This is a genomic window from Mycolicibacterium boenickei (genome assembly GCF_010731295.1).
Classification (GTDB): Bacteria; Actinomycetota; Actinomycetes; order Mycobacteriales; family Mycobacteriaceae; genus Mycobacterium; species Mycobacterium boenickei.
This window is the reverse complement of record NZ_AP022579.1, coordinates 3,119,256-3,176,926: the sequence shown is the minus strand read 5'-3', so window position 1 is coordinate 3,176,926 and position 57,671 is coordinate 3,119,256. Positions and strand designations below refer to the sequence as shown.

Annotated in this window: 51 protein-coding genes, 1 tRNA gene, 3 rRNA genes and 1 pseudogene (2 of these 56 cut by a window edge); 13 read left to right on the top strand and 43 right to left on the bottom strand. The window is 64.5% G+C overall.

The window, feature by feature from the left end:
• Positions 1-229 carry the 5' portion of an Rv1322 family protein gene (locus G6N57_RS15135; RefSeq protein ID WP_077741622.1) on the bottom strand. The gene continues 53 nt to the left of window position 1, outside the view, so the window shows 229 of its 282 coding nt (coding positions 1-229); its start codon is at positions 227-229; the stop codon falls past the left edge of the window.
• On the bottom strand, positions 229-900 hold the full coding sequence (nucS, locus tag G6N57_RS15130; RefSeq protein WP_036450802.1) for an endonuclease NucS: 672 nt from the start codon (positions 898-900) through the stop codon (positions 229-231). The genes G6N57_RS15135 and nucS overlap by 1 nt, the downstream gene beginning before the upstream one ends.
• Before the next feature lie 80 nt (positions 901-980).
• On the opposite strand from nucS, the gene G6N57_RS15125 reads away from it, so the two are divergent.
• The 3 genes from G6N57_RS15125 to G6N57_RS15115 all read left to right on the top strand — a co-directional run bounded on the left by G6N57_RS15125 (position 981) and on the right by G6N57_RS15115 (position 4,107).
• Entirely contained in the window at positions 981-2,000 is a 1,020-nt protein-coding gene (locus tag G6N57_RS15125; RefSeq protein ID WP_077741623.1) for a helix-turn-helix domain-containing protein, read from the top strand.
• Positions 1,895-2,428, top strand: coding sequence for an RNA-guided endonuclease InsQ/TnpB family protein (locus G6N57_RS32300; protein WP_407665984.1), 534 nt, complete (start codon positions 1,895-1,897; stop codon positions 2,426-2,428). Before G6N57_RS15125 ends, G6N57_RS32300 begins: the two co-directional genes overlap by 106 nt.
• Positions 2,429-2,502: 74 nt before the next feature.
• Positions 2,503-4,107, top strand: a complete 1,605-nt coding sequence (locus tag G6N57_RS15115) for an adenylate/guanylate cyclase domain-containing protein (RefSeq protein ID WP_077741625.1) — start codon at positions 2,503-2,505, stop codon at positions 4,105-4,107.
• Here the strand turns inward: G6N57_RS15115 and glsA are convergent.
• Positions 4,104-5,407, bottom strand: a pseudogene (glsA, locus tag G6N57_RS15110) (glutaminase A). The gene G6N57_RS15115 and the pseudogene glsA sit on opposite strands and share 4 nt — an antisense overlap.
• Before the next feature lie 88 nt (positions 5,408-5,495).
• On the opposite strand from glsA, the gene G6N57_RS15105 reads away from it, so the two are divergent.
• Together G6N57_RS15105 and G6N57_RS15100 are read left to right on the top strand one after the other, a co-directional pair.
• Complete coding sequence (locus G6N57_RS15105; protein ID WP_077741626.1) at positions 5,496-6,989, top strand: DNA-3-methyladenine glycosylase 2 family protein; 1,494 nt, start codon at positions 5,496-5,498, stop codon at positions 6,987-6,989.
• On the top strand, positions 6,986-7,483 hold the full coding sequence (locus G6N57_RS15100; protein WP_077741627.1) for a methylated-DNA--[protein]-cysteine S-methyltransferase: 498 nt from the start codon (positions 6,986-6,988) through the stop codon (positions 7,481-7,483). The genes G6N57_RS15105 and G6N57_RS15100 overlap by 4 nt, the downstream gene beginning before the upstream one ends.
• A 101-nt stretch (positions 7,484-7,584) precedes the next feature.
• On the opposite strand, the gene rrf is transcribed toward G6N57_RS15100, so the two are convergent.
• The 4 genes from rrf to murA form a co-directional block, all read right to left on the bottom strand.
• A 5S ribosomal RNA gene (rrf, locus tag G6N57_RS15095) occupies positions 7,585-7,698 on the bottom strand.
• Between the two features lie 154 nt (positions 7,699-7,852).
• Positions 7,853-10,971, bottom strand: a 23S ribosomal RNA gene (locus G6N57_RS15090).
• 387 nt (positions 10,972-11,358) lie between these two features.
• Positions 11,359-12,876 (bottom strand): 16S ribosomal RNA (locus G6N57_RS15085).
• Together the 16S, 23S and 5S rRNA genes form the textbook arrangement of a ribosomal RNA operon.
• A gap of 447 nt (positions 12,877-13,323) precedes the next feature.
• Entirely contained in the window at positions 13,324-14,580 is a 1,257-nt protein-coding gene (gene murA, locus G6N57_RS15080; RefSeq protein ID WP_070185714.1) for a UDP-N-acetylglucosamine 1-carboxyvinyltransferase, read from the bottom strand.
• Positions 14,581-14,677: 97 nt separating this feature from the next.
• Between murA and G6N57_RS15075 the strand changes: the two genes are divergently transcribed.
• Positions 14,678-15,250 (top strand): cob(I)yrinic acid a,c-diamide adenosyltransferase, encoded by a 573-nt coding sequence (locus G6N57_RS15075; protein ID WP_077743216.1) that lies wholly within the window; start codon positions 14,678-14,680, stop codon positions 15,248-15,250.
• On the opposite strand, the gene G6N57_RS15070 is transcribed toward G6N57_RS15075, so the two are convergent.
• The 18 genes from G6N57_RS15070 to fadD1 all read right to left on the bottom strand — a co-directional run bounded on the left by G6N57_RS15070 (position 15,244) and on the right by fadD1 (position 31,472).
• The gene (locus G6N57_RS15070) at positions 15,244-15,690 is read right to left on the bottom strand and encodes a DUF2550 domain-containing protein (protein ID WP_077743215.1); all 447 of its coding nucleotides are present in this window, start codon (positions 15,688-15,690) and stop codon (positions 15,244-15,246) included. The two genes, G6N57_RS15075 and G6N57_RS15070, sit on opposite strands and share 7 nt — an antisense overlap.
• 15 nt (positions 15,691-15,705) lie before the next feature.
• Positions 15,706-16,071: a F0F1 ATP synthase subunit epsilon gene (locus tag G6N57_RS15065; protein WP_077743214.1), complete on the bottom strand. Its 366-nt coding sequence runs from the start codon at positions 16,069-16,071 to the stop codon at positions 15,706-15,708.
• Between the two features lie 39 nt (positions 16,072-16,110).
• On the bottom strand, positions 16,111-17,538 hold the full coding sequence (gene atpD, locus G6N57_RS15060) for a F0F1 ATP synthase subunit beta (protein WP_036448421.1): 1,428 nt from the start codon (positions 17,536-17,538) through the stop codon (positions 16,111-16,113).
• Positions 17,539-17,579: 41 nt separating this feature from the next.
• Positions 17,580-18,503 (bottom strand): F0F1 ATP synthase subunit gamma, encoded by a 924-nt coding sequence (locus G6N57_RS15055; protein WP_077743213.1) that lies wholly within the window; start codon positions 18,501-18,503, stop codon positions 17,580-17,582.
• Between the two features lie 7 nt (positions 18,504-18,510).
• Positions 18,511-20,160, bottom strand: a complete 1,650-nt coding sequence (gene atpA / locus G6N57_RS15050; RefSeq protein ID WP_036448419.1) for a F0F1 ATP synthase subunit alpha — start codon at positions 20,158-20,160, stop codon at positions 18,511-18,513.
• A gap of 46 nt (positions 20,161-20,206) precedes the next feature.
• Positions 20,207-21,544, bottom strand: a complete 1,338-nt coding sequence (locus G6N57_RS15045) for a F0F1 ATP synthase subunit B/delta (RefSeq protein ID WP_077743212.1) — start codon at positions 21,542-21,544, stop codon at positions 20,207-20,209.
• The gene (locus G6N57_RS15040; protein WP_077743211.1) at positions 21,545-22,060 is read right to left on the bottom strand and encodes a F0F1 ATP synthase subunit B; all 516 of its coding nucleotides are present in this window, start codon (positions 22,058-22,060) and stop codon (positions 21,545-21,547) included. It abuts the gene before it with no gap.
• Positions 22,061-22,069: 9 nt separating this feature from the next.
• Positions 22,070-22,330 (bottom strand): F0F1 ATP synthase subunit C, encoded by a 261-nt coding sequence (locus tag G6N57_RS15035; RefSeq protein ID WP_003888102.1) that lies wholly within the window; start codon positions 22,328-22,330, stop codon positions 22,070-22,072.
• Positions 22,331-22,420: 90 nt separating this feature from the next.
• A complete protein-coding gene (atpB, locus tag G6N57_RS15030) occupies positions 22,421-23,197 on the bottom strand; it encodes a F0F1 ATP synthase subunit A (RefSeq protein WP_036448416.1) in 777 nt (258 codons plus the stop codon).
• Positions 23,198-23,207: 10 nt separating this feature from the next.
• Positions 23,208-23,654 carry an ATP synthase subunit I gene (locus G6N57_RS15025; RefSeq protein WP_077743210.1) on the bottom strand — a complete coding sequence of 149 codons (447 nt, stop codon included), beginning with the start codon at positions 23,652-23,654 and terminating at the stop codon, positions 23,208-23,210.
• A gap of 266 nt (positions 23,655-23,920) precedes the next feature.
• Positions 23,921-25,168 carry a glycosyltransferase family 4 protein gene (locus tag G6N57_RS15020; RefSeq protein WP_077743209.1) on the bottom strand — a complete coding sequence of 416 codons (1,248 nt, stop codon included), beginning with the start codon at positions 25,166-25,168 and terminating at the stop codon, positions 23,921-23,923.
• 7 nt (positions 25,169-25,175) lie between these two features.
• Complete coding sequence (locus tag G6N57_RS15015; RefSeq protein WP_077743208.1) at positions 25,176-25,838, bottom strand: L-threonylcarbamoyladenylate synthase; 663 nt, start codon at positions 25,836-25,838, stop codon at positions 25,176-25,178.
• Between the two features lie 30 nt (positions 25,839-25,868).
• A complete protein-coding gene (gene prmC, locus G6N57_RS15010) occupies positions 25,869-26,714 on the bottom strand; it encodes a peptide chain release factor N(5)-glutamine methyltransferase (protein ID WP_077743207.1) in 846 nt (281 codons plus the stop codon).
• A complete protein-coding gene (prfA, locus tag G6N57_RS15005; RefSeq protein ID WP_077743206.1) occupies positions 26,711-27,811 on the bottom strand; it encodes a peptide chain release factor 1 in 1,101 nt (366 codons plus the stop codon). Before prfA ends, prmC begins: the two co-directional genes overlap by 4 nt.
• A gap of 99 nt (positions 27,812-27,910) precedes the next feature.
• On the bottom strand, positions 27,911-28,150 hold the full coding sequence (gene rpmE, locus G6N57_RS15000) for a 50S ribosomal protein L31 (RefSeq protein ID WP_036448410.1): 240 nt from the start codon (positions 28,148-28,150) through the stop codon (positions 27,911-27,913).
• A 124-nt stretch (positions 28,151-28,274) separates the two neighbouring features.
• Positions 28,275-29,480, bottom strand: coding sequence for an RNA polymerase sigma factor (locus tag G6N57_RS14995; protein WP_077743205.1), 1,206 nt, complete (start codon positions 29,478-29,480; stop codon positions 28,275-28,277).
• On the bottom strand, positions 29,477-29,836 hold the full coding sequence (locus G6N57_RS14990) for a YciI family protein (RefSeq protein ID WP_077743204.1): 360 nt from the start codon (positions 29,834-29,836) through the stop codon (positions 29,477-29,479). The genes G6N57_RS14995 and G6N57_RS14990 overlap by 4 nt, the downstream gene beginning before the upstream one ends.
• A gap of 82 nt (positions 29,837-29,918) precedes the next feature.
• Complete coding sequence (gene fadD1 / locus G6N57_RS14985) at positions 29,919-31,472, bottom strand: fatty-acid--CoA ligase FadD1 (protein ID WP_077743203.1); 1,554 nt, start codon at positions 31,470-31,472, stop codon at positions 29,919-29,921.
• 86 nt (positions 31,473-31,558) lie between these two features.
• Here fadD1 and G6N57_RS14980 point away from each other — a divergent pair, with 86 nt between their 5' ends.
• Positions 31,559-32,191 (top strand): TetR/AcrR family transcriptional regulator, encoded by a 633-nt coding sequence (locus tag G6N57_RS14980; protein WP_077743202.1) that lies wholly within the window; start codon positions 31,559-31,561, stop codon positions 32,189-32,191.
• A gap of 61 nt (positions 32,192-32,252) precedes the next feature.
• Here G6N57_RS14980 and rho read toward each other — a convergent pair whose 3' ends face one another.
• From rho to argS, 6 genes are all read right to left on the bottom strand, one after another.
• Positions 32,253-34,241 carry a transcription termination factor Rho gene (rho, locus tag G6N57_RS14975; RefSeq protein WP_097926089.1) on the bottom strand — a complete coding sequence of 663 codons (1,989 nt, stop codon included), beginning with the start codon at positions 34,239-34,241 and terminating at the stop codon, positions 32,253-32,255.
• A 311-nt stretch (positions 34,242-34,552) separates the two neighbouring features.
• Entirely contained in the window at positions 34,553-35,500 is a 948-nt protein-coding gene (gene thrB, locus G6N57_RS14970) for a homoserine kinase (protein WP_077743201.1), read from the bottom strand.
• Between the two features lie 5 nt (positions 35,501-35,505).
• Positions 35,506-36,606: a threonine synthase gene (gene thrC, locus G6N57_RS14965; RefSeq protein ID WP_077743200.1), complete on the bottom strand. Its 1,101-nt coding sequence runs from the start codon at positions 36,604-36,606 to the stop codon at positions 35,506-35,508.
• Positions 36,603-37,922, bottom strand: coding sequence for a homoserine dehydrogenase (locus G6N57_RS14960; protein ID WP_077743199.1), 1,320 nt, complete (start codon positions 37,920-37,922; stop codon positions 36,603-36,605). Before G6N57_RS14960 ends, thrC begins: the two co-directional genes overlap by 4 nt.
• Entirely contained in the window at positions 37,919-39,343 is a 1,425-nt protein-coding gene (gene lysA / locus G6N57_RS14955; protein WP_077743198.1) for a diaminopimelate decarboxylase, read from the bottom strand. The genes G6N57_RS14960 and lysA overlap by 4 nt, the downstream gene beginning before the upstream one ends.
• Positions 39,340-40,989, bottom strand: coding sequence for an arginine--tRNA ligase (gene argS, locus G6N57_RS14950; protein ID WP_077743290.1), 1,650 nt, complete (start codon positions 40,987-40,989; stop codon positions 39,340-39,342). The genes lysA and argS overlap by 4 nt, the downstream gene beginning before the upstream one ends.
• A gap of 105 nt (positions 40,990-41,094) precedes the next feature.
• Between argS and G6N57_RS14945 the strand changes: the two genes are divergently transcribed.
• The 3 genes from G6N57_RS14945 to G6N57_RS14935 all read left to right on the top strand — a co-directional run bounded on the left by G6N57_RS14945 (position 41,095) and on the right by G6N57_RS14935 (position 42,259).
• Positions 41,095-41,167: transfer RNA gene (locus tag G6N57_RS14945), tRNA-Arg, on the top strand.
• Positions 41,168-41,334: 167 nt separating this feature from the next.
• Complete coding sequence (locus G6N57_RS14940; RefSeq protein ID WP_077743197.1) at positions 41,335-41,688, top strand: hypothetical protein; 354 nt, start codon at positions 41,335-41,337, stop codon at positions 41,686-41,688.
• Positions 41,689-41,692: 4 nt separating this feature from the next.
• Complete coding sequence (locus tag G6N57_RS14935; protein WP_133118330.1) at positions 41,693-42,259, top strand: hypothetical protein; 567 nt, start codon at positions 41,693-41,695, stop codon at positions 42,257-42,259.
• Positions 42,260-42,945: 686 nt separating this feature from the next.
• Here the strand turns inward: G6N57_RS14935 and G6N57_RS14930 are convergent.
• The 8 genes from G6N57_RS14930 to G6N57_RS14895 form a co-directional block, all read right to left on the bottom strand.
• The gene (locus G6N57_RS14930; protein WP_077743195.1) at positions 42,946-44,055 is read right to left on the bottom strand and encodes a phage major capsid protein; all 1,110 of its coding nucleotides are present in this window, start codon (positions 44,053-44,055) and stop codon (positions 42,946-42,948) included.
• A 391-nt stretch (positions 44,056-44,446) separates the two neighbouring features.
• On the bottom strand, positions 44,447-44,923 hold the full coding sequence (locus G6N57_RS14925; RefSeq protein WP_077743194.1) for a hypothetical protein: 477 nt from the start codon (positions 44,921-44,923) through the stop codon (positions 44,447-44,449).
• A gap of 1,891 nt (positions 44,924-46,814) precedes the next feature.
• The gene (locus G6N57_RS14920; protein ID WP_234815706.1) at positions 46,815-47,627 is read right to left on the bottom strand and encodes an AAA family ATPase; all 813 of its coding nucleotides are present in this window, start codon (positions 47,625-47,627) and stop codon (positions 46,815-46,817) included.
• Entirely contained in the window at positions 47,596-48,543 is a 948-nt protein-coding gene (locus G6N57_RS14915) for a hypothetical protein (protein WP_133118329.1), read from the bottom strand. The genes G6N57_RS14920 and G6N57_RS14915 overlap by 32 nt, the downstream gene beginning before the upstream one ends.
• A 78-nt stretch (positions 48,544-48,621) precedes the next feature.
• A complete protein-coding gene (locus G6N57_RS14910; protein WP_077743190.1) occupies positions 48,622-49,392 on the bottom strand; it encodes a hypothetical protein in 771 nt (256 codons plus the stop codon).
• Positions 49,389-49,616: a helix-turn-helix domain-containing protein gene (locus G6N57_RS14905; protein ID WP_097926104.1), complete on the bottom strand. Its 228-nt coding sequence runs from the start codon at positions 49,614-49,616 to the stop codon at positions 49,389-49,391. Before G6N57_RS14905 ends, G6N57_RS14910 begins: the two co-directional genes overlap by 4 nt.
• A 444-nt stretch (positions 49,617-50,060) precedes the next feature.
• Positions 50,061-51,251 carry a tyrosine-type recombinase/integrase gene (locus G6N57_RS14900; protein ID WP_077743188.1) on the bottom strand — a complete coding sequence of 397 codons (1,191 nt, stop codon included), beginning with the start codon at positions 51,249-51,251 and terminating at the stop codon, positions 50,061-50,063.
• Positions 51,252-51,460: 209 nt separating this feature from the next.
• The gene (locus G6N57_RS14895) at positions 51,461-51,868 is read right to left on the bottom strand and encodes a YybH family protein (RefSeq protein WP_077743187.1); all 408 of its coding nucleotides are present in this window, start codon (positions 51,866-51,868) and stop codon (positions 51,461-51,463) included.
• Positions 51,869-51,956: 88 nt separating this feature from the next.
• On the opposite strand from G6N57_RS14895, the gene G6N57_RS14890 reads away from it, so the two are divergent.
• From G6N57_RS14890 to G6N57_RS14880, 3 genes are all read left to right on the top strand, one after another.
• The gene (locus G6N57_RS14890; RefSeq protein ID WP_174814484.1) at positions 51,957-53,114 is read left to right on the top strand and encodes an acyl-CoA dehydrogenase family protein; all 1,158 of its coding nucleotides are present in this window, start codon (positions 51,957-51,959) and stop codon (positions 53,112-53,114) included.
• 9 nt (positions 53,115-53,123) lie between these two features.
• Positions 53,124-53,786, top strand: a complete 663-nt coding sequence (locus G6N57_RS14885; RefSeq protein WP_077743186.1) for a GntR family transcriptional regulator — start codon at positions 53,124-53,126, stop codon at positions 53,784-53,786.
• A 152-nt stretch (positions 53,787-53,938) separates the two neighbouring features.
• Positions 53,939-54,277 (top strand): hypothetical protein, encoded by a 339-nt coding sequence (locus G6N57_RS14880; RefSeq protein WP_077743185.1) that lies wholly within the window; start codon positions 53,939-53,941, stop codon positions 54,275-54,277.
• Positions 54,278-54,338: 61 nt separating this feature from the next.
• Here the strand turns inward: G6N57_RS14880 and G6N57_RS14875 are convergent, their stop codons facing one another.
• The 4 genes in view from G6N57_RS14875 to G6N57_RS14860 are tightly spaced (at most 13 nt apart) and all read right to left on the bottom strand, a layout consistent with a single transcriptional unit that may run on beyond the window.
• Complete coding sequence (locus G6N57_RS14875; protein ID WP_077743184.1) at positions 54,339-55,076, bottom strand: ABC transporter ATP-binding protein; 738 nt, start codon at positions 55,074-55,076, stop codon at positions 54,339-54,341.
• Entirely contained in the window at positions 55,052-55,933 is an 882-nt protein-coding gene (locus tag G6N57_RS14870; RefSeq protein ID WP_077743183.1) for an ABC transporter permease, read from the bottom strand. The genes G6N57_RS14875 and G6N57_RS14870 overlap by 25 nt, the downstream gene beginning before the upstream one ends.
• Positions 55,930-56,988 carry an ABC transporter substrate-binding protein gene (locus G6N57_RS14865; protein WP_234815705.1) on the bottom strand — a complete coding sequence of 353 codons (1,059 nt, stop codon included), beginning with the start codon at positions 56,986-56,988 and terminating at the stop codon, positions 55,930-55,932. Before G6N57_RS14865 ends, G6N57_RS14870 begins: the two co-directional genes overlap by 4 nt.
• A gap of 13 nt (positions 56,989-57,001) precedes the next feature.
• Positions 57,002-57,671, bottom strand: partial view of an LLM class flavin-dependent oxidoreductase gene (locus G6N57_RS14860; RefSeq protein ID WP_077743182.1) — the 3' portion only. It continues 686 nt past the right edge of the window; the window shows 670 of its 1,356 coding nt (coding positions 687-1,356); its start codon lies off the right edge, out of view; it ends in the stop codon at positions 57,002-57,004.

Below are 57,671 nucleotides of genomic sequence, written 5' to 3'. Positions count from 1 at the left end.
TGTGCCAGTGCCTGCGGTCGTCGACATCTCCGATATCGACCGGCAGCACCACCACGTGTGCGGTAGCCACCCGAATCTCGTGATCGCAGCCTGGGCATCGGTACACCTTCACCGCCCGCGACGCCGCCACCGTCCGCACCTCGTAGTCGTAACCGTCGGGCCCCGTCTCGACCCGACGGGATGGCGGCAAGGGCGCCAGCCGACGGTGTTCGCGGGGCCGACGGCGCATCAGAACAGCCGGTATTCGTCGCTGTCCATGCCCCGCATCTGGTCGTAATCCAAAGTCACACAACGGATTCCACGGTCAGTGGCCAGAGTTCGGGCTTGCGGCTTGATCTGCTGCGCGGCGAAGACGCCGGCCACCGGGGCCAGCACGGTGTCGCGGTTGAGCAGCTCGAGGTACCGGGTCAGCTGTTCCACGCCGTCGATCTCACCGCGGCGCTTGATCTCAACGGCCACCGAACGGCCCAGCTCGTCACGGCACATCAGGTCGACCGGTCCGATCGCGGTCGGGTACTCGCGACGCACGAGCGTGTAGCCCGCGCCCAGCAGCTCGACGTGCTCGGCCAGCAGGACCTGCAGGTGCGCCTCCACCCCGTCCTTCACCAGACCCGGATCGACACCGAGTTCGTGGCTGGAGTCGTGCTCGACGTCCTCGACGGTGATGCGCAACTGCTCGCCGGCCTTGTTCTCGACCACCCAGACCGGAACACCGTCGTTGGCGTCCTCGGTGAGCCAGCACGGCGGGCTCATCCAGTTCAGCGGCTTATAGGCGCGATCGTCGGCATGGACACTGACCGAACCGTCGGACTTGAACAACAACAGCCGGCGGGCTGATGGGAGGTGGGCGGTCAGCCGCCCGACGTAGTCGACGGTGCACTGGGCAATCACGAGGCGCACCCGATCCACCTTAAGGGCATGGCGAACGAACGAACCGATGCGCCACTGCATGCCTGCCCAACTTGTCGGTCGTGAGTGCAATGCTCACCGCTGAGATGACCCGGCATACCACGTTCCGATTCTGTCTGGACCCCACGGTTGAGCAGCACAGCCTGATGTCCAGACATGCCGGTGCATCGCGATTCGCGTTCAACCAGTGCCTGCGCATCGTCAAGACCGCACTCACCCAACGCGACGCCGGCCGTGACACCGAGGTGCCGTGGACCGGTTTCGATCTGATCAACGCCTTCAATGCGTGGAAGCGGTCCGAGGAAGCCGGACGGATCTTCGCTGTTGGTAACGATGGCGTCGTCACCGCGCTGGTGACCGGACTGCCGTGGCGGACCGAGGTGCGTCAACAGGTCTTCGAAGAAGCAGCTGTCGACCTGGGTAAGGGACTGAAGGCTTGGTCGGATTCGCAATCTGGTCAGCGCAGGGGTAAGCGCATTGGCTTTCCACAGTTCAAAAAGAAGACCAATACGGTGCCGTCGTTTCGGCTACGAAACAACCGCCCCAACGGCCAGCTGCCGCCAATCCGAGTCGGAGAGTGCAATCGGCCACGCTCCATCACTCTGCCTGGTATCGGGCAGATCGGAGTGTTCGACGACACCCGCCGGTTGAGACGCATGCTCACCAACAACCGAGCCAAGATTCGGTTCGCGACCCTCACACGTCGGCGCGACCGCTGGTGGGTGTCTCTGAACCTGGAGGCAGTCGACCTGCACCCCGGTCGCCACCATCCGTCGCGAGATCCGGCCGACGACACACGCTGGGTCGGCCTCGACCGGGGATTGTCGGCGTTTGTGGTCGCCGCCACTGCAGACGGCAAAGAGGTGGCTCGCATTACCGCAGCCCCTAAAGCGCTGGCCAAAGGGATGGTCAAGCAACGGCGGCTCGCAAAGTCGTTGTCACGCAACAGAAAGGATCACGAAACCGCAAGGACGCCGCAACCAAACTGGGCCGACATCACCACCACGTCGCCAACGTCCGACGCCATTTCCTTCACGATGTCACCAACGCGCTGGTCAAGGCTCACGACCGGCTCGTCATCGAGGACTTGAACGTGACAGGCATGATGGCCAACCATCGACTTGCTGGCGCCATAGCCGATGCGAGCTGGACCGAGTTCGCCAGGCTGTTGAAGTACAAGCAAGCTTGGCGTAGCGGCGACATTGTGCAGGCCGATCGATGGTATCCATCGACTAAACGCTGCTCGGCTTGCACGGCTGTAAACGCGACGATGACATTAGCCGATCGAGTGTTCACCTGCGGTTGCGGATATGTCGCCGACCGCGACACCAATGCCGCCGTGAACCTCGCCCTGTGGGGACAAAACCATCACCCCTCACCAGATCCCCGGACCCCCAAGCGAAGGGGCCGGGCAACCAATGCCCGCCGACGGGACGGCGCTGACCAGTACCCATCGTGTATTGGTGAAACCAGCCCGGATGAAACGGGAACGGACGTTCACCCCGCGCGCGCGGGGTGAACCGACGGACGCCCGAGAAGGGCGGTGTCGAACATTCTCCAGAGTTGTTCGACACGCTTTAGGCTGACGCCACAATGAACTCCGACAAATCGCTGGCACGACGGCTGGGCCGCGTCCTTGAGGGTGTCACCCGCCAGAACAGCCGGATCCCGATCACCCCGGAATACGGATCGTGGATGCTGGGCCGCGTTTCGGAGAGCCAGCGCCGGCGCAGGGTGCGGATCCAGGTGATCCTCACAACGTTCGTGATCTTGGTGAACCTGCTCGGTATCGGCATCTCGATGATCATCGTCACGCTGCTGTTCCCGACACCGAGTGTGTTCGATCCGCAGGTCCGCTGGATCACCTTCATCGTGGGCCCGGTCTACATGGCCTCGGCGTTGATCGTCGGGGTGTTCTGGGCGACGACCCGGGTGATCGAGAACGTGCGGTGGGCCATCGAGGAACGCCCACCCACCATCGCGGATCAGCGGAACACCTTCTTCGCCCCGTTCCGGCTCACCCGCGTCCTGCTGGTCCTGTGGGGGCTCGGCGCCGCCCTGCTGACCACGCTGTTCGGGATGGTCGACACCAACTACATTCCGAAGTTCCTGCTGGGCATCACCTTTCCCGGCATCGTGGTGTCGGTCAGCTGTCACCTGTTCACCGAGTTCGCCCTGCGGCCGGTTGCCGCGCAGGCTCTGGAGGCGGGCCCGCCACCGGTCCGGCTGGCTCCGGGCATCATGGGCCGCACCATGGTGGTGTGGGCGCTGAGCTCGGGTGTCCCCATCCTCGGCATCATGCTGGCCGCGATGTTCTCCGTGACGCTCAACAACTTGACTCCCAACCAATTCGCTTACGCCGTCATCGGACTCGGCTCGTTCGCGTTGATCTTCGGCTTCCTGCTGATGTGGATCCTGTCCTACCTGACCGCAACGCCGATCCGCGTGGTGCGTGCGGCGCTCAACCGTGTCGAGCGAGGTGATCTGAATACCAATCTGGTGGTGTTCGACGGCACCGAACTGGGCCAGCTGCAGCGCGGTTTCAACTCGATGGTGCACGGCTTGCGCGAGCGCGAGCGGGTTCGTGACCTGTTCGGCCGCCACGTCGGCCGCGAGGTCGCCGCACTGGCCGAGCAGGAGAAGCCCGTCCTGGGCGGCGAGGAGCGCCACGCCGCAGTGATTTTCGTCGACGTGATCGGCTCGACTCAGTTGGTCACCACGCGGCCCGCGGTCGAGGTGGTCGACCTGCTCAACCGGTTCTTCGCGGTGATCGTCGACGAGGTCGACAATCACCGCGGCCTGGTCAACAAGTTCGAGGGCGACGCGATACTCGCGGTGTTCGGCGCACCGGTCTCGCTGCCCAACGCCGAAGACGAGGCCCTGGGAGCCGCCCGGGCGATCGCGCGCCGGTTGCGTACCGAGGTGCCCGAGCTCGAGGCGGGTATCGGGGTGGCGGCCGGCCAGGTGGTGGCCGGCAATGTCGGCGCCAAACAGCGTTTCGAGTACACCGTGATCGGGGAACCGGTCAATGAGGCCGCGCGGCTGTGCGATTTCTCCAAGCAGGTGCCCGGGCACCTGGTGGCGTCATCGGACACGATCGCCAACGCGTCCGAAACCGAGAGGGCCCGTTGGACACTGGGCGAATCGGTAACCCTGCGCGGTCTCGGCGAGCCGACCAGGGTGGCGGTGCCGGCCTAGCCGGCGGCCCGCTGCCGCGCCGCCTCGACTGCGTCGTCGACGGTGCGGAACACGACGGCGTCGTAGTCGTCACGCCGGTCGGCCGGCACCACGCGGCCATCGGGGTCGACGAGATAGGCCTCCTTGCCCGCGGCGGCCAGGCGGCCCGCATCCCGGTCAGCATCCCGCGCGCGGCGTCGTTGATGTCGTCGACCCGGGTGACGTCCAGCACGGCGACGTCGTACCCGCCACGCTGATGCTCGGCGCTCCGCAGCACCTGCTCGGCGCTCCGCAGCACCTGCTCGGCCCCGGCGAACAGCAGGTCACCCTGCACCTCGTAGACGCGGACACCCGGGTGGACATCGAACACGGCCCGCAGCGTCGACGACGACTCGCGGCCGACGGTGAGGAAGTGAAGCCCCAGCTGCGAGGACAGATTGCGGCACACCTGCACCCCACGCACGCTGTTGCCACGGGCATCGAGCCGCGGTGAGTACACACCGATCCCGAGTTGGCCGGGCAGCACCGCCACGATGCCGCCACCGACACCGCTCTTGGCGGGCATGCCGACGGCGCTGACCCAATCGCCTGTCGATTCGTACATTCCGCACGTCACCATCACGCTGAGTGTCCGCCGGACCACGTCGGCATCGATGACCCGGCGCCCCGTGAGCGGGTTGAGCCCGCCCCGAGCCAGGGTGGCGGCCATCCGCGCGAGGTCGGTGCTGGTCACCTTCACCGAACACTGCCGGAAGTACACGTCGAGGACCTCGTCCGGATCACCTTCCAGCACACCGAAACTGGTCAGCATGTAGGCGATCGCTCGATTGCGGTTGCCAGTGGCCTTCTCCGAGGCGTACACCGCCAGGTCGATCTCGAGCCTGCGGCCCGCACACGCCGAGTAGAACTCGTGGATGCGGTCGAACCGTTCATCGGCGCTCGCGCCGGGGATCAGCGAAACCGCCGCAATGGCACCGGCATTGATCATCGGGTTCTTCGGTGTCTTGGTGACATCGTCGACGCTGATCTCGTTGAACGCCTCACCGGAGGGTTCGACACCGATCCTGGCGTCGACGGCATCCTGACCGATCAGGCTCAGTGCCAGGGCGTAGGTGAACGGTTTGGAGATCGACTGAATGGTGAATTCCACTGCCGTGTCGCCGGATTCGTAGACATATCCGTCCGATGACGACAGGCTCAGGCCGAAGCCCTCAGGATCGACATTTGCCAGTTCAGGGATGTAGCTCGCCAGGGCGCCGTCACGCAGCTCGATCTGCTCGGCACGGATCCGGTCCAGGTAGTGCTGCACCAGCTCGGCCACGTGTCGGAGTCTAACCCGCGGACTCCATCTCACGACCATGTCGTTTTTCCGCTAGTACAGCACCGGCCGCCGTGCCATCGTGGAACGTATGCACGAGGATTTCGACCGCTGTTACCGGGCAGTCCAGTCCAAGGACGCCCGGTTCGACGGCTGGTTTGTCACCGCCGTGCTGACCACGGGCATCTACTGCCGGCCCAGCTGCCCGGTGCGGCCGCCGTTCGCGCGCAACATGCGGTTCTACCCGACCGCGGCCGCCGCCCAGGCAGCCGGTTTCCGGGCCTGCAAACGGTGCCGCCCCGACGCCTCGCCAGGCTCGCCCGAATGGAATGTGCGTGGCGACGTCGTGGCACGGTGCATGCGGCTCATCGCCGACGGCACCGTGGACCGTGAAGGCGTGACGGGCCTGGCCGCCCACGTCGGCTATACGAGCCGGCAGTTGCAGCGCATCATGCAGGCCGAGCTGGGGGCCAATCCCCTGGCGCTGGCCCGGGCACAACGGACCCAGACCGCCCGGGTGTTGATCGAAACCACCGAGCTGCCCTTTGCCGATGTGGCGTTTGCCGCGGGTTTCGCCAGCATCCGGCAGTTCAACGACACCGTGCGTGCGGTGTGCGATCTGACGCCGACGCAGCTGAGGCTGCGGGCGCGCAACCGATTCACCACCGATGCCTCCGCAGCACCCGGTGTGCTGTCCCTACGGCTGCCGGTACGGACCCCGTTCGCGTATGAAGGGATGTTGGGACATCTGGCGGCGAGCGCGGTGCCGGGCCTGGAAGAGGTGCGCGACGGGCAATTCCGGCGCACCCTGCGCCTGCCGCACGGCCACGGCGTCGTCGGTCTGACTCCGCAGCCCGATCATGTCCGGTGCCAGTTGGTGCTCAAGGATTTCCGCGATCTGTCGGCTGCCATCGCCCGATGCCGGCGCCTGCTGGACCTCGATGCCGATCCCGAGGCGGTCGTGGAATCGCTCCAGTCCGATCCGCAACTGGCGGCTGTCGTGGCCAAGGCACCCGGTCAACGCATTCCCAGGACCGTCGACGAATCCGAGCTCGCACTGCGCGTGGTGATCGGCCAGCAGGTATCGATCAAAGCGGCGTCCACACACGTCGGCCGTCTCGTCGCCGGCTACGGAACCGCGATCTCCGACGAGGCCGGAGGTCTGACCCATGTGTTTCCCAGCATCGCCGACCTCGCCGGACTGGATCCCCAGGATCTGGCGATGCCGGCATCCAGGAAGCGGACTGTCACAGCATTGGTAGCGGCGATCGCCGATGGTGATCTGACCCTCGATCCCGGATGTGACTGGGACCGGGCTCGCCAACAGCTGCTGGCGCTTCCCGGCGTGGGTCCATGGACGACGGAGGTGATCGCCATGCGAGGCCTCGGCGATCCAGATGCCTTCCCCGCCACCGATCTCGGCGTGCGCGCTGCCGCCGATCATCTGGGCCTGGCCCCGGATCGACTCGTCGACCACAGCACCCGATGGCGGCCGTGGCGCGCGTATGCGACGCAACACCTTTGGACCACACTGGACCACGCGGTGAACCAGTGGCCCCCGCACGATCGACAGGAGACGTCATGACGACACTGCAGTACCGCACCATGGACAGCCCCGTCGGCCTCCTGACGCTGGCCGGCCGGGACGGCAAGCTCATGCACTTACGGATGGTCGATCAGACCTATGAGCCGAGCCGCGACGGCTGGGAGCGCGACGACAGTGCCTTCGCCGAAGCCGTCGATCAACTGTCCGCGTATTTCGCCGGCGAACGTACGGAATTCCACCTCGAACTCGACATGGTGGGGACACAGTTTCAGCGACGTGTGTGGGACGCCTTGCAGACGATTCCGTATGGCGAGACCTGTACCTACGGTGAGATCGCCCGTCAGATCGGTTCCCCGAGCGCTTCACGGGCTGTCGGCTTGGCCAATGGGCACAATCCGATCGGCATCATCGTGCCCTGCCATCGGGTGATCGGCGCCAACGGCAGCCTCACCGGGTACGGCGGCGGCCTGGACCGCAAGCGGGCATTGTTGGAATTGGAGAAAAGTCGTACGACGCCGGCTCTGTTCAATTGAATAGGCGCGTTTTCAATTCTCGAACGGAATTGAAAACGCGTCCACATACAAAAATGCCCGGGCCCTCCGATCGAAATCGGAGGGCCCGGGACTTAATTTGTGTTCGGCGGTGTCCTACTTTTCCACCCGAGAGGGTAGTATCATCGGCGCTGGCAGGCTTAGCTTCCGGGTTCGGGATGGGACCGGGCGTTTCCCTGCCGCTATGGACCGCCGTAACTCTATTCACCCGTTTTTGGGTGTAAATCTGTGTGTTTTGGTGGTGGGGTGCGGTGCACTCCGGACACACGAGTGTGTGGGTGTTTATGGATGTGGTTGCGAGGTCAGGTTGTGCGTCTTACTCAAAACCCAAACATTGTGGTGTTTGTTGGTTGTTGTAAGTTTTCGGCCGGTTAGTGCCAGTTCCCTGCACCCATTGCTGGGCTTCCAGGTCTGGTCTATCAATCCCGTGGTCTGCGGGGGGCCTTATCCCTCTAAAAGGGTGAGAAGCCTGGTCTTGGAGGGGGTTTCCCGCTTAGATGCTTTCAGCGGTTATCCTGTCCGAACGTGGCTATCCAGCGGTGCTCCTGGTGGAACAACTGGTATACCAGAGGTTCGTCCGTCCCGGTCCTCTCGTACTAGGGACAGATTTCCTCAAGCTTCTGACGCGCGCGGCGGATAGAGACCGAACTGTCTCACGACGTTCTAAACCCAGCTCGCGTGCCGCTTTAATGGGCGAACAGCCCAACCCTTGGGACCTGCTCCAGCCCCAGGATGCGACGAGCCGACATCGAGGTGCCAAACCATCCCGTCGATATGGACTCTTGGGGAAGATCAGCCTGTTATCCCGGGGTACCTTTTATCCGTTGAGCGACACCCCTTCCACTCAGAGGTGCCGGATCACTAGTCCCGACTTTCGTCCCTGCTCGACATGTACGTCTCGCAGTCAAGCTCCCTTGTGCACTTACACTCAACACCTGATTGCCGTCCAGGTTGAGGGAACCTTTGGGCGCCTCCGTTACATTTTGGGAGGCAACCGCCCCAGTTAAACTACCCACCAGGCACTGTCCCTGAACCGGATATACGGTCCGAGGTTAGAGGCCCAATACGATCAGAGTGGTATTTCAACAACGACTCCACCCACACTGGCGTGTGAATTTCACAGTCTCCCACCTATCCTACACAAACCGTATCGAGCACCAATACCAAGTTGTAGTAAAGGTCCCGGGGTCTTTTCGTCCTGCCGCGCGTAACGAGCATCTTTACTCGTAGTGCAATTTCGCCGAGTCTATGGTTGAGACAGTTGAGAAGTCGTTACGCCATTCGTGCAGGTCGGAACTTACCCGACAAGGAATTTCGCTACCTTAGGATGGTTATAGTTACCACCGCCGTTTACTGGGGCTTAAATTCTCTGCTTCACCCCGAAGGGTTAACAGGTCCTCTTAACCTTCCAGCACCGGGCAGGCGTCAGTCCGTATACATCGTCTTGCGACTTCGCACGGACCTGTGTTTTTAGTAAACAGTCGCTTCTCACTGGTTTGTGCCACCCACTCACGCTTGGGCCGTAAAGGCTTACACGCCATGTGGGTCCCCCTTCTCCCGAAGTTACGGGGGCATTTTGCCGAGTTCCTTAACCATAGTTCACTCGTACGCCTTAGTATTCTCTACCTGACCACCTGTGTTGGTTTGGGGTACGGGCCGTGTATGTCCTCGCTAGAGGCTTTTCTTGGCAGCATAGGATCACCGAATTCGCCTCAAACGGCTATGCATCACCTCTCAGGATATGTGAAACGCGGATTTGCCTACGTTTCTCCCTACAGGCTTACCCCAGTACAACCACTGACTGGTACGGCTACCTTCCTGCGTCACCCCATCGCTTGACTACTACCCACCGGGGTCCCACGCAGCCCCGTCAACGCCTCACCCCGAAGGGATCGGTCACGACGGTTTTGGATGGTTAGCACAATGGATTCATCAGGGACGCACATACACGGGTACGGGAATATCAACCCGTTGTCCATCGACTACGCCTGTCGGCCTCGCCTTAGGTCCCGACTCACCCTGGGAGGACTGGCCTGGCCCAGGAACCCTTGGTCTTTCGGCGGGCAAGGTTCTCACTTGCCTATTCGCTACTCATGCCTGCATTCTCACTCCCACACCCTCCACAGCTAGATCACTCTGCTGCTTCACCGGATGCAGGACGCTCCCCTACCCAACGATAAATCGTTGCCGCGGCTTCGGCGGTGTGCTTGAGCCCCGCTACATTATCGGCGCACAATCACTTGACCAGTGAGCTATTACGCACTCTTTCAAGGGTGGCTGCTTCTAAGCCAACCTCCTGGTTGTCTTCGCGACTGCACATCCTTTTCCACTTAGCACACGCTTAGGGGCCTTAGCCGGCGATCTGGGCTGTTTCCTCTCGACGCACGGAGCTTATCCCCCGCCGTCTCACTGCCACATTCTTGGACTTGTCGGCATTCGGAGTTTGGCTGACGTCAGTAACCCTGTGGGGCCCATCGGCCATCCAGTAGCTCTACCTCCAACAAGAAACATGTGACGCTGCACCTAAATGCATTTCGGGGAGAACCAGCTATCACGGAGTTTGATTGGCCTTTCACCCCTACCCACAGCTCATCCCCTCAGTCTTCAACCTAAGTGGGTTCGGGCCTCCACGCGGTCTTACCCGCGCTTCACCCTGGCCATGGGTAGATCACTCCGCTTCGGGTCCAGAACACACCACTACACCAACCCCTACGGATTGGATACGCCCTATTCAGACTCGCTTTCGCTGCGGCTACCCCACACGGGTTAACCTCGCGACATGTCCCTGACTCGCAGGCTCATTCTTCAAAAGGCACGCCATCACCCCACCACGAAGGAGGGCTCTGACGGATTGTAAGCGCACGGTTTCAGGTACTATTTCACTCCCCTCCCGGGGTACTTTTCACCATTCCCTCACGGTACTAATCCGCTATCGGTCACTGGGAAGTATTCAGGCTTACCGGGTGGTCCCGGCAGATTCACAGCAGATTTCACGGGCCCGCTGCTACTCGGGAACACCATTAAGGTAGATGTCAGGTTTTCACGTACCGGGCTCTCACCGTCTACGGCAGGTCATCCCAAACCACTTCCGTTAACCACGACATTTTCTCACTACCCTCCAGCCAGGTAGAGCTGGAAAAACAGGTCCCACAACCCCGCACACACAACCCCTACCCGGTATCACATGCATACGGTTTAGCCATCCTCCGCTTTCGCTCGCCACTACTCACGGAATCACATTTTGTTTTCTCTTCCTACGGGTACTGAGATGTTTCACTTCCCCGCGTTCCCTCCCTACACCTATGTATTCAGTGCAGGGTGACACGACATCACTCGTGCCGGGTTTCCCCATTCGGACATCCTCGGATCAACGCTCGGTTGGCAGCTCCCCGAGGCATATCGCAGCCTCCAACGTCCTTCATCGGCTCCCAGTGCCAAGGCATCCACCATGCGCCCTTAAACACTTACAACACAAAAACCAAAAATGAGTTTCAAAAGAAATTGCACATCAACACACAAAACCAGCCCCACCCACAAGGAGTGAGACCACACGATTCTGCGTGCTAGATGCTCGCAACCACTATCCACAAATCAAACACCACACCCCACCACCAAAGTGAGGCAACAACACGCCGACACCCCCAACGGGATGCCACCCCCCGAAGAGGGCACGGGCCTGTTGTCTCAAAGCCCAATAGTGTGTTCGGCAGTTCCATCACCAACGCTTTCCCGCGCCGGCTCAACGTTTGTCATTTGCACCCACCAGACACCCACTACAGGGCCTGGCTGAAATATCCCAACCGCACTACTGCCCACGACTTCGCGGACGGCGGGGGAATCGAATCGGTGCTCCTTAGAAAGGAGGTGATCCAGCCGCACCTTCCGGTACGGCTACCTTGTTACGACTTCGTCCCAATCGCCGATCCCACCTTCGACGGCTCCCTCCACAAGGGTTAGGCCACCGGCTTCGGGTGTTACCGACTTTCATGACGTGACGGGCGGTGTGTACAAGGCCCGGGAACGTATTCACCGCAGCGTTGCTGATCTGCGATTACTAGCGACTCCGACTTCACGGGGTCGAGTTGCAGACCCCGATCCGAACTGAGACCGGCTTTGAAAGGATTCGCTCCACCTCACGGCATCGCAGCCCTTTGTACCGGCCATTGTAGCATGTGTGAAGCCCTGGACATAAGGGGCATGATGACTTGACGTCATCCCCACCTTCCTCCGAGTTGACCCCGGCAGTCTCTCACGAGTCCCCACCATTACGTGCTGGCAACATGAGACAAGGGTTGCGCTCGTTGCGGGACTTAACCCAACATCTCACGACACGAGCTGACGACAGCCATGCACCACCTGCACACAGGCCACAAGGGAACCAATATCTCTACTGGCGTCCTGTGCATGTCAAACCCAGGTAAGGTTCTTCGCGTTGCATCGAATTAATCCACATGCTCCGCCGCTTGTGCGGGCCCCCGTCAATTCCTTTGAGTTTTAGCCTTGCGGCCGTACTCCCCAGGCGGGGTACTTAATGCGTTAGCTACGGCACGGATCCCAAGGAAGGAAACCCACACCTAGTACCCACCGTTTACGGCGTGGACTACCAGGGTATCTAATCCTGTTCGCTCCCCACGCTTTCGCTCCTCAGCGTCAGTTACTGCCCAGAGACCCGCCTTCGCCACCGGTGTTCCTCCTGATATCTGCGCATTCCACCGCTACACCAGGAATTCCAGTCTCCCCTGCAGTACTCTAGTCTGCCCGTATCGCCCGCACGCCCACAGTTAAGCTGTGAGTTTTCACGAACAACGCGACAAACCACCTACGAGCTCTTTACGCCCAGTAATTCCGGACAACGCTCGGACCCTACGTATTACCGCGGCTGCTGGCACGTAGTTGGCCGGTCCTTCTTCTATAGGTACCGTCACTTGCGCTTCGTCCCTATTGAAAGAGGTTTACAACCCGAAGGCCGTCATCCCTCACGCGGCGTCGCTGCATCAGGCTTGCGCCCATTGTGCAATATTCCCCACTGCTGCCTCCCGTAGGAGTCTGGGCCGTATCTCAGTCCCAGTGTGGCCGGTCACCCTCTCAGGCCGGCTACCCGTCGTCGCCTTGGTAGGCCATTACCCCACCAACAAGCTGATAGGCCGCGGGCCCATCCCACACCGCAAAAGCTTTCCACCACACCCCATGAAGAGCGCGGTCCTATTCGGTATTAGACCCAGTTTCCCAGGCTTATCCCAAAGTGCAGGGCAGATCACCCACGTGTTACTCACCCGTTCGCCACTCGAGTGCCCCGAAGGGCCTTTCCGTTCGACTTGCATGTGTTAAGCACGCCGCCAGCGTTCGTCCTGAGCCAGGATCAAACTCTCCAAACAAAAACCCCGGGACAAACCCGGCAGAATTCGAATCAGAAAAATCCGATCACAAACAAAAGACACCAAAAACTGGCATCAAAAAACAACAACCACACCCTAAACGGGAAAAAGAGCGTGGCCAAAAAACAACAAACAAAAACCACCAAACACACTATTGAGTTCTCAAACAACAGGCTTTTCTGCTTTGTCACCCTGTTTTGGGGCAACCCCACCAGCTTAATTGGAACCTTGCCGGCAAGTCAAGTTGCTTCATCCTGGCTTATTTCATCCGGTCTGAGGCAACCTCGCCAGGTTAGTACGTTCTCGGCTGGCTTGTCAAGTCGCTCTGGCCCGGGGGATTTTCCCCGCTCCGCGGCGACTTCAAAAGATTAGCGCGCGCCAGCCTTCAAGGTCAAATCGGCTGGTCAGCGCGATTTCGAGGCTGAAAGCCAGGCTCGAACGCGCTCCCTACGACCCTACTCTTTCGATCTCGGCTCCGAGGCTCAACAGGTTTTCCACGAACAGCGGGTAACCGCGATCGATGTGGAACACGTCGTGAACCTCGGTTTCGCCGTCGGCGACCAGGCCTGCGAGCACCAGGCCGGCGCCGGCACGGATGTCCGACGACCACACCGGCGCGCTCGAGAGCTGCGGGATCCCCCGCACAACGGCATGGTGACCGTCCGTCCGCGCATCGGCACCCAACCGGATCATCTCCTCGACGAACCGGAAGCGAGCTTCGAAAACGTTCTCGGTGATCATCGAGGTGCCGTCCGCCACCGACGCCAGACCGATCGCCATCGGCTGCAGGTCGGTCGGGAACCCCGGGAACGGCAGCGTCGCCACGTTGACCGCCTTGGGGCGCTCGTACTGCACCACCCGGAAACCGTCATCGTTCTGGGTGACCGTGGCGCCGGCGTCGTGCAGCTTGTGCAGGACCAGCTGCAGGTGCTGCGGGTCCACGCCCGTCACCGAGATGTCGCCGCGCGTCATTGCCGCGGCTATCCCCCACGTCGCCGCCACGATGCGGTCGCCGATCACGCGGTGCTCCGTCGGATAGAGCCGATCCACCCCGGTGATCGTCAGCGTCGACGTCCCCGCACCGCTGACCTTGGCCCCCATCTGGTTGAGCATCGCGCAGATGTCGACGATGTCAGGCTCGCGCGCCGCGTTGTGGATGGTGGTGACCCCTTCGGCCAGCACCGCGGCCATCAGGATGTTCTCGGTCGCCCCCACTGACGGGAACTCGAGTTGGATCTCGGCGCCCCGTAGATGGTCGGCTTCGGCCACCACACAGCCGTGCTCGATATTGCAGGTCGCACCCAGTTGGCGCAGTCCGGCCTGATGCATGTCCAGGGGCCGCGACCCGATGGCATCTCCACCGGGAAGAGCCACCTTCGCCTTCTTGCACCGCCCTACCAGTGGTCCCAGCACACACACAGAGGCGCGGAACTGCCGGACCGCCGCGAAATCGGCGTCGTACTTGGGTTCGTCGGGCGACGTGATGCGCACGGTGTCACCGTCCAGCTCGACCGTGGCACCCAACCCTCGTAAGACCTCCGCCATCAACGGCACGTCGAGGATGTCGGGGCAGTTGGTGATGGTGCTGGTGCCCTCGGCCAGCAACGAGGCCGCCATCAGTTTCAGCACACTGTTCTTCGCGCCACCGACAGCAACTTCGCCTGATAACCGGTTCCCGCCGGTCACCAAGAAACGCTCGCTCACGCCGGTTAGTGTAGACAGCCCGCCGTCGAGTTTCCGCCTGCTCGGACAGATCCGGCGGGCCCGGCCAACGTGTCCGCGAGCCCGGTACGGTTCAGCTATGGCGGTTCATCTCACCCGTATCTATACCCGCACCGGCGACGACGGCACGACCGGGCTGAGTGACTTCAGCAGGGTTTCCAAGAATGATTCGAGGTTGGCGGCATATGCCGACTGTGACGAAGCCAACGCCGCCATCGGCGTCGCAGTCGCCCTCGGCGAACCCGATCAGCAAATCCTGGCTGTGCTCAGGCAGATTCAGAACGACCTGTTCGACGCCGGTGCAGATTTGTCGACGCCCGTCGTGGACAACCCCGAGCACCCACCGCTGCGCATCTCACAGGCCTACATCGACCGGCTCGAGAAGTGGTGCGACGAGTTCAACGAGGCACTACCTGCACTGAATTCGTTCATCCTGCCCGGAGGCACTCCCCTGTCGGCGCTGTTGCACGTCGCACGCACGGTGGCCCGCCGCGCCGAGCGGTCAGCTTGGATTGCCGTGCAGGAGCACGGTGATTCGGTGAGTGTCCTGCCGGCGAAGTACCTCAACCGACTGTCGGATCTGCTGTTCATCCTGTCGCGAGTGGCGAATCCGGACGGGGACGTGCTCTGGAAACCCGGAGCCGCTCAGTAGTTCCGCCGCCGGGCCCGCGGCGATGGCCGCGATTCGAGCCACGACGTGAACGCCGTCAGAGCACCCCGGTCCAAGGCGATCTCGTAGCCCTGCCTGCGCTCGGGACTGTTGTCGCGCAGTTCGAGAATGACCGTCGCGTCGGTCATGATGTCGAATTCGTCGCCACGCGGGGCACGGCGCGACACCACTTCCAGCCCCCTCCGGCTCAAACGCCGGTCAGGCCACCACCGCATGCTCGACAGCCGGTAGAAACCAGCTTCCCCACCGCGGTAGCGCATCACGCCGTGGCGCCAGCCACTGCCTCCGTCAGCGGGGAAGTCGCGCAGGATGGCCGCTGTTCCCCCGACCTGACGCAACTTCCACAAGCGGTAGCTCAGCGCGCCGGCCAAAACAGCCAGAACGCAGACGAGCGCGACCATGACAATCATGGGCGCGCTCATCTGTCGTCTCTGTCGTCAGTCGATCTGGCCGAGAGCGCGCAGGCGCGCCCGACCCCATGCCGCTGTCTGCTCGTCGTCGGACTCCGCGTCCTGCTTCGCGGACTCGGCGTCGATCTCGGATTCGAACTGAGCGTTCTCCACCAGGATTCGGACCGTCTCCTCCGTCACCGACAGGAAACCGCCGTCAACGGCGATCCGCAGATCGTCCTCGCCTTCACGCTCGACCCGCACCATGGCGTCGTCGACCAGCTGCGCGACCAACGGGATATGGCGCGGCAGGATGCCGATCTCACCGGCGGTGGTCCTTGTGAAGACGAACGTAGCGGCACCGGACCAGAGCTCACGCTCCACGGCCACGATCTCGACGTTCAGATCAGCCATGTCACACCACCTCTCGCACTCGGGTTTCTACAGAAGTCATCACAGCTTGGCGCCGAGGCTTTCAGCCTTCTTCGCCAGGTCGTCCAGACCACCGATGAGGAAGAACGCCTGCTCGGGCAGGTGATCGAACTCGCCCTTGGCCAGCTTGTCGAAGGCCTCGATGGTCTCCTTGAGCGGCACGGTCGAACCCGGCTGGCCGGTGAACTGCTCGGCCGCCATCATGTTCTGGCTCAGGAAGCGCTCGATCTTACGGGCGCGGTACACCAGAACCTTGTCCTCTTCCGACAGCTCGTCGATACCGAGGATGGCGATGATGTCCTGAAGGTCCTTGTAGCGCTGCAGGATCCGGATGACTTCCTGGGCGACGCGGTAGTGCTCGTCGCCGACGACGCTGGGGTGCAGGATCGTCGAGGACGAAGCCAGCGGGTCCACAGCGGGGAAGATGCCCTTGGAGAACACCGCACGAGAAAGCTCGGTGGTGGCGTCCAGGTGGGCGAACGTGGTGGCCGGTGCCGGGTCGGTGTAGTCGTCGGCGGGCACGTACACGGCCTGCATCGAGGTGATCGAACGACCACGGGTCGAGGTGATGCGCTCCTGCAGCTCACCCATCTCGTCGGCCAGCGTCGGCTGGTAACCCACGGCCGAAGGCATACGACCCAGCAGGGTCGAAACCTCGGAACCGGCCTGGGTGAACCGGAAGATGTTGTCGATGAAGAGCAGCACGTCCTGGTTCTGCTCGTCGCGGAAGTACTCGGCCATGGTCAGGGCCGACAGGGCGACGCGCATACGGGTGCCTGGCGGCTCGTCCATCTGGCCGAACACAAGCGCGGTGTCCTTGAGCACGTTGGCGTCCGCGAGCTCGACCCACAGGTCGTTGCCCTCACGGGTGCGCTCACCGACGCCGGCGAACACCGAGGTACCACCGAAGTTGCGGGCGATACGGTTGATCATCTCCTGGATCAGAACCGTCTTGCCCACGCCGGCACCACCGAACAGGGCGATCTTGCCACCGCGCACGTACGGGGTCAGCAGGTCGACGACCTTCAGACCGGTCTCCAGCATCTCGGTGCGGGGCTCCAGGTCGGCGAAGGCCGGCGGCTTGCGGTGGATCGACCAGTGCTGGAAGTCCTTGCCGTAGCCGGGCTCGTCGAGGCAGTCACCGAGGGCGTTGAACACGTGGCCCTTGACGCCGTCGCCGACCGGCACCGAGATCGAGGCGCCGGTGTCGCGGACGTCGGTGCCACGCACCAGGCCGTCAGTGGGCTGCATGGAGATGCAGCGCACCAGGTTGTCGCCGAGGTGCTGGGCAACCTCGAGCGTCAGGGTCTTGGCGAGCGCGCCATAGGTGATGTCGGCGTGCAGCGCGTTGAACAGCTCGGGCACGGCACCGCGCGGGAATTCAATATCCACCACCGGGCCGGTGATGCGGACTACGCGGCCCGCGGTCTTCTCTGCAGTAGCAGTCATTCTCTCTTCGCTTTCCTACGAGGCTTTCGTCTTTGGTCCGGCTAGCGCGCGTCGGCCAGCGCGTTCGCGCCGCCCACGATCTCGCTGATTTCCTGGGTGATCTGCGCCTGGCGTTCGCGGTTGGCCGCGAGCGTCAGTGCCTTGATCAGATCGTCGGCGTTGTCGGTGGCCGACTTCATGGCGCGCCGGCGCGAAGCCGACTCCGAGGCCGCCGCCTCCAGCAGCGCTGCGTACACGCGGGTGGCGATGTAGCGCGGCAACAGCGCGTCGAACAGATCCTCGGCGTTCGGTTCGAACGAGTACAGCGTGTGCGGGCCGGTCTCCGGCTCACCCACGTACTCGACGACCAGCGGCGCGATCCGATGCGCCACCGCGGTTTGCGAAAGCATCGACCGGAACTCGGTGGAGACGATGTGCAGTTCGTCGACCCCAAGGATGCCGTCGGCTCCGGCGTCGTCACCCTCGTCGTCAGCGCCGGACATGAACGCCGTCACGAGCGTGTCGGCGATCTCCTTGGCGTTCTCGTACTCGGGGCGCTCGGAGAAGCCCGTCCACGACTCGGTCACCGGCCGTTGGCGAAAGCTGTAGTAGCCCAAAGCCTTCCGGCCGACGACGTAGAGCACCGGGTTCTTGCCCTCTTCCCGCAGCAGCGAGAACAGTTCCTCGGCCCGGCGCAGCACGTTGGCGTTGTAACCGCCGCAGAGACCGCGGTCCGAGGACACCACCAGCACACCGGCCCGCTTGGGGTTCTCCCGCTGCACGAGCAGCGGGTGATCCAGCGCGCTGGCGCCGGCCAGCTCGGTGAGCATGTTGGTGATCTCGGTGGAGTAGGGCCGGGCCGCGTCCACCCGGGCCTGCGCCTTGGCGATCCGCGACGTGGCGATCAGCTCCTGGGCCTTCGTGATCTTCTTGATCGACGAAGCGGAGCGGATACGCCCGCGTAGCTCGCGAAGTGTGGCTGCCATTGGTTACCTAGGCCTTCTTCGGTGCCGGCTTGCGGACCTTGACCGATTCCTTCTCCAGGTCCTCGGGGTCGAGTGCGTCAGCATCGGCCTCCTTGACAACCACGGAGCTGCCGTCGGTGGCGGCGAAGCCCTTCTTGAACTCGTTGATGACCGAGACCAGCTTCTCCTCGGCCTCCTCGGACAGCTTCTTGGTCTCCTTGATCCCGGTGAGGATGTCGGAGTGGCTGGCCTTCACGTGCTCCAGCAGCTCGGAGGAGAAGCGCGAGACATCCTCGGCCGGAACCGAATCCAGATGGCCCTGGGTACCGAGGAAGATCTCGACGACCTGGTCCTCGACCGCCAGCGGGCTGTACTGGGGCTGCTTGAGCAGCTCGACCAGGCGGACACCGCGGTCCAGCTGAGCCTTGGAAGCCGCGTCCAGGTCCGAGGCGAAGGCCGCGAAGGCCTCCAGCTCGCGGTACTGCGACAGGTCCAGACGCAGCGAGCCCGCGACCTCTTTCATGGCCTTGATCTGCGCGGCGCCACCGACGCGGGACACCGACACACCGACGTTCACGGCCGGGCGCACACCCTGGTTGAACAGGTCGGACTCCAGGAAGCACTGGCCGTCGGTGATCGAGATGACGTTGGTCGGGATGTAGGCCGAGATGTCGTTGGCCTTGGTCTCGATGATCGGCAGACCCGTCATCGAACCACCGCCGAGCTCGTCGGACAGCTTTGCGCAACGCTCTAGCAGACGCGAGTGCAGGTAGAAGACGTCACCGGGGTATGCCTCGCGGCCCGGCGGGCGGCGCAGCAGCAGCGAGATGGCACGGTAGGCCTCGGCCTGCTTGGTCAGGTCGTCGAACACGATCAGCACGTGCTTGCCGTCGTACATCCAGTGCTGGCCGATGGCCGAACCGGTGTAGGGCGCCAGCCACTTGAAGCCGGCCGGATCGGAGGCGGGGGCCGCCACGATGGTGGTGTACTCCATCGCGCCGCCCTCTTCCAGCGCGCGCTTCACGCTGGCGATGGTGGTGCCCTTCTGGCCGACGGCGACGTACACGCAGCGCACCTGCTGCTTGGGATCGCCGGTCAGCCAGGCTTCGCGCTGGTTGAGGATGGTGTCGACGCAGAGCGCGGTCTTGCCGGTCTTGCGGTCACCGATGATCAGCTGGCGCTGGCCGCGGCCGATCGGGGTCATGGCGTCAACGGCCTTGATGCCGGTCTGCAGCGGCTCGCCGACGCCCTGACGCTGCACCACCGAAGGGGCCTGCAGCTCGAGGGCACGGCGGGTCTCGGCTTCGATGTCGCCCTGGCCGTCGATCGGCTGGCCGAGCGGGTTGACGACGCGACCGAGGAAGGCGTCGCCGACCGGCACGGAGAGCACCTCGCCGGTGCGCTTGACCTGCTGGCCTTCTTCGATCTTCTCGAACTCACCCAGGATGACGGCGCCGACGCTGTGCTCGTCGAGGTTGAGCGCCACACCCAACACACCGCCCGGGAACTCGAGGAGCTCCTGGGTCATGACCGAGGGCAGGCCCTCGACGTGAGCGATGCCGTCACCGGCGTCGACGACGGTGCCGATCTCTTCACGCTCGGTGTCGGCGGAAAACGAGGATACGTAATCCTCGATGGCACCTTCGATATCAGCAGCCGAGATTGTCAACTCTGCCATGGTTTTTCGTCTTCCTACCTTGTTCTTGGGTGGTTCTTGAGTTCGGTTAGTCCGGCAGCTGGGTCGCTGCGGCGGCCAGTCGGGACGAGATCGAGCCGTCGATCACTTCGTCACCGACGGTGATCGACAGACCACCGAGCAGTTCCGGGTCGACGTGCAACTGCACTGCCACCGGGTGTCCGTAGATGCGGGTGAGCACCTCCGACAACCGGGTCCGCTGAGCATCGGTCAGGTCAGCGGCGGCGGTCACGTGAGCGACCACTTCACCGCGGCGGGCGACTGCGAGCTCGGCGAGGTCGATGACGGCCTCGTCGGCGCGCTCACCGCGCAGCAGCCCCACAGTCTGGGTCAGCAGCGCAGCTGCCGTCCCGTTTCCACTCGCATTGCCGGCGAGCACCTTGTCCAGCAAGGCGATTCGACCGTCGACCGGGGTCGTGTAGTCACTGAGCAGGGCCGAGAGCTTGGGCTCGGCGTCGAGCAGGCGACCGAACCGGAACAGCTGGTCCTCCACCTCATCGACCTCACCGCCGATCTCGGCGCGCTTGAGCAGCGCCAGCCGGGCGGTGTGTTCAATCGCGTCGACCAGGTTCGATTCGGTCGACCAACGCTGCGAGACGGCGGTCCGCAGCACATCCAGAGTGGTGGTGCCGACCTGGCCCGACAGCAGACGGTCAACCAGCTCGACCTTGGCCGCGGAGTTGTCGGTCGGCTCGGCCAGATGCCTGGTGAGCACCGACTCCGACAGCAGCAGCTTGGCCACCGAGGTCAGTTCCTCGGCCAGTGTGGTCAGGCCGTCGGCGTCCAGACCGCCTGCGACCGAGTCGAACTTGTCGACCACGACGGTCAGCGACTCGCGGCTGGCCGCGCGCAGCTTGGCCGTGGCGGCGGTGTCGATCACCACGGTCGACGGGGCCATCTGGTCCAGCTCGGCCAAGAATCTATCGACGGTGGCCGCCTGCGCGGCCGGATCGGCGACGTGTGCCCGCACCAGAGCGTCGGCCTTGGCCACCGACTCCGATCCGAGACCGGTCCGCAGCTGACGGATGAGCTGCTGGCGCATCAGCTGAATCTGCTGGGCGCCCTGTGCCTTGATCCGCTCGGCCTCGGTTCCGGCCTGCTCGGCCAGCTGAGCGGTGATCCGCTCGGAGTCCTGCGCGGCCTCGTCGGTCACCTTGGTCGATTCGGCCTTGGCGTCGGCGAGTGCCTTGGCATGCATCTCATCGGCATCGGCGAGCTTCTTCGCCGCATCGGCGCTCTCGGCGAGAGCGACCCGCACGGCTTCCTGCTGCTTCTGCATCAGGCTCCGCACCGGAGGCACCACCCACTTGATGATGATGAATGCGATGACGGCAAAGCCGATCAGCTGCCCGATAAATATCGACATCTACTGCGTCCCACCTGATTTCACGTCGATGCCCAAAATTCGGCTGGCCAGGGTCTGCGAGAGCCCGTCCACCGAGGACTCGAGCCCCGACCGCACCTCGGCACTTTGGGCAGCAAGCTGCTCATCGGCCTGGCGCACTGTCGTGGCCACTTCGGTGCTGGCCTCGGCACGCTTGGCGTCGACCACCTCGCGGCCCGCGGCACGGGCCTCGTCACGGATTGCCGATGCCTGGGTGCGAGCCCCGGCCATCGCCTCGTTGTAGTCGGCCTGTGCCGCGGCCACCTGCTCGGCCGACTTCCGATTGTCAGCGGCGGTCTTCGCCAGCATCGCTTCACGCTCTGCCAGCACCTTGCCGACCGGTGGCACAACCCATTTCGCGATCACAGCGAGTGTGATCAGGAAAATGATCAGCACGGCGAAGAAGGTGCCGTTGGGGACCAGGAAGTTGCTCTGGCCCCCACCGCCTTCCGCCGCTGCCTGGCTTGAGGCCAGGATCGTTGCGCTCAGTTCACCCATGCTGATGGACTACTGCAGGCCCGGGGTGGCGAAGACGAACAGCGCCATGAAGGCCAGGTTGATGAAGTACGCGGCCTCCACCAGACCGACGGTGATGAAGAACGGGGTGAACAGCCGGCCCTGGGCCTCGGGCTGCCGGGCGATACCCGAGATCAGCGCGTTACCCGCGATACCGTCACCGATACCAGCGCCGATGGCGCCGCCGCCCATGATCAAACCGCCACCGATCAGAGCGCCGGCCGTGATGAGGGCGTTGGGGTCGAGTTCCATTCCTTTTATCCTCCTTGATAACTGGTGGCTGCGCCGCCAGAGGTTCGTGTGGTGCAGTTGTTAGGGGTCAGTGGATCTAGGTTGTCGTGCTCAGTGGTCTTCGTGGTCCAGTTCCATCGCCTGGCTGAAGTACAGGATCGTCAGCAGCGAGAAGATGAAGGCCTGGATCAAGCCGACGAACAGGTCGAAGGTCTTCCAGATCGCGTTCGGCGCCCACTGGATGTACCAGGGGAACATCGCGATCAGCGCGACCAGGATGCCGCCGGCGAAGATGTTGCCGAAAAGACGGAGGGCCAGCGAGATCGGCTTGGCGAGTTCCTCGACGATGTTGATCGGCAGCAGTGCGGGCACGTGACCCTTGAGCACCTTGACCGGGTGGCCGATGATGCCGCGGCGCCAGATGCCTGCCGCGTGGTAGCAGACGAACACGAACAGGGCCAGCGCCAGCACGAAGTTGATGTCGGAGGCCGGCGGCTTGTACCACTCGGCGGCGGCGCCGTCCGCTCCCCCGTACTGCAGCGGCAGGACCGACAGCCAGTTGGAGACCAGGATGAAGACGAAGATCGCCACCGACAGCGGCAGCACGAACGGCGCGACCTTCATGCCGATCGCGGCTTCGATCTGCCCGCGCATCTGGATGGTCAGGGCCTCCCAGAACAGCTGCACACCGCCGGGCACACCGGTCGAGGTGACCTTGGCCCGCAGGACGAATGCCAGGGCGATCACGATCACCGCGGTGATCGCGGTGGCCAGGATGGTGTCACCGTTGAACGTCATCCCGAACAGCTCGAACACCATCGTGTGGTGGCCGACGTGGATGGCGGCGCCACCCTCTTCGGCGGCGAGCACGGTCGTCGTCTGAGTCATTTAGGTCAGCTCAACCCTTCGATTCCGTATCCAAGACATCCAGGCCGTTCGAGCGGATTTTCCGCAGCACGGGGATGCTGGTGCTCATCACCAGCAGAGCCTGGAAAATCGCCAGCCCGAACAGCACCGCGATGCCGCCCGAGGTTTTGAAGACAAATGCGATGCCGAGTGCGATCGCGGTGATGATCAGCAGCCGAGTCGCGGAGTTCACGGCCATCTTCTTCTTGAGCGGGTGATCTTCGGCCGTGATCGACTCGACGGCCCGGCGCACCAGCAGGGCGTTGACCAGGCCGAGGCCCAGGCCGACACCGAAGAAGACGCCGAAGAAAATGTGTCCGGTGAATGCGGCGGCCACGATGGCCAGCGCGGTCAGTGCAACGCAAACAATCAGGAGACGCAGTGGCCGGAAAGCCACCGACGGGAACACCAACGGCGCGTTTTGCGCTGGTGTCGTCACTGATTCACCCCAATCCCGCTGTCACGAAACGCTGCACCCTCGGAGATGCCAACGGTTGCTGCCCCCTGGCAAAACCCTGTGCGCGCCCGACGAGAATATCGGAGGGCGGCGGGCGGGCTTGAATCACCCACGGGGCAGCTCCCTTTGTCGGTCGTTGATCGGCACCTGACGGTTCGTCGAACCGATGGGCCGGGCCGGCAACCCGCGAGGTTTTTCGGGTTCTGGCAGCACCCTAACACATGGTAGGCACCCCTAAACGTGGCCTACTACTTTTTGTCGTACTTCGCCTCGTGCTCGTCCTCGGAGCCTTCGCTCCCGCGTTGCAACAGGGGTATCAGTGTCACCACGATCGCCACCACGATGGCGGCCGCGACGACCGCTCCGGTGTAGCGCGGATCGAAGAAGATGGTCGCCGCGGCGCCGAAGGCGATGATGCCCACCCACAGGTAGATCAGCAGCACGGCGCGGCGATGCGAGTGACCGATCTGCAGAAGCCGGTGATGCAGGTGCATCTTGTCGGGGCTGAGCGGACTGCGGCCGGCTCGGGTGCGACGCACGATGGCCAGCAACGTGTCCAGCGCCGGCACCAGCATCACTGCGATCACCAGGAGGAACGGCGACATGAGCGCGAAAACGTCGCGGGCACCGTAGGCGTTCTGCGAGATCGGTCCGGCGGCCGTGGTCGACGCCGCACCCAGCATCAGGCCGATCAGCATCGATCCCGAGTCGCCCATGAAGATCTTGGCCCGGTGGAAATTGTGTGGCAGGAAGCCCAGGCAGGCCCCGGCGAGCACCACCGAGATCACCGCGGGTGGGTAGAACAGGACGTCGCCGCCGTGGTCTCGCAGCAGCCCGACCGAGAAGATGCAGATGGCCAGCGCCGTGATGAGTCCCAGGCCGGCGGCCAGCCCGTCGAGTCCGTCCACGAAGTTCATCGCGTTGACGATCGACACCGTGAGCGCGAGCGTCAGCAGGATCGACGACACCTGGTCGAGCACGATGGTGCCCACTCCCCCGAACGGGATGTAGAGCACGCTCCAGGCCACGCCCATGGTGACCAGCACGCTGGCCGCGGTGATCTGGCCGGCGAATTTGGTCAGCGCGTCCAGCCCCCAGCGGTCGTCGATCAGCCCGATGGCCATGATCAGCCCACCGGCGACCACCACTGCGGGCATGCCGGTGGAGTAGACGAATCCTCGGGTCAGCGCCGGAAGTTGAGAAGCCAGCAACACCGCGGCGGCCACGCCGATGTACATCGCCAACCCGCCCATCCGCGGGACCGGCTGGACGTGGACATCGCGTTCGCGCGGGTAGGCGACGGCGCCGATCCGGATGGCCAGCACGCGCACCCAGCCGGTGGCGAAGTACGTGATGATCGCAGCGGTCAGGCCGACCAGCGCCAGCTCTCGCAGCGGTACACCGGCGCCCCGGTCAGACAGCGCGAGAAGCCCGGAGTTGACCGCGGGAATCACTGCGTCACCGGCCGACATCACCGATGAACCGTACTGCAGCAAGCTGAGATCACTCCGTAGGTGTTGTTGTGAGCGTGGATGTTTCCACGCCAACGACCCTAGCGATGTCGGCCGCACTGATCGGGCCGGTCCGCAGGATGCGCGGCTGGGCGCCGGTGAGGTCGACGATGGTGGACGCGGCCTGCTGTTCGGCCGGCCCGCCGTCGAGATAGACCTCGACCTTGTCGCCGAGTTGCTCGTGCGCCTGCGCCGCGGTCACCGCGGCCGGCTGGCCCGAGACGTTGGCACTCGACTGCGCCATGGGGCCGACTTCACGAAGCAATTCGATGGCCACCGGGTGCAGCGGCATCCGGAGCATGACGCTGCCGTTGGCATCCCCGAGATCCCACTGCAGTGACGGCGCCTGCGTGACCACCAGACTCAGTGCCCCCGGCCAGAACGCCCTGATCAGTTCGCGAGCCGCGGCGGGGACCGAGTAGACCAGGCCGTCGATGGTGTTCCACGAACCGACGAACACGCCGACCGGCATGTTGCGGCCCCGGCCCTTGGCAGCCAGCAGCGCACCCACTGCTTCCGAATCGAACGCGTCGGCGCCGATGCCGTACACGGTGTCGGTCGGCATCACCACGAGCCGTCCGCCCTTGACCGCGCTGATCGCCGAGGCCATACCCGTCGCACGCTGATCGGCGTCGGTGCAATCGAAGATGGTCATGTCGGCTCCCCGGTCGGTGCGCGCATCAGCTCAGCTTCTCCCAACCCGGGTCGCCGTCACAAAGCGGGGTCGCCCGGCGAGGTCGCGGCGCGCGGTGACCTCGGTGAACTGCCCGTCGCCGACGAACGCGTCCACGCACAGTTCGGAGGTGGTGTCGTCATGCTCGACGGCGCAGGTGGCGCCGTCACGTAACCACCGGGCGGCCAGCGTGACAATCGGCCGGATCACAGACATACCGTCCGCGCCGCCGAACAACGCGGTCGCGGGATCGTGTTCGGCCACTTCGGGTTCGAGCACCGCAGCCTCGGGGATGTAGGGCGGGTTCGATACCAGCAGGTCCACCCGGCCGTCGAGTTCGGGCAGCAGGCCGGCCGTGGTGACGTCGGCATCGAGGATCTCCACGCGCGTTCCCGCCGCGTTGCGACGGGCGAATTCCAGAGCCGCGGGCGAGTTCTCGACCGCCAGCACCCGGGCGTTGGGCCACTGTGCGGCCAGCCCTAGTGCCAGCGCACCCGAACCCGTGCACAGGTCCACGATCACCGGATTATCCGGAAGTTGTTGCGCACAAGCCCATTCCAACAACGCTTCGGTTTCCGGCCGCGGGATGAACACTCCGGGGCCGACCTCGAGAGTCAGCGCGCCGAACGGCGCGGTGCCGAGAAGGTGTTGCAGGGGAATCCGGCGGGACCGGGCGGCGACGAGTTCGTCGTAGACCTGCACGAACTGTTCACCGGGCTCGTCGAGAAACATCAGCCGGCCGCGCTCGACACCCGCGGCGTGGGCGGCCAGTAATTCGGCATCGATGCGAGGGGATGCGACGCCGGCGACGGCCAGGCGTTTGGTTGCGGCCTCGATCGCCTGCCGCAGGGGGGTCATGACCTCGCCGGCGGGCCGGCTGATGTCTCCTGCTGCAGCCGGGCCTGCTTGTCGGCGGCGGCCAACGCGTCGAGCAGCGGGTCCATTTCTCCGTCGAGCACCTGGTCGAGGTTGTGCGCCTTGAAGTTGATGCGGTGATCGGCGATGCGGTTCTCGGGGAAGTTGTAGGTCCTGATCCGCTCGCTGCGGTCGACGGTCCGGATCTGGCTGGCGCGGTCGGCCGACGCGTCGGCCGAGGCCTGTTCCTCGGCCAGCGCCTGCAGTCGCGCCGCGAGCACCACCATGGCCCGGGCCTTGTTCTGCAGCTGCGACCGCTCGTTCTGGCAGGTCACGACGATGCCGGTGGGCAGATGGGTGATGCGGACCGCGGAGTCGGTGGTGTTCACGCCCTGGCCACCCTTGCCCGAGGACCGGTAGACATCGATGCGCAGATCGGATTCGTCGATCTGGACCTGCTCGACGTCTTCTGGCTCGGGATAGACCAGCACGCCCGCGGCCGAGGTGTGCACGCGGCCCTGCGATTCGGTGACGGGCACGCGCTGCACGCGGTGCACTCCGCCTTCGAATTTCATCCGCGACCACACGCCGTCAGCGGAATCGCCCTTGCCGGCGATGGTGATGGTGGCGTCCTTGTAGCCGCCGAGGTCCGACCAGGTCTCATCGAGCACGGTGACGGTCCAGCCGTGACGCTCGGCGTACCGGATGTACATGCGGGCCAGGTCGGCGGCGAACAGCGCCGACTCCTCCCCGCCTTCCCCGGACTTGACCTCAAGCACGATGTCGTCTGCATCGTGGGGGTCACGGGGTGCGAGCTGGTCGGTCAGCTGGGCGTCGAGTTCGGCGACCTTGGCGGTCAGCTCCTCCACCTCGTCGGCGAAGCTGGCGTCGTCGGCCGCGAGTTCACGGGCGGCTTCCAGATCGCCGCGGGCGGCTTCGAGCTTGCGGTAGGTCCCGACTACGGGCGAGATCTGGGCGAAGCGGCGGCCCACCTTGCGGGCGGCGGAGGCATCGGCGTGCAGGTTGGGGTCGGCGAGCTGACGCTCGAGGTCGGCGTGCTCGGCGAGCAGCGCCTCGATCGCGGGTGCGGTGTCTGTCACGTCAACGTCCTCCCTACTCATGCCGACTGTTTGTTCCCGGAAACGAGAACAGCGCCCAGATCTGACGCGAATGCGACAGATCGGGCGCCGTTGACGTAGCTACTTGTCGGCTGCAGCCGTCTCGCCGGCAGGCTTGCGCTTGCCGTACCGCTTCTCGAAGCGGGCCACGCGGCCGCCGCTGTCGAGGATCTTCTGCTTGCCGGTGTAGAACGGGTGGCACTGCGAGCAGACCTCGACCACGATCTGGCCGCTCTGCTTGGTGCTACGGGTCTGGAAGGTATTGCCGCAACCACAGTGCACCGTGGTCTCGACATACTCAGGGTGAATGCCTGTTTTCATGGGTTCCTCTTCAATCGTTGGCCCGGGTCGCCCGCAATTCAGATGGACGTGAACCGGGACCGAGGGTCGGCGGTCCATTATGCCAGGTCAACCGCCAACAGCCTAAACGCGCGATGACCGGCGACTATTCCTGCCCACGACCGGAGCCGAACTCGGACAACCGACGCTGGAGGAAGCGCCGTTCCGGCTCCGTCGCCGCCAGTAGCAACGCCTGCTCGAATGCCTGCCGGGCGTCGTCGTCACGGCCGAGGCGGCGCAGCAGTTCGGCCCGGGTCGAGGGCAGATAGCGATAACCGCCGAGGTCGAGCGAGTCCACGAGGGTCAAGGCACGGTCCGGATCGCCGGCCTCGGCGATGGCCACCGCACGGTTGAGCGCGACCACCGGCGATCCCGTCAGGCGCTCGAGGCGCTCGTACAACGCCACGACCTGGGGCCAGTCGACAACCGGCTCGCACTGCAACGAGGCAATCGCGGCTTGCAGCACGAACGGCCCGGCCTCGGCCCGCAGGGCCAGCGCGCGGTCCAGGGCGGCCTGGCCGGCATCGACCTTGGCCTTGTCATGCAGGGAGCGGTCCTGCTCCGCCAAGGGAACGACCACTCCCCCGACCATCCTGGCCGCGCGCCGTGAATCGTGCAGCAGCATCAGGGCGAGTAGCCCGTATGCCTCGGGTTCATCGACCATCAGCTCGGCCAGCACCTGGCCGAGCCGGATGGCTTCGGCGGCAAGGTCGTCACGATCGGTGAATCCCTGGTTGAAGATCAGGTAGATGACCGCCAGTACGGCCGCTACCCGGTCCGGGAGCACCCGGTCGGCAGGCAGCGCGAACGGGATGTTGGTCGCCTTGATCTTGGCCTTGGCCCGGGAGAGCCGACGCTTCATGGTCTCCTCGGAAACCAGGAATGCCCGGGCTATCTCTGCAGTGGTGAGGCCGCCGAGCGCCCGTAGGGTCAGCGCCACCTGGGCTTCGGGGGCCAGAGCCGGGTGGCAGCACATGAAGATCAGTTGTAGGCGCTCATCGCCGATGTTGCTGTCGTCGAGCTCGATATCGTCCATGGTCGTCGCCCGCTGATCCGCTTCCAGCAGCTGAGTTTTGGTTCGCAGTGTCTGTTCCCGGCGCACCCGGTCGATGGCCCGGTTGCGGCCGGTGCGCACCAACCACGCGACCGGTGACTCCGGTATGCCGTCGCGGGGCCACCGCTCGGCGGCGATGACGAACGCCTCCTGCGCGGCATCCTCGGCGAGATCGAAGTCGCCGAGGATGCCGACGAGTGCAGCCAGGACCCGGCCCCACTCACGCCGGAAGACGTCCTGGAAAGTGGCGGAGCTCAGTTCGCGCCTTCCCCGGGAATGTCGACGAGTGGACGGACCTCGACGGCACCGCCGAGCCGGACGGCCGGGATCCGCTGCGCGAACTTCAGTGCTTCATCGAGATCGGCGGCCTCGATGACGAAGTAGCCCGCGAACACCTCTTTGGTGTCGGCATATGGGCCGTCGGTGATCAGGCCCTCGCCCGGACCGTGCCGGACCGTGGTTGCGGTCTCGACCGGTTGGAGGTGGCCGCCTCCGACGCACTGCGGCTCATGCCGGAGGGCCATGTACTCCGCGGTCAACGCGACGCGTTCGTCGGGCGTGAGGTCCTCGTCATGGCTGCCCGGCTTGGTGAAGATCAGGGTTGCGTATTTCATCGTCGTCTCCTTCTGGGCGATCGTCTAACAGCATTGAGACGAACGGGAGACATTGAAAGGGACAGTGGCGTGGACAGTCGGGTCAAATTTGTGTGTAGACCGTGCCGTCGCGCTTCCACAGCACCCGACCGGCTGGATCTGCACCCAGCGCGACGAGTTCCCGCTTGAGGATCTTGTTGGTCGCGGTGGTGGGTAGATCCTCGGCGAGCCAGACGTAACGGGGCCAGGATTTCGGTGACAGATCCTGCTGCTGTGCCAGGAAGACGCCGAACTCTTCCGGCGTGAGGTCCTGGCCGTCGCGCAGCACGATGGCCGCCATCACCTGGTCGCCGACGAACTCGTCGGGCACCGGGTAGACCGCTACGCGGCTGATCACCGACTGCCGCAACAGGATTCGCTCGATGGGAGCCGCGGTGATGTTCTCGCCGTCCACCCGCATCCAGTCCGCGGTGCGCCCGGCCAGGTAGATCCAGCCGTCGGCGTCCCGATAGGCCAGGTCGCCCGACCAGTACATGCCGTGCCGCAGTCGTTCATCGGTCGCGCCCTGGTCGTTGTGGTAGCCGCGGAACATCCCGCTGCCGTTGGTGTTGACGAGTTCGCCGGTCGCGGCGTCGGCGTTGATCAGCGCGCCGGTGTCATCGAACTGGGCGACCTCGCACTCGGTGACGGTCTCCGGGTCGTAGATCGCCACCCCGGGAAAACCCTGGCCGACGCTGCCGGCCGGCGTGCCCTCGGAGCGCGTGATGATGATCGCGAGCTCGGTCGAACCGAAGCCGTCCCACACGCTGCAGCCGAACCGGCGACTGAACTCGTCGATGTCGCGGTCGGCGGCCTCGTTGCCGAACGCCACGCGCAGCGGGTTGTCGTGGTCGTCGGGCTGCTCGGCGGTGGCCAGGATGTAGGCCAGCGGCTTGCCGACGTAGTTCATGTAGGTCGCGCCGTAACGGCGGATGTCCGGCAGGAAACCGGACGCGGAGAACTGGGCAGGCGCCATGGCCGCACCCGAGCTGAGCGCGACGCCCCACCCCGCGTAGACCCCGTTCGAGTGGAACAGCGGCATGGCCAGGTAGCAGGTGTCCGCTTCGGTGAGGTCGTAACGCTGCACCAGTGCCGCGGCGGAGAACAGCACGATGGAGTGCGCCACCTGGACGGCCTTGGGTTCGCCGCTGGTACCCGAGGTGAAGATCATCATGAAGGTGTCGTCGGGCCCGACCTCGCGGTGTGGGGTCAACTCCTGCGGCGACCAAGTGGTGTCAGAGACGTTGATGACGGTGACACCGGGGAGGTCGACGCCGTCGAGCAGCCCACGATGCTGGTCGTCGACCAGGACGACCTGACACTCGACGCGGGCGATGTCGCGGGCCAGCGCGTCGCCGCGACGAGTGTTGTTGATGCCGCACAGCACGTAGCCGCCGAGCGCCGCGGCGGCCAGCGCGGTCAGCATGTCGGGGGTGTTGCCCAGCAGCGTGCCGACATGCAGGGAACGCTCCGGATCGGCCATCGCGATCAGCGTGGCCGCCTGAGCCTTCGCCTCCGCGATGTGCTCGCGCCAGGTCCAGGTACGTTCGCCGTACTTGATGGCGACCGTGTCGCCTCCCTCGCGCTCGCGGAGCAACTGCTGCAGCGTGTCGGCCATCCGATGATTCCCCAAATGTTAGTGAACAGAATTAGAAAACTGTCTACCATGGTTGTGGCGCGAGGAGATACACCCTTGGCAGAATCATGTACCTAAGCCCACCAGAAGACCAGGAGACGCCACAGTTGACCAGCACCACGGCACCCCGCAGCGTGCGAGATCGACTGATCGACGCTGCCGAGGAATGCCTGCGGACCAAGGGCATTCGCGCGACCACGGTCTCGGAGGTGGCCGAGGCCGCCGGGGTATCCCGCGGGTGGCTCTACCGCCACTTCCCCGACAAGGTGACACTGCTGGGCGCGGTGATCGTCCGCCTCAACGACACGTTCTGGTCGGAAGCCCAGGCCATGCTCGAGCAGATCGACGGTCTGGACCGCCAGATCGCCTGGGGCGTCGCCAACGGTCTGCGGGCCTACGACGATCCCGGCGCGGTTCTGATGAAACTCCGCACCGACGAACCCGAGGAATTCGCCGCCTGCGCGGGCGCCGGTGTGCAGGGCATGATCCCCGACCTGGCCGAATTCTGGTCGCCCTATCTGGCAGCCGCCCGCGACCGCGGTGAGGTCCGCGCCGACATCGACATCCCCGAGGCATCGGAATGGGTTGCACGAGTGCTGATCTCGCTGGCGACCGTACCGGGCAACACGTTGGATCCCAGCGACGGGGACGCGGTGCTCGCCCAGGTTCGGCGGTATCTGATGCCCGGGCTACGTCCGTAGACAACTTTCCGACCACACGCAAAAGGCCCCCGAAGATCGGGGGCCTTTCACGTTGTCGTAGCTAGTCGACGTCCATCGAGCCGGGAGCGGTCTTGGAGACCTGCACCAGGAACTCGTAGTTGTTCTTGGTCTTGCGCAGCTGGCTCATCAGCAGGTCGATGGCCTGGTGCGAGTCCAGCCCGGACAGCACACGACGCAGCTTGTGCACGATCGCGAACTCGTCGGGGCTGAGCAGCAGCTCGTCCTTGCGGGTGCCCGACGGGTTGACGTCGACCGCGGGGAATACCCGGCGCTCGGCGATCTTGCGGTCGAGCTTGAGCTCGGCGTTACCGGTGCCCTTGAACTCCTCGAAGATCACGGTGTCGCCGGTCGAACCGGTCTCGACCATCGCCGTGGCGATGATGGTCAGCGAGCCGCCGTGCTCGATGTTGCGGGCCGCGCCGAGGAACCGCTTCGGCGGGTACAGCGCGGTGGAGTCCACACCACCGGACAGGATGCGGCCCGAGGCCGGCGACGCGTTGTTGTACGCGCGGCCCAGACGGGTGATCGAGTCCAGCAGCACGACGACGTCCTTGCCCTGCTCGACCAGGCGCTTGGCCCGCTCGATCGCCAGCTCGGCCGCCTGGGTGTGGTCTGACGGCGGACGGTCGAAGGTCGAGGCGATGACCTCACCCTTCACCGAACGCTGCATGTCGGTGACCTCTTCCGGACGCTCGTCGACGAGCACCACCATCAGGTGGCATTCCGGGTTGTTCTTGGTGATCGCGTTGGCGATGTCCTGCATGATCGTGGTCTTACCGGCCTTGGGCGGCGACACGATCAGGGCGCGCTGGCCCTTACCGATCGGCATGATCAGATCGATGACACGGGTGGTCAGCCGCTCGGGCGTGGTCTCCAGGCGCAGCCGCTGGTTCGGGTACAGCGGGGTCAGCTTGGTGAAGTCCGGCCGGTTCTTGGCCGCCTCCACCGGACCGCCGTTGACGCTGTCCAGGCGCACCAGCGGGTTGAACTTCTGCCGCGGGTTGTTGCCGCCGCCCTCGCCTTCGCGGGGCACGCGCACCGCACCGGTGACCGCGTCGCCGCGGCGCAGACCGTTCTTGCGCACCATGTTCATGGAGACGTAGACGTCGTTCGGCCCCGCCAGGTAGCCCGACGTGCGGACGAACGCGTAATTGTCCAGGACGTCGAGGATGCCGGCGACCGGCTGGACGACGTCGTCCTCGCGCAGTTCGGTCTCGTTGCCGCCCTCGCCGCCACGCTCTCCGCGCCGGCGGCGGTCGCGGTCACGGAACCGGCGCCCGCGGCGACCCTGACGGCCTTCGCCGTCACCGTCGTCGTCGTTGTTGTTGCCCGAGGAGTTACCGCCCCGGTTCTGCTGGTTGTCCTGCTGATCGGACTGGTCGCGGCCCTGACCCTTGTCCTGCTTCTGGTCGCGGTCCTGCTTCTGGTCGCGCTTGTCGTCCTGCTTGTTGTCGGCCTTGTTCTCGCCCTCGGACTGCTCACGCTTCTCGCGGCGTTCCTGACGCTCGCGCTTGTCCTGCTTGGCAGGCTTTTCCTGCTGCTCAGCGGCGGGCTCGGCGTCCTTGGCGTCGGCCTCGTCCTTGGCCTCGGCTTTCGCCTCGACCTTGGCGCCCTCATTGCCCGCCTCGTCCTTCGCGTCGGCGACCGGGGCGCCGGCCTGACGCGAGGAACCCCGGCGCTCGCGGCGACGCGGTGCGGGCTGCTCAGCAGCCTCGGCACCGGCGTCCGGCTGGGCGTCGGCGGGGGCTTGCTGAGGGGCCTCGGCGGCACCGTTGGACTCGCCGCGATGGGCGCGAATAGCTGCGATCAATTCACTCTTGCGCAAACCGGACGCGCCTTCAACACCGATTTCCTTGGCCAGTGCGCGCAGCTCAGGCAGCACCATGGTCGACAGCGACGCGGGCCGGGCGCTCGAAGCGCGCCGCGCAGCCGCGGTGTCAGTGGTCTCGGTGCTTTCAGATGTCACGGCATTCGGTAGATCTCCAGCGCCATTTGCACTGTCAGCCGTGAAGAGGTCCGTATCTGTCACGGATTTCCTTTCTTTCCCTCGCTCATCAGGTCGCGCGAGGGTTCCCCAAAGGTCGATGCGCATTCAGCTGAAACGCTGAACACGTAGCTCACACCGTCGCCTGCGCAACGGCGATCGCCAGGATTCGCCGAGATGGCGAACCGTCAGTCCACGAGTAGAACACAAGAAGATTGGGTGGTCGTCCTGGTGTCGACGCAGGCAGAGACCCTGCGAGTGCTGGACGAGAGCGAGAATAACCCGCTTTGGTGAAGTAATCAAGCAACGTCAACGCTTGGCGTGTGGCGTCCACTTCTTATCGTGCCGCTCAATCGTCAGTTCTTGGCAGCCACACCCGACGTCCAGCGGACGCCTGCTCCGACCGACATTTCCCTGACGGTGAACCCATTGGCAGTGCCGTAATCCACGGCCTCATCAGGCAATCCCACCTGGGCACTCAGCCCGAGGACCGTAGGTCCGGCCCCGGACAGCACTGCTGCCACTCCACAACGCCGCAGCAGTTGCAGGTATTCCGCCGAGGCCGGCATCGCCGCGGCGCGCTGTGGCTGATGCAACACGTCCTGGGTGGCGGCCATCAGCAGATCCGGGCGCTCGCTGAGCGCCACCACCAGCAGGGCCGCGCGGCTGAGGTTGAATCGCGCGTCGACATGGCTGACCTGCTCGGGCAGCACCGCCCGGGTCTCCGCGGTGGACGACCGCTGCTGCGGAACCGCGGGGAACAGCCGGATGTCCGGATGCACCCGAACCGGCGCTGCGTGGTAGCGCGGGCGCCCCTCGTCGTCCATCTCGGTCCAGGACACCACCGCACCGCCCAGCACTGCCGCCGCGGCATTGTCCGGATGGCCCTCGAACTCGCTGGACAGCTGGATCAGCTGCTCCGCCGTCATCGGATCCGAACCAACTTGTGCCACAAGACCATTGACCACCGCCAGACCGCCGACGACTGCGGCGGCCGATGACCCGAGCCCACGCGAGTGCGGAATCTCGTTGCGGCACCGGACGATCAGCCCGGCAGCGCGGAAACCGGTGGCCTGCAGGCCTGCCTCGATGGCCCGCACCACCAGATGGGTCGCATCGAGCGGAACCTGGCCCGCGCCCTCACCCTCGACCTCCAACTGAAGGCCGGATTCGGTTGTCTCGACGATGATCTCGTCGTACAGGCTCAACGCCAACCCCAGGCTGTCGAAGCCTGGTCCGAGGTTGGCACTTGACGCTGCGACGACAGCGGTGGCGGTGAGCCCAGCGGGCAGGGTCTGATTCACCAGGCTCAGACCAGTCCGAGCTTGGCGACGACGGCAACCGGATCCACCGGCACCGCGGTGACGGTGGGCATGTCCTTGAGTGCGGTGTCGGGATCCTTGAGGCCGTTGCCGGTGACGGTGCAGACCACCGTCGAGCCACGCTTGACCCAGCCGTCCTCGATCGATTTGAGCAGGCCGGCCACGCTGGCCGCCGACGCGGGCTCGACGAACACGCCTTCACTGCGGGCGATCAGGTGATACGCCGCGAGGATCTCCTCGTCGGTGGCGGCCAGGAACCGGCCCTTGGACTGCTGCTGGGCCTCGACAGCACCGGACCACGACGCCGGCGATCCGATCCGGATGGCGGTGGCGATGGTCTCGGGCTCCTTGACCGGCTCCCCCAGCACCAGCGGGGCAGCTCCGGCGGCCTGGGTGCCGAGCATGCGGGGCAGCCGTTCGGACAGGCCGTCGCGGTGGTACTCGCTGTAGCCCTTCCAGTAGGCGGTGATGTTGCCCGCGTTGCCCACCGGCAGTGAATGCACGTCGGGGGCGATGCCCAGCGCGTCGACGATCTCGAACGCGGCGGTCTTCTGCCCCTCGATGCGATAGGGGTTGACCGAGTTCACCAGGGCGATGGTCGGGAAGTCCGCAGTGATCTTGCGGGCCAGCTCCAGGCAGTCGTCGAAGTTGCCGTCGACCTGAATGATCTTGGCGCCGTACATTACTGCCTGGGCCAGCTTGCCCATCGCGATCTTGCCCTGCGGGATCAGCACCGCACAGGTGATACCGGCCTGGGCGGCGTACGCCGCAGCCGAGGCCGAGGTGTTGCCGGTGGAGGCGCACAGCACGGCCTGCTGGCCGCGCGCGAGCGACTCGGTGACCGCCACCGTCATGCCGCGGTCCTTGAAGGACCCGGTCGGGTTGAGCCCCTCGACCTTGAGATGCACTGTGCAGCCGGTGAGTTCGCTCAGGCGCTTGGCATGGATGAGCGGCGTGCCGCCCTCGAGCAAGGTGATCGGCGTCCAGTTGTCGCCGACCGGCAACCGGTCGCGGTAGGCCTCGATCAGTCCCGGCCAGGGCCGGTGCACCGGCCCCGCACTGGTCTTTCCTTGCGTCCCGGGGTTCATGCGTTCGTTCCTTCCATGCGCAGCACACTGTTGATGGTCTGCACCACGTCGAGATCGGCCAGCGCCTCAACGGTCTCCGAGAGCGCGGCATCGGTGGCCTGGTGGGTGACCACGACGATGCGGGCACCGCACAGCTGCCCCTCCTCGTCGACCATGCCCTCTTGTCGCACCTCGGCGATGCTGACCTCGCGCTTGGCGAATTCGGCTGCCACGGCGGACAACACACCAGGCCGGTCGGAGACGTTCATGTTGACGTAGTAGCGGGTGGGGATGAACCCGATCGGGGCGATCGGCAGCTTGGCGTACTTGGATTCCCGCGGACCACGGCCACCCTGGACCCGGTTGCGCGCGGCCATCACGACGTCGCCCATCACCGCCGAAGCGGTCGGCGCTCCCCCGGCGCCCTGGCCGTAGAACATCAGCCGGCCGGCCGCCTCGGCCTCGACGACCACGGCGTTGAACGCACCGTTGACCGCGGCCAGCGGGTGCGTCAGGGGCACCAGCGCCGGGTAGACGCGCGCCGAAACACGTTGCTTGCCTTCATCAGTGGTCAAGCGCTCGCAGATGGCCAGCAGCTTGATGGTGCAACCCAGGGCCCGCGCCGATTCGAAGTCGGCCGCACTCACCTTGGTGATGCCTTCGCGGTAGACATCGTCGGCAGTGACCCGGGTGTGGAATGCGATCGAGGCCAGGATCGCCGCCTTGGCCGCGGCGTCATAACCCTCGACATCGGCGGTGGGATCAGCCTCGGCATAACCGAGCGCGCTGGCATCGGCCAGTGCCGAGCTGTAATCGGCTCCGGTGCTGTCCATCTCGGACAGGATGTAGTTGGTGGTGCCGTTGACGATGCCGGCGACGCGCAACACCGAATCGCCTGCCAGCGACTGGGTCAGGGGCCGGATCACGGGGATGGCACCGGCCACCGCGGCCTCGAAATACAGGTCGACGCGGGCCTTCTCGGCGGCCTGCGCCAGTTCACCGGTGGACTGCGCCATCAGCGCCTTGTTGGCGGTGACCACCGACTTGCCCTGTTCGAGCGCGGCCAGGATGGCCTTGCGGGCCGGCTTCACCGGGCCCATCAGCTCGACCACGATGTCGACGTCGTCGCGGGACACCAGCTCGACGATGTCATCGGTGAGCAGGTCTTTGGGCACTCCACGGTCGCCGGAGACCTTGCGCACGCCGATACCGCGCACCTCCAGCGGGGCACCGATACGGGCGGCGAGGTCGGCGGCGCTCTCGTTGATGATGCGCACCACTTCGCTGCCGACGTTGCCCAGCCCCAGCACCGCTACGCCGATGGGCTTTTCACTCATTGACCACTCACCTCCAAGCTCAAAAGATCGTCGACGGTCTCCCGACGGAGCACCAGCCGCGCCGTGCCGTCCTTCACGGCCACCACGGCGGGACGGCACAGCAGGTTGTACCGGCTCGACATCGAGTAGCAGTAGGCGCCGGTCGCGGCGACTGCCAGCAGGTCGCCCGGCGCGATGTCATCGGAGACCCAGGCGTCGCGAACGACGATGTCACCGGTCTCGCAGTGCTTCCCGACGATGCGTGCCAGGGCCGCGGGTGCGTCGCTGACCCGCGAGACCAACCGCGCGTCGTACTCCGCGCCGTAGAGGGCCGGGCGGATGTTGTCGCTCATCCCGCCGTCGACGCTCACGTAGCGGCGCTCGGCGGTGGCGCTGATCGCCACGTCTTTTACGGTGCCGATCTCGTAGAGCGTGATGGTGCCCGGACCGGCGATGGCGCGGCCCGGCTCGACCACGAGTTTGGGCGTCGGCAGCCCTACCGCCTCGGACTCGCTGCGCACGATGGCCAGCAGCTTGTCGGCCAGCTCCTGCATCGGCGGCGGATCATCGTCGGGAACGTAGGAGATCCCCAAACCGCCGCCGAGGTCGATAATCGACATCTGCGACGTCTTCTCGACACCGAATTCCGACACCACGTCACGCAGCAGGCCGATCACCCGGTGGGCGGCCACCTCGAAGCCTGCCACGTCGAAGATCTGGCTGCCGACATGGCAATGCAGTCCGACCAGGCGCAGGTTGTCGGTGGCGAACACCGTGCGCACGGCCTCCATCGCCGCGCCACTGGCCAGCGACAGCCCGAACTTCTGATCCTCGTGAGCGGTGGAGATGAACTCGTGGGTGTGCGCCTCCACTCCGGGCGTGACCCGCACCAGCACGTCCTGCACGATGCCCGCCGCGCCGGCGACTTCGTCCAGACGCTCGATCTCTATCAGGGAATCGACCACCACGTGCCCGACCCCGGCCTTGACGGCCGCACTCAGCTCAGCGACAGATTTGTTGTTGCCGTGCAACGTGATTCGTTCCGGCGGGAAGTCGGCGTGCAGCGCAACGGCCAGCTCTCCCCCGGTGGCCACGTCGAGCGACAGGCCTTCCTGGTTGACCCAGCGGGCGATCTCGCTGCACAGGAACGCCTTCGCCGCGTAGTGCACGTAGTCGCCCCCGCCGAAGGCCGAGGCGATGTCGCGGCAGCGGGACCGGAAGTCGTCCTCGTCGATCACGAAAAGCGGGGTGCCGTATTCGGCCGCCAGCGCGGTGACCGGGACTCCGGCAATCGACACCACACCGTCGTCGCCACGAACCAGGTTGCGGGGCCACACATTCGGGGCCAGCAGCATGATCTCGTCGGAAGACTGCGGCTTCGCCGGCGCGCCGGGGTGCTGCACCTCGTCGGCGTGCCGCGGCCCGGCGGGGTGCGCGTTCACATGCGCTCCGGAGCGGTGACGCCCAGGATGGCCAGACCGTTCGCGATCACCTGGCGGGTGGCCTCGCACAGCGCGAGGCGTGCCGAATTGAGCTGCCCTGGGCTTTCATCGCCCTGCGGCAGCACGCGGCAGGCGTCGTAGAACCGGTGGTAGTCGCCGGCCAGGTCTTCGAGGTACCGGCACACGCGGTGCGGCTCGCGCAGCGCGGCAGCGGCTTTGAGCACCCGGGGGAACTCACCGAGGTTGCGGATCAGGACGCCTTCCTTTTCATGGGTCAGCAGATCCAGGTGAGCCGTGTCGGCGGTGACGCCGAGGTCGGCGGCATTACGGGCCAGCGCAGACAACCGGGCGTGCGCGTATTGCACGTAGTAGACCGGGTTTTCGTTGGACGCGCTGGACCACAGCGCCAGATCGATGTCGATCGGGGTGTCCACGGAGGACCGGATGAGCGAGTACCGCGCGGCGTCGACACCGATGGCCTCGACCAGATCGTCGAGGGTGATGACGGTGCCGGCACGCTTGCTCATCCGCACGGGCTGGCCGTCGCGGACCAGGTTGACCATCTGGCCGATCAGCACCTCGACGGTGTCGGGGTTGTCCCCGAGCGCCGCGGCCGCCGCCTTCAACCGGGCGATGTAGCCGTGGTGGTCGGCGCCGAGCATGTAGATGCACAGGTCGAATCCGCGCTGCCGCTTATCGAGGTAGTACGCGAGATCGCCCGCGATGTACGCCGCGTTGCCGTCACTCTTGATGACGACGCGGTCCTTGTCATCTCCGAATTCGGTGGTGCGCAACCAGGTTGCGCCGTCCTTCTCGTAGATGTTGCCGGTCTCGCGCAGCTTGGCGATGGCCTGGTCGACGCGGCCCGAGGTGTGCATCGAGTCTTCGTGGGTGTACACGTCGAAGTCGGTGCCGAACTCGTGCAGCGATTCCTTGATGTGGGTGAACATCAGGTCCACACCGATCTCACGGAAGGTCTCCTGCTGCTCGTCGGCGGGCAGGCTCATCACATCGGGACGCTTGGCCAGCACCGAAGCGGCGATGTCGTTGATGTAGGTACCGGCGTAGCCGTCCTCCGGAGCCGGCTCCCCCTTGGCCGCGGCGACCAACGAACGGGCGAACCGGTCGATCTGGGCGCCGTGGTCGTTGAAGTAGTACTCGCGGGTGACGTCGGCGCCCTGGGTGGACAGCAGCCGGCCCAGCGCGTCGCCCACCGCGGCCCAGCGGGTCCCGCCGATGTGGATCGGCCCGGTCGGGTTGGCCGAGACGAACTCGAGGTTGACCTTCTCGGCCAGTTCGGTCGAGTTGCCGTAGCTCGCGCCCGCGGTCAGCACGTTGGTGACGATGACGCCCTGCGCCGACGCCTCGATGCGCAGGTTGACGAAGCCGGGCCCGGCGACCTCGGCGGCGGCGATGCCGTCGGCCGCGGCCAGTGCGGTGGCCAGCCAGCCGGCCAGCTCGCGCGGATTGACGCCGACCTTCTTACCGAGCTGCAGCGCGAGGTTGGTCGCGTAGTCGCCGTGCTCGAGGTTGCGCGGGCGCTCGACCGTGACGGTGTCGGGCAACGCGGCGGTGTCCAGGTCGTGTTCGGTCAGCACTGCGGCGGCAGTAGCCTTGAGCAGCTCTGCAAGGTCGGCGGGGGTCACGAGGGTCCATCCTATGGTCTGGGGTCCCCGCGCCCCGAATCCGTATTCGCTCATCCATGCGCTACGCTATGCAAGCCCAATCGGCGCAGCTGTTCTTCAGCCCGCGCCCCCGTAGCTCAGGGGATAGAGCGTCTGCCTCCGGAGCAGAAGGCCGCAGGTTCGAATCCTGCCGGGGGCACTCCTCTGACCTGCGGAAACATTAATTCGCAGGCACACCGTGCCCCATGCGTGCCCTAGCACGTCAGTACGCACCATTGCTGGAACCTGAGCCCGACAGGCTCAATCTTTGCCGACACACCGCGAGCATTCGCCTGACGCTGCCGTCAGCCTGGCAGGCTCATTGCCATGACCAATCCGGTAACCAAAAAGGTGCCGCCTCCCCCGCGACCGAGTGCGACAGACCCGCTACTCAAGCAAGTCCTTGCCGACACCGCTGCCGCCAACAAATCCATCGCTCTCACGCTCTACCTACCGTCAGGCACTCTCTACGGCGAGACGGTCAGTCACGAGCGTTTCTGTGACTGGGCGACGGAGCAGCTTGGAAAGCAGTCCGGCTATACCGGCACTGTTACCGCCACACCGGACCCCGAGTATGTGCACCTGATCGTTGATCAGTCGTTGGGGCTACCGGGCCAAGAGTCATCCCCTGAAGTGGTGCGAGTCAGGCTCTCAGAAGTGATTGCGTGGACCGTGGGCTGACAGCGTGAACACACCGCTATGGCTGACTTTGCTTGTGGCCGCGCTCAGCCCTGCCGGTGCGTTGTTCGGCGTGTGGCTCACGCAGCGCCGTGCCGACCGGCGAGACGATGCGACATTCGCCCGCGAGGTCAAGCGTGAGCGCGAACGCTGGCAGCGTGAGGATGAAGCGCGGACGTTTGAGAATCGCCGGGTGGCCTACGTCGAGTTCTACGAGGCAGTGCGCAGAATGCAGGTGCTCGTGGAGGAGCTGGCCATGGGCTACACCGAAACGTTGAGCGACGACTGGCAGACGGACGCCTGGGAGAAGCTACAGCATCTCGCCATCTACGGCACGCTCGACACCGGTTATATTGCTGCACGGACGTTTCGCATCACATTGGAATGGGGGCATCGAACGGGTTACCGCAGCTTTGGCCGCGATGAATACTCCGAGAGCGAAAAGCCGGTAGAAGATGCGAAAGGCCAACTATTGACAGCCATTCGGGCCGATCTTCGCGTGCCCAACACAGCTGAACTTGCGAAAGCCGACGCTGACCAGGGCGTAACCGACCAGCCCACACCATGGTTCTGAGCACAAGTGAAGCGGCGCAGGTGGGCCGAGTTAATCACCTGTGCCGCACCACTTTACATCGGTCAGGCAGCGTCGTCGGGCTCCTGTTCGTCGTCGGCCTGCCTGGTGTTGGTGACAATCTTGCACACCGGGTTGAACGGAGTGCCGCCTACCACCTGTGCGGCGGTCTGATTCTCACTCATCGTCATTGTCTCCCTCGGCTTTCGCGCGAGACACCCGTGGATCACGTCGAGCGGTGCCGGTTCTCACCCTCGCAGGATGAGTCGTCTTGGCTGGCTGACTCTCGCTGCCCGCCTTGGCTTCCGGCTCCACCTCGATCACGGGGCTTGCCAGTCCTCGGGGATCGCGCAACACCGATGGCCCGCTGTCCGAGGCCCACCCGTTGCGAATCCACCGACGCGCCACCGTCTGCGGCACTGTCACACTCTGGCCGTCCCGGTAGGTTTGGCCATCGTGGAACACCTGAATACCTTGGGTGACTGTCACTTTCACGCCATCGTCGGCGCTGGCACCGCGTGCGCTGTCGCGCGCGGTGCGTCTGACTCTGCTACTCATCGCCCTGCTTTCCTCCAAAGCTTGCTCGGGGCAATCTGTTCCGGCATACGCGCCAGCCCCGTGGTCCCCGAAGTACGGAGACCACGGGTCAGCGCTGGGTAGCGTGCTCATGCCTGGCTCACAGCCCCGGCTCACGCCGTCAGGTCTGCGACCACGACACCGAGCGGACGGAAAACGCTTGTCGCATAGCGTCCCTCACAGCGGGCCACAATCTCGTTGCGGGCGAACGTCTCAGCCCCGGCATTCTCCGACCACTGGATACCGACACCCTCGCCGGTATCGAGCATGACCGAATCCCGTGCCAGCACGTGGCCGGTGCCCTCGGCGGCTGCCACGGTCACCGCGACCGGCACCCCGAACAATCGCCGCGTGGCAGCATCGTACGGAATACCTTGCACGTCAGTCGCTCCCGTGGTGGTGAGCAACAGTTCGACCGCTTCCCAGTCGACCGGAGCGAGCACAATCGCACCCGCTTCGAGCCCGTTGTTTTCCAGCTTGGTCAGCGACTTACGCAGTGTGACAAGCGGACTGGTGGCATACGCCTGAGTCTGCAACCCCGAGGTGGCGTTGATGTCGTCCAGAACCATTGCCTCTACGGCGGTTTTCAATCCATAGACAAGCTCGTTGGTGATGAACCCTGCAAGCTCCTCGTTGTCCTTGAGCCAGAATCGCGGGATCGGCTCGGACAGGTGAGCGATCACGTCGAGCTGGTCCTCGATGCGCTCCACCGTGAACACACTGGTGGGCTTGAGCCCGTGGTCAGCCACTTTGGCGGCGTTGTTCGTCCGAATTGTCTGCCGTAGGTAGCTGAATTGCCCAGTGCTGTGGGGCTTTACCGGAACCACGTCGAGCAGGCCGGTGGCTGGCTGACCCAGAGAGACCGGGCTCGGCGCGAACTCTTGCGCCACCACGGTTGCACCGCTCGGGGCGAGGGCCTTGACCGTGATGCCGTCCGGCCCTGCCTGCTTGGCGAACGCCGCGCCCATGTTCTTGAAGCTGAGCCGTCTGCCGTCGTCGGTCGGCGTTGAGGATGGCTCACCCTCGGCGTGGCCACCGGCGAATCCTTGGGCGTAGCCGAGTGCCTTGCGAGCACTGCGTAGTTCGCGATCCTCGGTGGCGAGCTTCTCCGCTTCGAGGTCGAACGCTTTGCCCGTGATTTTTCCCGCGTCGTAGTCATCGAGGAGCTGGCCAGCGCGGTCGGCCAGCGCGTTCTGTCGCCGTTTCAATTCCAGAATGTTCATCGCACAGTCCTTTGCTGAAACTCGGTGCACGCCAGTGTGTTTAGCTCGCACCGAGCGAATGATGGAGTGCGGCGAGACAATTCCTGCGGCGATGGCGTCTGTCAGCGGCTCTTATGCCGGTGCTGCTCATCGGCGCGGGCAAGTTGCTCACCCGAGTCTTAGGGGCAGCGGTTCGGGGGTTGAAACTCAAGCGAAAGCAACCCGCGACCGCTGGCCCCGAGCGTCCGGCGCTGAGGGGTCGGCGAACGCTCGGCGTCCATCGTAGCGCTTGTGGGCTGGCCATTCAGTAGGCCGAATCTGACTGTCAGCCTTGGCTCTGAGATGGCCATTGCTGAGGCTGTGCGCCACGCTGAGCCACTTTCGGGACCCACGCGGGTAACGGCAAGGGTGCTTAGTCCACGGGCTCTGGTGCGCGGCCATCGTGGTACCACCGATAGCCGCCCTCTACCTCGACCAGCTCGGCCAGCGGGTCAGCGACCACCGGCACGGGCTCGGCAGAGCTGGCCAGCTCACCGAGGTCCAGGACTAGCGAATCAGCCCAAGCAGCCAGCCATTGCGGTACCTCGCGGCGATGGCTGGCCCACCCGGTTTGCAGCACTCGCCACGTTGCCGACGCGAGCGCATCGGCCACCAGCTCGGCGGGCGTGTCCGGCATCCGTCCGTCGAGGTCGAACCGGTCCATGGCTGCCGAGAGCAGAGCCTCACGCCAGTCCCATTGCCATTGGTCCATCACCGGCACCCGATTGTCTGGCCCAATTCGTATGTCGCCCTGTATCTCTCGGACGAGACCTAGCAGCGTCTCATCGCTGGCGGTGTCGAATGCCTCGCGCAGAGCCTTACGGCAGGACTCCCGTTCATCGTCACTCATGTTGTCTCCCTCGTTGTTTCGTGACCGAGCAATTCGCCGGCGGTCTGGATTATGGTGTGCCACTAGCTTATTCAATCGTCCGCTGCCGTTTCACTGATCGCAGCGTTGCCACCGAGGCACGGCGCTTGGTCTTGGGCTCTGGGTGGAGCGAGTTCAGCAGACTCCGCAGCTCCGAGGCCGCGCGGGCGTGCAAGCCGTTCAGCTCGGGAATATCCAGAATCCGCGCCATACACCGAGCCTGTTGGACCGTCGTCGGCCTGTCCTGCGCACGCGGTGCGGAAGCACACTCATCGATCACGGCGCGTTCAGCCTCACCGATGAACTTGCGGCGCAACGGTATCGGGCTCCGTTTGGCACCGCTGCCGGTGGTGCCCTGCTTACGCTTGCGCACACTCTCAGCCGAACAGCAGACGGCACACCGGCATCCGGCCCGATAGCCATTGAGCCCATGGGTGCGTATCACAGTTCGCGTTGCCATTTGACCATGCCTCAATTCCGTTGCCGCTCAGCATATTCCAACCGTCGCCAGCAAATACCCCGTGCTGGTCTTGCGCTTTGCTGTAGGCCGGAAGTCTTGACCCGCTGGCGAAAAACGGACTTGCCGAGCAGCAGCCGTGGAAAGCTATGTGTTACCGCGAACCCCCCTGGTCTGAATCCTCGCTGGTCAGGACACCATTTCCGACCTCGGTAGGTGTTACCAACGTCGAGCGAAAGAAAGTGTGAGCCGTCGCCCCCGCGCCACGGGGCGCGTATCTCGTTTGCTGGCAGGCTCAGCGAAGGCGTGCAGCAAATGCTTTTCACCATGCTGGTCGCACCCATTCCTGTTGTGTCCCAATGCTTTCCGGCGAGGTGTCCTGTCTGGCCCGATTACATCGTGAGTGCGAGGGAAGTAGGTTCTTGGGCTCGAATGCCAAGTGCGGGTGAGTCTTTCGTGGCAGCCAATGATCTGGCTCGAAAGCGTCCGGCCCTGTGGTCAGCCCGTAGTCGATGGGCTCACGGCACAGCCAGCACGGCGCATCAATGGACTCGCAGTAAGCCTTGAACCGTGCCGCCAGCTTTCGCCATGCCCTGGTGTTGATCCGGCCCGTGGTGCTGGTGGGCTTGGTCCGAGCACGGACAGTCTGCGCTGTGACCGTGGTCAACCGTCCACGTGACTGGCGAGCTGTCAGCCGTTGTTGTCGCATCGTGGCTTTCTCCCGTCGCTATGACCCGTGCCCGGTAACCCACACCCGAGCTGGCCGCGTTCGTGGCTGTGCGGGGCAATCAGGCGGCATTGCGGGCCTGTCTGGCTTTGACCCTGGCCCGTAGTCGAGCCCGTGCGGGCTGAGACCGAGCACCTCGGTTGGTCTGCCGGGGAGTGATGACCATCCCTGCCACCACGCAGCCGCTCGGACGGTCTGCCGGTGCCAAGCTGTAAAACCATGTCCGACAGGCGTTTCGGATAGGACACCGCAGGCACAGCCGAACGGCTTGCCGTTGAGCTGCTTTGGCAGCCGTCGAGCGAGGGATGGCCGGTGGGTCGAATAGCTCTGTGCGACCGGCACATTCACCCCGCGAGAAGTCAGGCGCATGGATTGCCGTTGTGAAGATGTCCGAGCCGATTGCCATGTGGTCTCCTGGCGCTGAGTCGTGGAGCTGGCCGCGATGATAGACCTTGGGCACGCCAGCCGGTGGAACTACGGGCTGCCGTGTCGGGGCCTGGCTGCGAGGCTCGGGGGCACGCCAGTCGGATAGCTGCGAACGTGATCCACCGTGAATCAGCTTCGGCTCTCGCTGAGCGATTTTCGAGTCTCAGTCTCAGTCTCAGTCTCACGGTCTCACCTCCCTAAAGGGAGGGAGGTGAGATGAGACTGTGCCGGTGGCCGTGAGACTGGGTGAGACTGTCATGAGACTAACCTTTGCTGTCTGACAGTTGATAGAACGGTCGTTTGTCGGTGCCAGTATTGATGATTCGGCCCGCTTTCAGCAGGTCAGACTTGGCACGGTAGAACGTGGCCCGCGCCATTCGTCCACTCTCTACAGCCATGTCGAAAAGCTGCGTATGTGTTGCTCCGGTGAGACTGAAGTGTTGAGACATGATGAGACTCAATGTTGCTACAGCCTCGTTTTCGACCTGGTAAGTCTCACCTAACCCGTGAGACTGTTTGAGGACACCGCTCCCAGTCGCCGGGATGGGGTCGAACTCGAATAGGTGGGTGTCCAATTCTGGTCCATCCCTTCGCTTTTCGCGTGCGAGGCTGACGAATCGTTCATCGCGAGCTGTGAAACACACCGTGTCTACGCCACCCTCGAACGCTGAGGACCCGCGTAGCGTCTTGGCGTCCTTGCCCGCGTGATGCAGACCCAGCACCACGCCTCGACCGTCCGGTGTGGCTCGCCTCAGCTTGGTCATTGCGTCGACCACCACGCCCGTGTCTTTCGCCGAATTCTCCTCGCCGCCGACCATGCAGCGCGCCAGCGTGTCAAGCACTACCAGGCCGTAACCCTCCCATTGGATCAGGTCCTCGAGGTTGCCCACGTCAAGCGGCCTGGTCAGATTGACGGGGACCGGCAGCACGTGGAACCATTCGTCGTAAATCGCTGTGCCCCAGCCGCTTTCCCATGCGTTGAGTCGGCCCTTGAATCCGAACGCACCTTCAGCCACAACGTAGAGCACTTTTCGCCGGACGGTTTCACGGCCCTGCCATCGGTTGCCGGTGGCCACACACGCCGCCCAATCGAGCGCGATGAAGGTTTTGAAGCGTGCCCCATTTCCCGTAGAGAAGCGCGATAGTTCCTTGGTCTAAAACGTTGTCTATCAACGGGATTGGGTCTGGCAAGCCTTGTAGGTCCGAACGCTTCAGGATCACGGCGGAATACACCGGGGTTATTGGCTCCTCGCGATTCTCGGATTTCGTTGCCTGGCCGTTGGTTTCAGCCTTGGCCCGCGATGTGCCGCCCAATGTCTCCGCTGCCACCTCGGCCACCTGTGGCTGGCGTGCCCCCTTGCCGTCGCCCAGCCTGTCCCAGTCGACGTGTTGCCCTTGTTGTCTCGCTTTGCTGATGGCGCGCCGAACGTCGGCGCTGATCTGAGCGCGTGTCTTGTTCCCGTGCCCTGGTCCGGTCCTCGGCTGGCCACGTTGTTTCAGGTGGCCGTTGCGTGTCGACGCTCGCAACACCGCGTCGGCAATCTCCTGCTCGCTGAGCAACCCGTCGTTGTGAAATACGGCCAGCTTGAACAGTTGTGTGTTTGTCTCGTCGTCGCGTAGATCGGTCAGTCGCCCGAGGTAGCCCTCCGTCCACTTCAGCATTCCGGTGGCCCTAGCACGCTTCTCGGCGTCCGATGGGTCATTGCTGAGTCTGGCGCGCTGCGCCCGCTTGGCGTCGAGTTGGCGTTGCGCTCTCTCGAAAACCGCGAGGTTGTGCGCTTTGTCGGCATCGGTGCACTCGCCCACCACGAACTCATCAACCGACACCTCACCGTAGAAGATCAGCCGTTGCAGCTCGGACTCACGGTCTGACGAGTCGATCATGTCTACGTCGCCATTGGGCTGATACAGGTTGGGCAACATTGGCCTTGGTGCTTGCCACCAATCTTTCTGGCGGCGTCTCACTTTCGGCTGAGCGGGGGTAATATCCATGGTGTTCCTTGGTTGAGCAGCCCCGGTCGAAACTGTCAGCGACCGGGGCTGTGTCGTTGTCGAGCTGGGCAAGTCGAATTACGCTGCGCTGCCACGCTTCTCACCGTCGAGCTGACCCAGCGTGTCCACGCCAGCCTGCCTGATCATCTTCACCGCAGCGACGTGCATAGCGGCTGTCTCAGTGGTACCGCTGATCATCTCGCCCAGCACAGTGATTCGTTCCTCGTGCTGGTCGACCGTCGCATCGCGCCACGACACCCGCGTGCCGTCGCCGGTTGCGAACACCGTGTCGAGAAGCTCGATGGTCAGCTCAAGTCGCAACGTCTCGGCGTAGTCGTCAACAATCCGTGAAATACGTTGTGCCAATGCTCTATCGGCATACCCCGGCACCCAGTCCTCTTTGAACCCCTCACTCTGAGGCATCGCGAGAGCGTCCGACAACCACTGGTCAAAACCAGCTCTGCCATCGCGGCCACACCATCGGCGAAACTGCGCCCGCCGCTTGGCGTTGAACCAGACACCGTTAGCCCACTTCGCCGGAGCTGCGTGTAGTGCGTCGAACTCCTCTGAGCCCTCTGAGCCGGTGGCCTGTTGTTCGGCTTCGCGTTGTCGCACTGCCGGTGGTTCCACGATGCGTGAACGCTGCTCGATACGATGTGCGCGCATACGCTTCACCGCTTCAATATCGTCGTAAAGCAGGTGCACCAACATGTTTCGGCGATGCTGCACCGCTATGGCGTCGGCCAGGCGCTCGGCGATTTGCGTTGAATCTGTATCAGGCTCCGCGTCAACAGCTTTGAGCACCTCGGTTGTGACATTCGCGGGTGTGATGCGGATTTGCGTTGTCATCGCTGGTCCGTCCACCCGACCGGCACGCGAGTGAGTAGGTCCTCAACGTCACTGCGCCGCAAGCGAACTGCCTTGGCCCCGAGATGGTAGGCCGGTAGGTCGCCATCGGCGATGTACTTGCGAATTGTCCTGTGGTGCACGCGCAGAAACGCAGCCGCCTCGTTGATGGTGATCAGGGCGTGTTCACTCTGACGCTCACGCTCGCGCTTGGGGACGATGGCCATGATGTGAATCCTTTTGCTCAACAGGTGGTCTCGGCCCGAACGTGTTGCTTGGACCTCGGTCTCGTCATCACCCGCACTGTGTGACGTTCCACCTGTTGAGCTACGGACTCTGAGACGGAAACCACTGTACCACCGGGGCACAAGGTAAGGCATTGCAGCACAACGCAATCTGTGCGCACACCCGGTATCGCAGCAGGTCGCTCACACCGCGTTGTGCGAGAGCTGGCCATTGGGTGCGATGGTTGCCACGTGATCCAACTGAATCACCTGAGCCAACACATCAGGCCACGCATGGCACTGTGCGCACAGTCGAGGCTATCCAGTGTTTGCGTCAGCGCGTGCCCCTGAGCCGTGCGCACACCCGCTGTTCGGGTCCACCGGCCCGAGCTGGCCGCGTTCGTGCGCGAGCGTGGCGCTCAGGCACCCGCAATCGCCGGTTTGGCGCTACCCAATGGCCAGCTCGTGACCCTGACCGTTGGCCTCGGCAGCCGCCTTGGCCTCGGTACCGAGGCCACCCGTGGCCAGAGCTGAGAGGGCGGCCGCAATCTCGGCATCTCGGCCCGACACCACTTGCTGATAAAGCAGGGACGCCTTCACGGTCGAATGGCCAAGCCGGTGCATTGTCTCCACCAGATTGCCGACGCGGGCCACCTGTGTTCCGGCGAAGTGGCGCATGTCGTGGACCCGCGCATCCTCGCGGCCCACAGCCGCCAGCGCCGGATCGAGGTACTTGCGAAACACCCGGTCATTCAGATGGCACCCCCCGCGCTCAGCGGGGAACAACAGCGCCTCTGGCCCACTTCCGGTGCGCGTGTCCAGATGATGCCGAATGTCGTCACGAATGTGTGGCGGGATCACGACGGCACGAGCCTTGCCCGACTTCGGTGTGTCCACGTTGCACTCGCCACTGCGGTGTGTCACTGCCCGACCGATAAACACCACTTCGCAATCGGCGTCGAAGTCTTTGCGGCGCAGCTCGGAGACCTCACCCCAGCGCAGGCCACACCATGCGCTGAGCAGTACCAGAGCTTTCAGCCGCGCCGGTCGAATCTTGTCCGCTACCGCTGCCAGCTCGGCAACGGTCAGAATCACTGGCTCGCGCTTGCGCGGAGGGTTCATAGCCCGCTCAATATGGCAGGGATTCGCTTGCAGCAGACCATCTTTGACCGCTGTTCCGCAGATTGCGTGCAACAGCGCGTAGGCATGGCTGTTGCTGCGAGCGCGTTTAGGGTCGAGTTTGGCGTACCAAGCCCGTACCGCCTGACCGGTGAGCGCACCGATGCCGACCGCGCCGAGTGTGTCCGAAATATGTAGGCGCATCATGTCTTTGTACATCTTTCGGGTGCGCGGTTTCAGCGGTCGCTGCTCGATCCACGTCTCGGCGTACTCGTCAAGCGTGATGATTCTGGCTCGGCTCTCGGCCTCGCGTTGCGCCGGTGGTGTCCACTCGCCGCGCTCGATGAGTCGGCGCTCATCACCGAGCCAATACTCGGCGTCCATCTTGGCCGTGAAGGTGGTCCGCGCAACGTGGCGCGCCAGGTCCTTGCCGACATACGAGGCTTGATAGCGGCCTGACGGCAGCACCCGAATCTTGCCCCAGCTTCGCCGTGATCTTTTTCGTTGTGTAGATGACATGCGCGTTTGCCTATCCGTGCCCTTATCGTGCCCTAACTGCCTATCGTAGCGCGTCAATCGGCGTCAAAGGATCACTTGGTCAAGCTAGCGAATTGTGCGCACACTCAAGGTAATTCGCAGTTCAACGGCCTAGGCGAGGCTGGCTGTACGGCTATTTCGAATCCTGCCGGGGGCACTCTTCAAAATCACCATCTACCTGCACAAACAGGTTATTCCGGGTTGTTGACGCCTTTCGACCACGTCCACGCCGTCAGCCGCCAGCCATCGTCACCGTTGCGGAGCGCGACCGTGAAGACTCCCCCGTTCTGCACGATCCGCTGCCCCTTGAGGTCGAACGTCATCGTCGTCGGGACCACGACGTAGCCGTACGCCCCGTTGATATCGACATGTCGCGGCTCACCGAGGGTGACGTGATAGCCGGAGGCACCGACGTGCTCACCGTCGGCGAGCACGTCGCGCCACCAGTCCCGGGTGGCGGTCGGCCCCTGCCACACATGGGGCGCCATTCCGTCCAGGATCTGCATCGGATCGGCGCAGGCGGCGGCCAGCGCATCGACGTCGCCCCGGTTGAACGCGTCGATGTACCGACGCACGGCCGCCATCGGATCTGTTGCCATGTGTGGACCCTAGAGCTCCGCACACCGCGGCGAGGGCATTCAAAACTCTATAGAATATTTTCTACAGAGTTCTAGGAAGGATGCCGCAGTGATCACGTTGTCTGCCGAAGAACAGGCCATCGTCAGCACCGTCCGCGACTTCGTGGACAAGCAGGTCCGGCCCGTGGTCCGCGAACTCGAGCACGCCAACACCTATCCCGGAGATCTCATCGAGGCGATGAAGGAGATGGGCATCTTCGGGCTGGCGATCCCGGAACCGTATGGCTTCGCCGCTGTTTCGATGCCGTGCTACGCCCAGGTCACCGAGGAACTCGCGCGCGGCTGGATGAGCCTGGCCGGCGCGATGGGCGGACACACCGTGGTCGCCAAGCTCCTGTTGCAGTTCGGCACCGAGGAGCAGAAGCAGAAATACCTCCCCCGGATGGCCACGGGCGAGCTCCGCGCCACGATGGCCCTGACCGAACCCGGCGGCGGCTCGGACCTGCAGGCCATGCGGACCGTCGCGGCGAAGGACGAGTCCGGTTATGTGATCAACGGCTCGAAGACCTGGATCAGCAACGCCCGCAAAGCCGGCCTCGTCGCACTGTTGTGCAAGACCGATCCGACCGCCAGCCCCGCGCACAAAGGTGTCTCGGTCCTGTTGGTGGAGAAGGTCCCCGGCTTCACGGTCTCCAAGGACCTACCGAAGCTCGGCTACAAGGGTGTCGAGAGCTGCGAGATCAATTTCGTTGACTGCCATGTGGATTCGGATGCTCTGCTGGGCGGCGCCGAAGGACAGGGCTTCGCGCAGATGATGAAGGGACTTGAGGTCGGCCGAATCCAGGTCGCCGCGCGGGCCACCGGCGTGGCCCGCGCGGCCTTCGACGACGCCCTGCAGTATGCGCAGGAGCGGGAGAGCTTCGGGGTGCCCATCTGGCAGCACCAGTCCATCGGCAACATGCTGGCCGACATGGGCACCAAGCTCTATGCCGCACGCAGCCTCCTGCTCGACGCGGCGGAGCGGATCGATGCCGGCGGGCGCTGCGACATGGAGGCCGGGATGGCCAAGCTGTTCGCGTCCGAGACCGCGATGGAGATCGCGCTGAACGCCGTCCGTATCCACGGCGGCTACGGCTATTCCACCGAGTACGACGTCGAACGCTACTTCCGGGATGCACCGCTGATGATCGTCGGCGAGGGCACCAACGAGATCCAGCGGGGCGTGATCGCCAAGCAGTTGGTCAAGCGCGGCGGACTCGATGTCTGAGGTGCCGGGATGAACAAGAGACCGACACCGATGCGGTTGTCCGATGTCGTCGCGGCGCACGTTCGCGAGCTCATCGTTTCGGGCCAGCTGCACTCCGGAGCGTTCATCCGCCCAGAGGCGGTTGCCGAGGAATTGGGCGTCAGCGCCACCCCGGCGCGCGAGGGCCTACTCCAACTCCAGACCGAGGGCTTCCTGTCCGTCGAGCCGCGGCGCGGCTTCATGGTGACCGCGCTGTCCAGCGACGACATCCGCGACATCTACGACGCGCAGGCGCTGTTGGGCGGCGAGCTCACCGCCCGCGCCGCTGCGACCATCACGCCGGCCGTGGTCGACGAACTCGAAGGCATTCAGGACGCGCTCGAACGGGCCGCTGCCGCCGGAGATTTCGATGAAGAGGAACGCCTCAACCATGAGTTCCACGCCCTGATCTACCGGATGAGCGGATCGCGCAAGATGCGCTGGCTGATCAAGACGACATTGGCGTACGCCCCGCGCAAGTTCTTCGCCGCGGTGGAAGGGTGGCCGGAGGCGTCGGCCCAGGATCACCGCGCCATCATCGAGCACTTGCGGACCAAAGACCCGGAGAAGGCCCGCGCTGCCATGGCGCGGCACATCCGCAATGCAGGCACGTTGCTTGCCGACCATTTGACGCAGGACGGCAAACCCACCTGACCGCAACGCGCACCGAAACCGCCGTTTTGGCAAACGCACCTGTGGCCTGGATCCGGCGGCAAAACAGCGAGAAAAAGGCCTTCAGCAAACTGCTTGCAAGGTATACAGTGGCTCCAACGCGTCGGTATTCCATATGGGGGGACAGACAAACCATGCACAAGCTCATTGCAGCTGCGGTAGCCGCAGGCGCCCTGAGCGCCGGACTCGCGCTCGCCGCTCCGGCCTCTGCGACTGACTGCAACGAAGTCGTCGAGAGCATCAACACCGACCCCGACTACACGGTGAGCTCCGGTGACAAGTGGAGCTGCGCGGGTGCGATCGAAGCCAACAAGTGGACGACGTTCCCGGGTGCCATCACCGACAAATGGGCCAGTGCTCCCGCCAACACCGCCGACAAGTGGGCCAATGCCCCGGGCGAGATCGCCAAGAAGTGGAGCGATTTCCCAAAGAACCTTCAGGACAAGTGGTCCGGTGGTGGTGACGAGGAGTAAACCTCCGCACACCGCCCTACATCAGTGGTGATCCGTTTACAGCGGATCACCACTGATCTGTTTACGGCTGCTCTCCCACTCCGAGCGCAGCGAGCAGCGCCTCACGATGGGCGATGAACTCCGGGTTGCGGTAGTTACGGGCGTCAGGAGTCTGGAAGTCCAGCTGCCGGTCCGCGACGAAGGTTCCGCCGTCGAGCACCAGCACCCGGTCAGCCAGCGTCACCGCCTCGTCGACGTCATGGGTCACCAGCAGCACCCCGGGCTCGTACTTCGCGCACAGCTCCTTGAGCAGATGATGCATCCGGACCCTGGTCAGAGCGTCGAGCGCCCCGAAAGGCTCATCGGCGAGCAGCAGCGCGGGGTTTCGCACCAGCGACCGGGCCAGAGCCACGCGCTGCTGCTCACCGCCGGACAGCTCGTAGGGCCAGGCCTGTTCGCGTCCGGCCAGGCCGACGTCGGCAAGCACCGCGCTGGCCCGCTGTCTGACCTCCCGGCCCGACAGACCGAGCGCGACGTTGTCGAGCACCCGCGACCACGGCAACAGACGGGAGTCCTGGAACACCACCGACACATCACGGGCGACGAACAGATCCCCGGCCCCGGCCACGCCGTGGTCCAGCCCGGCCAGCGCGCGCAGCAGCGTGCTCTTACCGGAACCGCTGCGACCCAGCAGGGCCACGAATTCACCCTTGCGGATGGTGAGGTCGACCGAATCGAGAATGGTTGTGCCACCGAATGATCGGCTCAATTCCCGGACGACGGCCACTTCCTCGGTCAGGTTCCCAGTGCGCGTCGCCACGACAGCGCTCTCCTCTCGACGGCGCGGACGACGTAATCCCCGGTGAGTCCGAACACCGCGTATACCAGCAGGCCCACCACCACGATGTCCAGCTGCCCGTACAGGCGGGCCTGGGTCATGAGATAGCCGATCCCACTGGTGGCGTTGACCTGTTCGACGACCACCAGGGCGGTCCAGGAGATGGTGACCGCGAGCCGCAGCCCGGTGAAGAATCCGGGCAGGGCGCCGGGAATGGCCACCTTGCGGATGAACTGGCTGCGGGAAAGCCCAACGGTTTCAGCAAGTTCGACGTGGCGCAGGTCGACACCCTTGAGCTGTGCGGTGGTGTTGATATAGACGGGAATCAGCACGCTGGTCGCGATGATGATGATCTTCATGGTGTCGCCGATGCCGAACCAGATGATCGCCAGCGGGATGATGGCCAGCGTCGGCACCGCGCGCTTGACCTGGATCGGCCCATCGACGATGGCCTCGCCGATCCGGCTCAACCCCGAGATCAACGCGAGCACCAGACCCAGTGCCACGCCGATGGCCAACGAGATCGATGCCAGCTTGAGCGAGGCGAGGATGTTCGTCGGCAACCGGCCGTCCGACCACATCTCGCCGATCGTGCGCACGATGTCCAGCGGGTGCGGCAGGGTCCGCGGATCGAGGATGCCCAGTTGCGAGGTGATGATCCAGATGGCGACCAGTAGGAGCGGTCCGATGGCCAACGACGCCGGGATGGCCCGTCCCGGCCCCAGCCGTCGGCGACGCTGCGTCCCCGACCGGTGTTCCAGGTGCGGATAGTCCTGGCGTTCAACCGGATTCGGGTCCGAATTCAGTGCCGACGCCGGGGCCGTCTGGACGGTGGTCACTGCTTACCCGTCGACGTCGCGTTGAGTTCGGCGAACCGGGAATCGAATTCGTCTTTGGCGCTCAACTGTTTCCCGGAGAACGCGCCGGCCTGTTGAAGCAGATCGATGGTCTCCTGCTGGGTGTTGATCAGCTCATCGGTGAATCCCGGAACCGAGGACTTTCCGTCGGCCGCCGCGATGGCCTTGGCGTCTTCCGGGCTGACCTTCTGGTCTTTGATCAGGTATTCGTCGATCCAGGTCTGCTTGTTGTCGTTGAGCCATTGTTCGGCGCGGTACCAGGCGATGACGAACTCGCGGATGGCCGCGGCGCGGGCCGGGTCGGACAGCGCCTCCCGGCTGGCGTAGACGTAGTACAGGCCGGGGTAAGCGCCCGGGGCATTGGGGATTTCGATGCTGCCCTCCCCCTTGGTCGAGGCGAGGTAGCGGACGCGGTCCGGCTGTTTGAGCACCGCGGCGTTGACCTGTTCGGCACGCAGACCGTCGGCGAACTCGGCCAACCCGAGGTTGATCGGCTGCACGTCCTTGATGCTCAGGCCGGCGGACTTGAGGTTGCGCAGCACCACTGCCTGCTGCGCCGTCCCTTCGTTGATCGCGATCTTCTTGCCGGCAAGGTCTTTCAATGACTTGATGCCCGAACCCGGTGAGGTTGCCAGCACCAGCCCGTTCCCGTCGTATTTGACCGCCCCGACGATGGGCACTCCGGCGTCCGAGTACTGCGCGAGGATGGGCGGGACATCGCCGACCCGGCCCAGTTGCGCGTTGCCCGAGCGGATCGCCTCCAGACGCAGGGGTCCACTGCTGAAGTTGGCGTAGGTGACGTCGGCGCTGAGCCGGTCCTGCTCCCCGGAGAGTTTGAACAGGGTCTTGAGCCGGTTGGCGTCGTCGGCAACCACCAGGCTGGTGCCTTCCGGCACCGCCACCGGAATCGGCGCATCGGCCGCCAGTCCGCCGGTGCCCGACGCACCGGATCCGGACGACTGGCAGGCACTCACCATGCCCACGACGAGACCGGCAGCCAGGATACCCCGGGCCAAGCGGGTCAACGGATTACGCATATGGGGTCCCCTGTCAGCTCGCCGCCGACACGGCGGTGCCCGTGGCGGTGGTGAATTGGTTGGCCGGCCGGTCCAGGCCGAGATGGTCACGAAGGGTGGTGCCGGTGTATTCCTCACGGAAGAGGCCGCGGCGCTGCAACTCTGGGACGACATGGTCGACGAAATCGGCCAGCGAGGACGGCAGAGCCGGCGGGATGAGGTTGAAGCCGTCGGCCGCGCCGGTGGTGAACCACTCCTCGATGGTGTCGGCGACCTGTTCGGGCGTGCCGGCAAACAGACGATGTCCCCGGCCGCTGCTCAGCCGCAGCAACAGTTCACGGACGGTGAGGTTGTCCGTCTCGACCAAACGCTTCACCAGGGTGAGCCGGCTCTTGATGAACGTGTCCCCCGGGTCCTCGGCGGGGAAGTTCAGTTTCCGGTCGAGATCGTCCTTGGTGACCGCGAATCCGACGATGGCACTGAGTTGTTCGAGCCCGTAATCGGGCACGGTGAGCTCCTCGAATTCGCGTTGGCGCTCGCGGGCCTCGGCTTCTGTGCCGGCGATGATCGTCGACAGGCCGGGCAAGATGTGCACCTGCTCCGGGTTGCGACCGTGGCGGCGGATGCGGGCCTTGACGTCGCGGTAGAAGTCGCGGGCCTCGTCCAGGGTGGGTTGTGCGGTGAAGATGGCCTCGGCGTACCTG

Excerpts from the sequence above, each read along its gene's own strand:
- fadD1 (WP_077743203.1), bottom strand. The coding sequence starts at position 31,472 with ATGGCCGACACGCTGCAGCAGTTGCTCCGCGAGCGCGAGGGAGGCGAC.
- G6N57_RS15035 (WP_003888102.1), bottom strand. The coding sequence starts at position 22,330 with ATGGAACTCGACCCCAACGCCCTCATCACGGCCGGCGCTCTGATCGGT.
- G6N57_RS15100 (WP_077741627.1), top strand. The coding sequence starts at position 6,986 with ATGACGACACTGCAGTACCGCACCATGGACAGCCCCGTCGGCCTCCTG.
- rpmE (WP_036448410.1), bottom strand. The coding sequence starts at position 28,150 with ATGAAAACAGGCATTCACCCTGAGTATGTCGAGACCACGGTGCACTGT.
- atpD (WP_036448421.1), bottom strand. The coding sequence starts at position 17,538 with ATGACTGCTACTGCAGAGAAGACCGCGGGCCGCGTAGTCCGCATCACC.
- G6N57_RS14990 (WP_077743204.1), bottom strand. The coding sequence starts at position 29,836 with ATGAAATACGCAACCCTGATCTTCACCAAGCCGGGCAGCCATGACGAG.
- thrC (WP_077743200.1), bottom strand. The coding sequence starts at position 36,606 with ATGAACCCCGGGACGCAAGGAAAGACCAGTGCGGGGCCGGTGCACCGG.
- G6N57_RS15065 (WP_077743214.1), bottom strand. The coding sequence starts at position 16,071 with ATGGCTGATCTGAACGTCGAGATCGTGGCCGTGGAGCGTGAGCTCTGG.
- G6N57_RS15070 (WP_077743215.1), bottom strand. The coding sequence starts at position 15,690 with ATGAGCGCGCCCATGATTGTCATGGTCGCGCTCGTCTGCGTTCTGGCT.
- G6N57_RS14925 (WP_077743194.1), bottom strand. The coding sequence starts at position 44,923 with ATGAGTGACGATGAACGGGAGTCCTGCCGTAAGGCTCTGCGCGAGGCA.
- G6N57_RS15015 (WP_077743208.1), bottom strand. The coding sequence starts at position 25,838 with ATGACCATCTTCGATTGCACCGACGCCGATCAGCGTGCGACGGGTATG.
- G6N57_RS14910 (WP_077743190.1), bottom strand. The coding sequence starts at position 49,392 with ATGACAACGCAAATCCGCATCACACCCGCGAATGTCACAACCGAGGTG.
- G6N57_RS14885 (WP_077743186.1), top strand. The coding sequence starts at position 53,124 with ATGAACAAGAGACCGACACCGATGCGGTTGTCCGATGTCGTCGCGGCG.
- G6N57_RS14865 (WP_234815705.1), bottom strand. The coding sequence starts at position 56,988 with ATGCGTAATCCGTTGACCCGCTTGGCCCGGGGTATCCTGGCTGCCGGT.
- G6N57_RS14980 (WP_077743202.1), top strand. The coding sequence starts at position 31,559 with ATGTACCTAAGCCCACCAGAAGACCAGGAGACGCCACAGTTGACCAGC.
- G6N57_RS14915 (WP_133118329.1), bottom strand. The coding sequence starts at position 48,543 with ATGGATATTACCCCCGCTCAGCCGAAAGTGAGACGCCGCCAGAAAGAT.
- G6N57_RS15105 (WP_077741626.1), top strand. The coding sequence starts at position 5,496 with ATGCACGAGGATTTCGACCGCTGTTACCGGGCAGTCCAGTCCAAGGAC.
- G6N57_RS14900 (WP_077743188.1), bottom strand. The coding sequence starts at position 51,251 with ATGTCATCTACACAACGAAAAAGATCACGGCGAAGCTGGGGCAAGATT.
- G6N57_RS15055 (WP_077743213.1), bottom strand. The coding sequence starts at position 18,503 with ATGGCAGCCACACTTCGCGAGCTACGCGGGCGTATCCGCTCCGCTTCG.
- G6N57_RS14880 (WP_077743185.1), top strand. The coding sequence starts at position 53,939 with ATGCACAAGCTCATTGCAGCTGCGGTAGCCGCAGGCGCCCTGAGCGCC.
- G6N57_RS15115 (WP_077741625.1), top strand. The coding sequence starts at position 2,503 with ATGAACTCCGACAAATCGCTGGCACGACGGCTGGGCCGCGTCCTTGAG.
- G6N57_RS15045 (WP_077743212.1), bottom strand. The coding sequence starts at position 21,544 with ATGTCGATATTTATCGGGCAGCTGATCGGCTTTGCCGTCATCGCATTC.
- G6N57_RS15040 (WP_077743211.1), bottom strand. The coding sequence starts at position 22,060 with ATGGGTGAACTGAGCGCAACGATCCTGGCCTCAAGCCAGGCAGCGGCG.
- prmC (WP_077743207.1), bottom strand. The coding sequence starts at position 26,714 with ATGACCCCCCTGCGGCAGGCGATCGAGGCCGCAACCAAACGCCTGGCC.
- G6N57_RS15075 (WP_077743216.1), top strand. The coding sequence starts at position 14,678 with ATGGCGGTTCATCTCACCCGTATCTATACCCGCACCGGCGACGACGGC.
- G6N57_RS14895 (WP_077743187.1), bottom strand. The coding sequence starts at position 51,868 with ATGGCAACAGATCCGATGGCGGCCGTGCGTCGGTACATCGACGCGTTC.
- G6N57_RS14960 (WP_077743199.1), bottom strand. The coding sequence starts at position 37,922 with ATGAGTGAAAAGCCCATCGGCGTAGCGGTGCTGGGGCTGGGCAACGTC.
- G6N57_RS14940 (WP_077743197.1), top strand. The coding sequence starts at position 41,335 with ATGACCAATCCGGTAACCAAAAAGGTGCCGCCTCCCCCGCGACCGAGT.
- G6N57_RS14930 (WP_077743195.1), bottom strand. The coding sequence starts at position 44,055 with ATGAACATTCTGGAATTGAAACGGCGACAGAACGCGCTGGCCGACCGC.
- atpB (WP_036448416.1), bottom strand. The coding sequence starts at position 23,197 with ATGACTCAGACGACGACCGTGCTCGCCGCCGAAGAGGGTGGCGCCGCC.
- G6N57_RS14905 (WP_097926104.1), bottom strand. The coding sequence starts at position 49,616 with ATGGCCATCGTCCCCAAGCGCGAGCGTGAGCGTCAGAGTGAACACGCC.
- G6N57_RS15125 (WP_077741623.1), top strand. The coding sequence starts at position 981 with ATGCTCACCGCTGAGATGACCCGGCATACCACGTTCCGATTCTGTCTG.
- atpA (WP_036448419.1), bottom strand. The coding sequence starts at position 20,160 with ATGGCAGAGTTGACAATCTCGGCTGCTGATATCGAAGGTGCCATCGAG.